Annotated in this window: 56 protein-coding genes (2 of these 56 only partly in view); 15 read left to right on the top strand and 41 right to left on the bottom strand. The window is 69.7% G+C overall.

From position 1 onward, the window contains the following. The 5 genes from C8261_RS03570 to rpsD form a co-directional block, all read right to left on the bottom strand. On the bottom strand, positions 1–1,787 hold the 5' portion of the coding sequence (locus C8261_RS03570) for a TonB-dependent receptor (protein WP_107492285.1). The gene continues 985 nt to the left of window position 1, outside the view; only the first 1,787 of its 2,772 coding nucleotides appear in the window; its start codon is at positions 1,785–1,787; its stop codon lies off the left edge, out of view. An 82-nt stretch (positions 1,788–1,869) separates the two neighbouring features. After that, positions 1,870–2,883 (bottom strand): FecR domain-containing protein, encoded by a 1,014-nt coding sequence (locus C8261_RS03575; protein ID WP_219905123.1) that lies wholly within the window; start codon positions 2,881–2,883, stop codon positions 1,870–1,872. After that, positions 2,873–3,388: a sigma-70 family RNA polymerase sigma factor gene (locus C8261_RS03580; RefSeq protein ID WP_107492286.1), complete on the bottom strand. Its 516-nt coding sequence runs from the start codon at positions 3,386–3,388 to the stop codon at positions 2,873–2,875. Before C8261_RS03580 ends, C8261_RS03575 begins: the two co-directional genes overlap by 11 nt. Positions 3,389–3,395: 7 nt before the next feature. Then, complete coding sequence (locus C8261_RS03585; protein ID WP_235864818.1) at positions 3,396–3,701, bottom strand: hypothetical protein; 306 nt, start codon at positions 3,699–3,701, stop codon at positions 3,396–3,398. Further along, positions 3,701–4,312 (bottom strand): 30S ribosomal protein S4, encoded by a 612-nt coding sequence (rpsD, locus tag C8261_RS03590; RefSeq protein WP_107492287.1) that lies wholly within the window; start codon positions 4,310–4,312, stop codon positions 3,701–3,703. Before rpsD ends, C8261_RS03585 begins: the two co-directional genes overlap by 1 nt. A gap of 297 nt (positions 4,313–4,609) precedes the next feature. Here rpsD and C8261_RS03595 point away from each other — a divergent pair, with 297 nt between their 5' ends. Both C8261_RS03595 and bfr read left to right on the top strand, forming a co-directional pair. Beyond that, positions 4,610–5,278: a hypothetical protein gene (locus C8261_RS03595; RefSeq protein ID WP_328588037.1), complete on the top strand. Its 669-nt coding sequence runs from the start codon at positions 4,610–4,612 to the stop codon at positions 5,276–5,278. Positions 5,279–5,368: 90 nt separating this feature from the next. After that, on the top strand, positions 5,369–5,839 hold the full coding sequence (bfr, locus tag C8261_RS03600) for a bacterioferritin (RefSeq protein WP_107492289.1): 471 nt from the start codon (positions 5,369–5,371) through the stop codon (positions 5,837–5,839). A gap of 76 nt (positions 5,840–5,915) precedes the next feature. Here the strand turns inward: bfr and C8261_RS03605 are convergent, their stop codons facing one another. The 5 genes from C8261_RS03605 to C8261_RS03625 form a co-directional block, all read right to left on the bottom strand. After that, the gene (locus C8261_RS03605) at positions 5,916–6,242 is read right to left on the bottom strand and encodes an AzlD domain-containing protein (protein ID WP_107492290.1); all 327 of its coding nucleotides are present in this window, start codon (positions 6,240–6,242) and stop codon (positions 5,916–5,918) included. Beyond that, positions 6,239–6,943 (bottom strand): AzlC family ABC transporter permease, encoded by a 705-nt coding sequence (locus C8261_RS03610; RefSeq protein WP_107492291.1) that lies wholly within the window; start codon positions 6,941–6,943, stop codon positions 6,239–6,241. Before C8261_RS03610 ends, C8261_RS03605 begins: the two co-directional genes overlap by 4 nt. A gap of 140 nt (positions 6,944–7,083) precedes the next feature. Next, positions 7,084–7,626, bottom strand: a complete 543-nt coding sequence (locus tag C8261_RS03615; RefSeq protein ID WP_107492292.1) for a copper chaperone PCu(A)C — start codon at positions 7,624–7,626, stop codon at positions 7,084–7,086. A 77-nt stretch (positions 7,627–7,703) separates the two neighbouring features. Next, positions 7,704–9,110: a permease family protein gene (locus C8261_RS03620; protein ID WP_107492293.1), complete on the bottom strand. Its 1,407-nt coding sequence runs from the start codon at positions 9,108–9,110 to the stop codon at positions 7,704–7,706. 52 nt (positions 9,111–9,162) lie between these two features. Next, positions 9,163–10,803 carry an acyl-CoA synthetase gene (locus tag C8261_RS03625; protein WP_107492294.1) on the bottom strand — a complete coding sequence of 547 codons (1,641 nt, stop codon included), beginning with the start codon at positions 10,801–10,803 and terminating at the stop codon, positions 9,163–9,165. A gap of 222 nt (positions 10,804–11,025) precedes the next feature. On the opposite strand from C8261_RS03625, the gene C8261_RS03630 reads away from it, so the two are divergent. Further along, entirely contained in the window at positions 11,026–13,140 is a 2,115-nt protein-coding gene (locus C8261_RS03630) for a PAS-domain containing protein (protein ID WP_235864819.1), read from the top strand. Next, positions 13,130–13,837 carry a response regulator transcription factor gene (locus C8261_RS03635; RefSeq protein WP_181358832.1) on the top strand — a complete coding sequence of 236 codons (708 nt, stop codon included), beginning with the start codon at positions 13,130–13,132 and terminating at the stop codon, positions 13,835–13,837. Before C8261_RS03630 ends, C8261_RS03635 begins: the two co-directional genes overlap by 11 nt. A 30-nt stretch (positions 13,838–13,867) precedes the next feature. Here C8261_RS03635 and C8261_RS03640 read toward each other — a convergent pair whose 3' ends face one another. The 5 genes from C8261_RS03640 to C8261_RS03660 form a co-directional block, all read right to left on the bottom strand. Then, positions 13,868–14,470 (bottom strand): LON peptidase substrate-binding domain-containing protein, encoded by a 603-nt coding sequence (locus C8261_RS03640; protein ID WP_107492295.1) that lies wholly within the window; start codon positions 14,468–14,470, stop codon positions 13,868–13,870. After that, entirely contained in the window at positions 14,463–15,077 is a 615-nt protein-coding gene (locus C8261_RS03645) for a flavin prenyltransferase UbiX (RefSeq protein WP_107492296.1), read from the bottom strand. Before C8261_RS03645 ends, C8261_RS03640 begins: the two co-directional genes overlap by 8 nt. 82 nt (positions 15,078–15,159) lie before the next feature. After that, positions 15,160–16,320: an ABC transporter substrate-binding protein gene (locus tag C8261_RS03650; RefSeq protein ID WP_107492297.1), complete on the bottom strand. Its 1,161-nt coding sequence runs from the start codon at positions 16,318–16,320 to the stop codon at positions 15,160–15,162. A gap of 93 nt (positions 16,321–16,413) precedes the next feature. Further along, a complete protein-coding gene (locus C8261_RS03655; protein WP_107492298.1) occupies positions 16,414–17,385 on the bottom strand; it encodes a branched-chain amino acid ABC transporter permease in 972 nt (323 codons plus the stop codon). Continuing rightward, the gene (locus tag C8261_RS03660; RefSeq protein ID WP_107492299.1) at positions 17,382–18,260 is read right to left on the bottom strand and encodes a branched-chain amino acid ABC transporter permease; all 879 of its coding nucleotides are present in this window, start codon (positions 18,258–18,260) and stop codon (positions 17,382–17,384) included. Before C8261_RS03660 ends, C8261_RS03655 begins: the two co-directional genes overlap by 4 nt. Positions 18,261–18,356: 96 nt before the next feature. Between C8261_RS03660 and C8261_RS03665 the strand changes: the two genes are divergently transcribed. Next, positions 18,357–18,992, top strand: a complete 636-nt coding sequence (locus tag C8261_RS03665) for a trimeric intracellular cation channel family protein (RefSeq protein ID WP_107492300.1) — start codon at positions 18,357–18,359, stop codon at positions 18,990–18,992. Positions 18,993–19,035: 43 nt separating this feature from the next. Here C8261_RS03665 and C8261_RS03670 read toward each other — a convergent pair whose 3' ends face one another. The 4 genes from C8261_RS03670 to C8261_RS03685 form a co-directional block, all read right to left on the bottom strand. Then, a complete protein-coding gene (locus C8261_RS03670; protein ID WP_107492301.1) occupies positions 19,036–19,452 on the bottom strand; it encodes a hypothetical protein in 417 nt (138 codons plus the stop codon). A 5-nt stretch (positions 19,453–19,457) separates the two neighbouring features. Then, positions 19,458–20,657, bottom strand: coding sequence for a hypothetical protein (locus C8261_RS03675; RefSeq protein ID WP_107492302.1), 1,200 nt, complete (start codon positions 20,655–20,657; stop codon positions 19,458–19,460). Next, positions 20,654–23,083 (bottom strand): putative bifunctional diguanylate cyclase/phosphodiesterase, encoded by a 2,430-nt coding sequence (locus C8261_RS03680; RefSeq protein WP_181358833.1) that lies wholly within the window; start codon positions 23,081–23,083, stop codon positions 20,654–20,656. The genes C8261_RS03675 and C8261_RS03680 overlap by 4 nt, the downstream gene beginning before the upstream one ends. Before the next feature lie 118 nt (positions 23,084–23,201). Continuing rightward, positions 23,202–24,572: a malonyl-CoA decarboxylase gene (locus C8261_RS03685; protein ID WP_107492303.1), complete on the bottom strand. Its 1,371-nt coding sequence runs from the start codon at positions 24,570–24,572 to the stop codon at positions 23,202–23,204. 140 nt (positions 24,573–24,712) lie between these two features. Here C8261_RS03685 and C8261_RS03690 point away from each other — a divergent pair, with 140 nt between their 5' ends. From C8261_RS03690 to C8261_RS03700, 3 genes are all read left to right on the top strand, one after another. Then, positions 24,713–26,410, top strand: coding sequence for a PAS domain-containing sensor histidine kinase (locus tag C8261_RS03690; protein WP_107492304.1), 1,698 nt, complete (start codon positions 24,713–24,715; stop codon positions 26,408–26,410). Beyond that, positions 26,407–27,024: a response regulator gene (locus tag C8261_RS03695; protein ID WP_107492305.1), complete on the top strand. Its 618-nt coding sequence runs from the start codon at positions 26,407–26,409 to the stop codon at positions 27,022–27,024. The genes C8261_RS03690 and C8261_RS03695 overlap by 4 nt, the downstream gene beginning before the upstream one ends. Before the next feature lie 117 nt (positions 27,025–27,141). Next, positions 27,142–27,582: a helix-turn-helix domain-containing protein gene (locus C8261_RS03700; protein ID WP_107492306.1), complete on the top strand. Its 441-nt coding sequence runs from the start codon at positions 27,142–27,144 to the stop codon at positions 27,580–27,582. Here C8261_RS03700 and lgt read toward each other — a convergent pair. From lgt to dmeF, 3 genes are read right to left on the bottom strand one after another with little or no spacing between them, the layout of a single operon-like run. Next, the gene (lgt, locus tag C8261_RS03705) at positions 27,573–28,376 is read right to left on the bottom strand and encodes a prolipoprotein diacylglyceryl transferase (RefSeq protein WP_107492307.1); all 804 of its coding nucleotides are present in this window, start codon (positions 28,374–28,376) and stop codon (positions 27,573–27,575) included. The two genes, C8261_RS03700 and lgt, sit on opposite strands and share 10 nt — an antisense overlap. 11 nt (positions 28,377–28,387) lie before the next feature. Next, positions 28,388–29,065 (bottom strand): YceH family protein, encoded by a 678-nt coding sequence (locus C8261_RS03710; protein WP_107492372.1) that lies wholly within the window; start codon positions 29,063–29,065, stop codon positions 28,388–28,390. Between the two features lie 56 nt (positions 29,066–29,121). Further along, entirely contained in the window at positions 29,122–30,141 is a 1,020-nt protein-coding gene (gene dmeF, locus C8261_RS03715; protein ID WP_107492308.1) for a CDF family Co(II)/Ni(II) efflux transporter DmeF, read from the bottom strand. Between the two features lie 150 nt (positions 30,142–30,291). Here dmeF and ilvD point away from each other — a divergent pair, with 150 nt between their 5' ends. After that, positions 30,292–32,142, top strand: coding sequence for a dihydroxy-acid dehydratase (gene ilvD / locus C8261_RS03720; RefSeq protein WP_107492309.1), 1,851 nt, complete (start codon positions 30,292–30,294; stop codon positions 32,140–32,142). Between the two features lie 19 nt (positions 32,143–32,161). On the opposite strand, the gene C8261_RS03725 is transcribed toward ilvD, so the two are convergent. Together C8261_RS03725 and C8261_RS03730 are read right to left on the bottom strand one after the other, a co-directional pair. Further along, positions 32,162–32,599, bottom strand: a complete 438-nt coding sequence (locus tag C8261_RS03725) for a hypothetical protein (RefSeq protein ID WP_146161640.1) — start codon at positions 32,597–32,599, stop codon at positions 32,162–32,164. A 113-nt stretch (positions 32,600–32,712) separates the two neighbouring features. Beyond that, entirely contained in the window at positions 32,713–33,630 is a 918-nt protein-coding gene (locus C8261_RS03730) for a ChaN family lipoprotein (RefSeq protein WP_219905124.1), read from the bottom strand. Positions 33,631–33,787: 157 nt separating this feature from the next. Between C8261_RS03730 and rhtB the strand changes: the two genes are divergently transcribed. Further along, a complete protein-coding gene (gene rhtB, locus C8261_RS03735) occupies positions 33,788–34,402 on the top strand; it encodes a homoserine/homoserine lactone efflux protein (protein WP_107492374.1) in 615 nt (204 codons plus the stop codon). Positions 34,403–34,405: 3 nt separating this feature from the next. Here rhtB and C8261_RS03740 read toward each other — a convergent pair whose 3' ends face one another. From C8261_RS03740 to C8261_RS03755, 5 genes are all read right to left on the bottom strand, one after another. Next, positions 34,406–35,323, bottom strand: a complete 918-nt coding sequence (locus C8261_RS03740; RefSeq protein ID WP_107492311.1) for a metal ABC transporter solute-binding protein, Zn/Mn family — start codon at positions 35,321–35,323, stop codon at positions 34,406–34,408. A 17-nt stretch (positions 35,324–35,340) separates the two neighbouring features. Continuing rightward, positions 35,341–36,165 (bottom strand): metal ABC transporter permease, encoded by an 825-nt coding sequence (locus C8261_RS03745; RefSeq protein ID WP_181358837.1) that lies wholly within the window; start codon positions 36,163–36,165, stop codon positions 35,341–35,343. Between the two features lie 38 nt (positions 36,166–36,203). Then, complete coding sequence (locus tag C8261_RS03750) at positions 36,204–36,947, bottom strand: metal ABC transporter ATP-binding protein (protein WP_107492375.1); 744 nt, start codon at positions 36,945–36,947, stop codon at positions 36,204–36,206. 11 nt (positions 36,948–36,958) lie between these two features. Next, on the bottom strand, positions 36,959–37,087 hold the full coding sequence (locus tag C8261_RS17705) for a hypothetical protein (RefSeq protein ID WP_268987167.1): 129 nt from the start codon (positions 37,085–37,087) through the stop codon (positions 36,959–36,961). Between the two features lie 67 nt (positions 37,088–37,154). Further along, positions 37,155–37,580: a Fur family transcriptional regulator gene (locus C8261_RS03755; RefSeq protein WP_107492313.1), complete on the bottom strand. Its 426-nt coding sequence runs from the start codon at positions 37,578–37,580 to the stop codon at positions 37,155–37,157. Between the two features lie 148 nt (positions 37,581–37,728). Here C8261_RS03755 and C8261_RS03760 point away from each other — a divergent pair, with 148 nt between their 5' ends. The 4 genes from C8261_RS03760 to C8261_RS03775 are packed head-to-tail and all read left to right on the top strand — an operon-like array spanning position 37,729 to position 40,918. Next, positions 37,729–38,277, top strand: a complete 549-nt coding sequence (locus tag C8261_RS03760) for a DUF2796 domain-containing protein (protein ID WP_107492314.1) — start codon at positions 37,729–37,731, stop codon at positions 38,275–38,277. 4 nt (positions 38,278–38,281) lie between these two features. Beyond that, positions 38,282–39,013 (top strand): ATP-binding cassette domain-containing protein, encoded by a 732-nt coding sequence (locus tag C8261_RS03765; protein ID WP_107492315.1) that lies wholly within the window; start codon positions 38,282–38,284, stop codon positions 39,011–39,013. After that, on the top strand, positions 39,010–40,275 hold the full coding sequence (locus C8261_RS03770; RefSeq protein WP_107492316.1) for an ABC transporter permease: 1,266 nt from the start codon (positions 39,010–39,012) through the stop codon (positions 40,273–40,275). Before C8261_RS03765 ends, C8261_RS03770 begins: the two co-directional genes overlap by 4 nt. 1 nt (position 40,276) lies before the next feature. Further along, positions 40,277–40,918 carry a DUF3299 domain-containing protein gene (locus C8261_RS03775; protein ID WP_107492317.1) on the top strand — a complete coding sequence of 214 codons (642 nt, stop codon included), beginning with the start codon at positions 40,277–40,279 and terminating at the stop codon, positions 40,916–40,918. A gap of 10 nt (positions 40,919–40,928) precedes the next feature. On the opposite strand, the gene mutY is transcribed toward C8261_RS03775, so the two are convergent. Then, a complete protein-coding gene (gene mutY, locus C8261_RS03780) occupies positions 40,929–41,978 on the bottom strand; it encodes an A/G-specific adenine glycosylase (protein ID WP_268987168.1) in 1,050 nt (349 codons plus the stop codon). A 120-nt stretch (positions 41,979–42,098) separates the two neighbouring features. Between mutY and C8261_RS03785 the strand changes: the two genes are divergently transcribed. Next, positions 42,099–42,599, top strand: coding sequence for a flavin reductase family protein (locus C8261_RS03785; RefSeq protein WP_107492318.1), 501 nt, complete (start codon positions 42,099–42,101; stop codon positions 42,597–42,599). A gap of 69 nt (positions 42,600–42,668) precedes the next feature. Here C8261_RS03785 and C8261_RS03790 read toward each other — a convergent pair whose 3' ends face one another. From C8261_RS03790 to C8261_RS03840, 11 genes are all read right to left on the bottom strand, one after another. Then, positions 42,669–43,244 carry a HupE/UreJ family protein gene (locus C8261_RS03790; RefSeq protein WP_107492319.1) on the bottom strand — a complete coding sequence of 192 codons (576 nt, stop codon included), beginning with the start codon at positions 43,242–43,244 and terminating at the stop codon, positions 42,669–42,671. Positions 43,245–43,401: 157 nt separating this feature from the next. Then, positions 43,402–44,757: a sensor histidine kinase gene (locus tag C8261_RS03795; RefSeq protein WP_107492320.1), complete on the bottom strand. Its 1,356-nt coding sequence runs from the start codon at positions 44,755–44,757 to the stop codon at positions 43,402–43,404. A 19-nt stretch (positions 44,758–44,776) separates the two neighbouring features. Continuing rightward, positions 44,777–46,228, bottom strand: coding sequence for a nickel-dependent hydrogenase large subunit (locus C8261_RS03800; RefSeq protein ID WP_107492321.1), 1,452 nt, complete (start codon positions 46,226–46,228; stop codon positions 44,777–44,779). A gap of 2 nt (positions 46,229–46,230) precedes the next feature. Further along, on the bottom strand, positions 46,231–47,226 hold the full coding sequence (locus tag C8261_RS03805) for an NADH-quinone oxidoreductase subunit B family protein (RefSeq protein WP_107492322.1): 996 nt from the start codon (positions 47,224–47,226) through the stop codon (positions 46,231–46,233). Positions 47,227–47,267: 41 nt separating this feature from the next. Then, the gene (locus C8261_RS03810; protein WP_107492323.1) at positions 47,268–48,713 is read right to left on the bottom strand and encodes a sigma-54-dependent transcriptional regulator; all 1,446 of its coding nucleotides are present in this window, start codon (positions 48,711–48,713) and stop codon (positions 47,268–47,270) included. Further along, positions 48,707–50,437: a hydrogenase maturation protein gene (locus C8261_RS03815; protein ID WP_107492324.1), complete on the bottom strand. Its 1,731-nt coding sequence runs from the start codon at positions 50,435–50,437 to the stop codon at positions 48,707–48,709. Before C8261_RS03815 ends, C8261_RS03810 begins: the two co-directional genes overlap by 7 nt. A 15-nt stretch (positions 50,438–50,452) precedes the next feature. Further along, positions 50,453–51,499, bottom strand: a complete 1,047-nt coding sequence (gene hypE / locus C8261_RS03820; protein ID WP_107492325.1) for a hydrogenase expression/formation protein HypE — start codon at positions 51,497–51,499, stop codon at positions 50,453–50,455. Continuing rightward, positions 51,496–51,846 carry a hypothetical protein gene (locus C8261_RS03825; protein WP_107492326.1) on the bottom strand — a complete coding sequence of 117 codons (351 nt, stop codon included), beginning with the start codon at positions 51,844–51,846 and terminating at the stop codon, positions 51,496–51,498. Before C8261_RS03825 ends, hypE begins: the two co-directional genes overlap by 4 nt. 12 nt (positions 51,847–51,858) lie before the next feature. Further along, a complete protein-coding gene (hypD, locus tag C8261_RS03830) occupies positions 51,859–52,995 on the bottom strand; it encodes a hydrogenase formation protein HypD (RefSeq protein WP_107492327.1) in 1,137 nt (378 codons plus the stop codon). Beyond that, complete coding sequence (locus tag C8261_RS03835; RefSeq protein WP_107492328.1) at positions 52,992–53,231, bottom strand: HypC/HybG/HupF family hydrogenase formation chaperone; 240 nt, start codon at positions 53,229–53,231, stop codon at positions 52,992–52,994. Before C8261_RS03835 ends, hypD begins: the two co-directional genes overlap by 4 nt. Positions 53,232–53,234: 3 nt before the next feature. After that, a protein-coding gene (locus C8261_RS03840; RefSeq protein ID WP_107492329.1) for a Kae1-like domain-containing protein crosses the window boundary here: on the bottom strand, positions 53,235–54,328 show its 3' portion. It continues 10 nt past the right edge of the window; 1,094 of the gene's 1,104 nt are visible here — the last part of the coding sequence; its start codon lies beyond the right edge, outside the window — the gene reads right to left on this strand; its stop codon occupies positions 53,235–53,237.

Raw genomic sequence — 54,328 nt, forward strand, 5'->3', positions numbered from 1 at the left:
GCGCCCAGGCGCACGCGCAGGCGCTCCCATTCGAGCTCGTACTGCCCGAACAGACTCAGCATGGTGTTGTCGACCTCGAACTTGCCCGCGTTGTAGTAGGTGACGCGATCGAAAAACTGACCCGGCCAGCCGTTCCAGGTCGGGCTCAGTGAGCAGGTTTCGGTATCGACGCCAGCGCTGGCGGTGGCGCAGGTGTTGGTGGATGAGACACGCAGGTACATGGCACCGTCTTCGAGCCGGTGGAAGTACTTCTGCTGCTCGGAGACCTCCAGGCCGGTCTGGAAACTGTGTGTGGTGCTGCCGAGCTTCAGCGGCAGCCAGTCGGCCTTCAGCTGGTAGGTGGTGGTGCGCTGCTTCTGGTCAATGTCGCCGTACTGTCCCTCGCCGCTGTTCCAGGCGGTGGCGCTGGAGCGGTAGCCCCAGTTCTTGTCGCCGGCGGAGTAGCGCCAGCTGCCGAACCAGTTGGCGTCGGCGTCTCGCGAGCTCTGGTATTCGTTCCACGTCAGGCGATGGGAGACCAGCACCGCATCGTGGCGATGGCTGAGCCCGAGGTTGATCCCCTGCCCGCCCTGCTTGATCTCGAACCAGGAGTTGCGGGTGTTGTTGATGAAGTGGCGGTCGCGCTGAGGGGCGTGAAACAGCGACAGGTCGGCCTTCACGGTCGGCGTCAGGGTCCAGAAGGCGCGCATGAAGTAGTTCTCGCTCAGGCGGGTTTCGGTCTTCTGGCTGTCGTCGGCCTGGCTGACGTTGCCGCCGCCGTAGGCGCGCAGCGGGATCTCAGCGGTCTTGCGCACATAGCTGGCGATGATGCCGAGATTGTCGGCCGGTCGCCCTTCGAGGGCGAGGCGGTAGGTGCGCTTGTCGAACTCGGGGGCGCTGGCGTCGGAGGTGGATTGCTCGTAGGCCAGTTGCTGGGCTTCGTTGAGGTGGTAGTTCATCCACTCGGAGCGACTGAGCTCCATCGACACGCTGCCGCCGAAGCTGCGCACCGGCTCGCAGGTGTCGGCGGAGATGGCGCCTCCGCTGAAGTGGCCGAACTCGGCCGGCACATTGGCGTCGCGGACGGTGATGCGGCACAGCAGGCTGGTGTCGATGGCCAGCCCCTGGGACGATGAAGGGGGGCTGGCGGCGTTGTTGGGGTTGGACTGGATCGGATCGAGATTGTTGGAGAACGACATGCCGTCGAACAGGAAGACATTGTCGTAGGGCTTGGCGCCGTGGATGCTCACTTCCGCGGGGGCGATCTCGCCCTGCCTGCCGGGGTTGAGGCGGTTGAAGTCGAACTGTACGTTGGGCAGCACGCGCAGCGCACTGGTGATGTCGCCGTCGCCGCGCCCGAGGGCGTCGAGGGTGTCGCGGCCGAGCACGCGGGTCCCCAGTGAGTCGGGGGTGCTCAGCACCACTACCTCGCCCAGCACATGGGTATGGCGGGGTGCCGGGCGCAGGGTCCATTGACCGTCGGCAGCACGTGCCGCCTCCAGTCCGGTGCCGCGCAGCAGGGCGGCAAAGCCTGGGGCCAGCTCGTGCGTGCCGCGGATGCCGGGGCTGTGCAGGTCCGCTACCAGGGTGGCATCGACCGACAGCGCAATGCCGGCGTCGGCGGCAAAGCGGGTCAGCGCCGCGGCCAGCGGGCCGGCGGGGATGTCGTAGTGGCGGGCGGCGACGGCCGTGGGCGGTTCGCTCTGGGCGCTGGCGCCAAGCGTGCCCAGGCACAGCGGCAGGCTCAGCAGCGCATTGCGGACGGCGTGGGAGAGGAGGCGAGAGCGCGGGGCGCGGAGGGTGGTCATGAGCGTCCGGGTCCTGATCTGAGGGTGTGTTCTCAAGGCTTGCCGGACGAGGGGGCAAAAAGGGAACCGCTGCCGCAGAAAATCAGCGTGCTTCGATGCGCAGGTGGCGGCTGTCGACGATGTGCGTGCGTACCGGCAGGCTGGCCTGCAGCGCGCCGAGCACGCGGGGCAGGTCGCGGCGCGGCTCGTGCAGCGGATATACGCCGACCAACCGCAGCGCGGCGACCTCCGCGGCGACCTCCAGGCGTACCGGGACGTGACGCTGCAGTTCGGCGACGAAGTCGTCGAGACGGCGGTCTTCGGCGAGCAGCAAACCCTGCGTCCAGCTTTCCCGCGCCCGCATTGCGGCGCCGGTGGCGGCGACCCCGTGACGGGTGAAGCGTGCCTGGTGGCCGCTGTGGATGATCTCGGCAATGCCGGCCTGCGGGCTGATGCGTACCGCGCCCTCGAAGACCGTGAGCACGCAGGCGCCGCCGTCAAGGAGCACGGAAAAGCGGGTGCCGAGTGCGGTGAGGCGCCCCATCCGGGTGTCGACCACCAGCGGCCGCGGCGGGGTGAGCGGGTCGGGGGCGGTGGCGATAAGCAACTCGCCGGCGTGCAGGGCGATGCGGCGCAGCCCCGCGCTGTAGTCGATGTCGGCCGCGCTGGCGGTGTTGAGCCACAGGCGGCCGCCGTCGGCAAGGGCGATCTCGCGTACTTCGCCAGTGGCCGTGCGTTGGCCGGCCGCCCAGATCGCCAGTGTGGTCAGCGCAGCGGTGTCGGCGAAATGGCGCAGGCCGAGCCCGCCGGCGAGCAGCATGCCGAGGCTGCCGCCGAGCATGCCGAGGGTGCGGCGGCGGGTGTTGCGGGCACTGGACAGCGCCGCGCGCGCTGCACTTGCCGGGGTGTCGTCATGGACGTCGTGAAACCGTCGGCTGACCGCCTCCACTCGTTGCCAGGCCGCGCTGTGCAGCGGATCCGCGGCCAGCCAGGCCTGCCAGGCCTGTTGGTCGCGGTCGGCAACGGGGGGGTCGGCAAGCACCGCGAACCACTCCGCGGCCTGCTGCAGGACGGCCAGTGGCGGCTGTGCGAGAGCTGGCCCGCCATCAGTGGCCACCGCTGTCAGGCTCCTCCAGGGCGAGCATGCAGCTCAGCATGGCCTGGGCCATGTACTTCTTCACCATGCGCTCGGAAACCCCCAGGCGTGCGCCGATCTCGCGGTAGGGCAGGCCGTCGAGTTGGGCGAGCAGGAAGGCCTCGCGCACTCTGGGGCGCAGCCCGTCGAGCAGGGCGTCGATGCGCAACAGGGTTTCCACCACCAGCGCACGGGTCTCGGGGGACGGTGCGAGGGCTTCCGGCAACTGTGCCAGTGCGCCCAGCCAGGCCTGTTCCAGTTCGCGCCGGCGCCAGTGGTCGATAACCAGGCCGCGGGCGATGGTGGTCAGGTAGGCGCGCGGCTCGTCTACACGCACCGGCGTGCGGCGGCTGCCGAGCAGGCGCAGGAAGGTGTCGTGGGCAAGGTCGGCGGCGGTGTCCGGGCAACCCAGGCGGTAGCGCAGCCAGCCCACCAGCCAGCCGTGGTGCTGGCGGTAGAGGGTGCCGACGGGCAGGGTGGCGTCCATCGTGCAATCAGTTCGGGCGGCAGCCGTCGAAGTTCGCGCCTTCGTCGGTAAGGGCGCCGTATGCCCACCAGTCGCCCATCAGCTTGTCGGCGGTCTCGCGCACGCTGTCGGGCTGCCGCGGGTCGGCGCAAACGACGCGGAGGTGGGCGACGATGGCGTCGGCAATCGCCGGGCTGCGGCTGGCCGGGAACCGCGACATCAAGTACAGCACTGCCGAGAGGGCGAGATCGGGGCGCTCGCTGTATTGCGGCAGTGCGTCGATGTCGGCGTCGTCGCTGCAGTTGTCGCAGTCGTCGTCGCAGTGGCAGCTCATCACAGCCTCACCGCATAGTATTCGACCACGTGCTGGACCTCGATCGGGAACGGAACCTCGCTGGCGTCGGGGCAGCGGGTGACCGTGGCACTGACCGTGTCGCCATCGAAACTCAGCCATTCCGGCCGGCTCAGGGCGGGTTCGGCGAGACACTCGACGGTGGACGGGATGCGCTTGCCGGCGGCGCTGAGGGTGATGGTGTCGCCCGGGCGTACGCGGATCGACGGGATGTTTACCGAGCGGCCGTTGAGGAGAACGTGGCGGTGGCTGACCAGCTGACGCGCGGCCAGGGTGGTGGGCGCGAAGCCGGCACGGAAGACGAAGTTGTCGAGACGGCTTTCCAGCAACTCCAGCAGACGCTCGCCGGTGGGTGCCTTGGATTGCTTGGCCTCGCGGAAGAGGCGCTGGATCTGGCGTTCGGTGACGCCATAGTTGAAGCGCAGTTTCTGCTTCTCCATCAGCCGCAGGCCGTAGTCGGACTTGCGCTTCTGCTTCATGCCGTGCTGCCCCGGCGGGTAATTGCGCTCCTCCGGCGACTTGCGGGACAGACCGGGGAGGGCGGTGCCGAGGGCACGCTGCACCTTGAGACGGGGACCGGTAAAGCGGGACACGGGATGCTCCTGAGAAATGCAAATGATAACGTGTCGCATTCTACATCGGATGGCACCGTGGTCAAGCCCCTCTCAGTCACGCACCTGCGGCCGGTGGAGTACCCCACCTGAGGGGCATCTTCCTGCGGTGCTGCGTTGGCAGAAAGCAGATTTGCAAAAATCATGAATGCATACCGAAACGACAACGAGTAGTATTTGCGATGGTGTGTAAGTGATGGTTCCGTGATCCGCGCAAGGGGCCCAATGGTCCCTCCGGGTTGCCCTCAAGCGCTGCGGGAGATAATCAGGATGGCTTGGATGAAGATGCGTACGCTGCTGATCGTGGCGGCATTGCAAGGGGGCGTGGCGCATGCCGAGCGCCCGATGAACGTCGATGACGCGGGGACGCTGGAAAGGGGCGGTGCGAAGCTGGAGCTCGGCTGGTCCAAGGACGACAAGGCGCGGGGCCTGGAGGCTGCAGCCGGTTTTGCGCCGGCAGACAAGCTGGAGCTGGAGCTCGGTCTCGCCCGCGTCCGCGACCGCGCTGCTTCGCCAGCCGACGTCATCCACGGCCACGGCCTGGCGGTCAAATGGGTTCCCCTGCAGGCCGACAGCGGGCTTTCCGCCGGACTCAAGTACGAGTACGGCCGGGATCGCCTCGATGGCGTGTCCACCCGCGTGCATGCACTCAGCGGCTTGCTGACGTGGCGCTTCGAGGATGGACCGAGCGTGCATCTCAATCTCGGCCGCGAGAGCAGCCGCGAGCGTGGTGAGCGCGAGAACCTCGGCACCTGGGGCGTGGGCGTGGATGTGCCGCTCGGTGCCAGGCTGGCGCTCGTCGTCGAGACCTTCGGCGTCGAGCACAGCGGCCCCGACCGTGCGCTGGGCCTGCGCTACGAGATCGTCGATGGCCTCAAGGTCTCGGCCGCGGCCGGGCGTGGCAATGGCCGCAGTTTTGCCAATGCCGGCATCGCCTGGGAGTTCTGAGCGCTGAGGTATGCGCCGCCGTCGACGCGGGTGGCGGCGCATGGGGCTATCATTGGCGGCTCAACCACCCTCGTGTACGTGGAGCCCGTCATGAAAGGCAACAAGAAAGTCATCGCCGCACTCAACGCCCTGCTCGCCGACGAACTGGCGGCGCGTGACCAGTACTTCATCCATTCCCGCATGCTCTCCGAGTGGGGCCTGAGCCGCGCCGCCGAACGCATCGCCCACGAGATGGAGGACGAGACCGCGCACGCCGATGCGCTCATCCGCCGCATCCTGTTCCTCGAAGGCGTGCCGGCGATGACGCCCGCCAAGCTCACCATCGGCAAGGATCTGCCGGACATCTTCAGCAAGGATCTGGCCGTGGAGATGGTAGTGGTGAAGAATCTCCGCGAAGCCATCGCGCTCTGTGAGACCGAGCAGGACTACGTCAGCCGCGAGATCCTCGAGAAGATGCTCGACGATACCGAGGAGGACCATGCCCACTGGCTGGAGCAGCAGCTTGGCCTGATCAAGCTGGTCGGCCTGCAGAACTACCTGCAGTCGCAGATGAGCTGCTGACAGCGTGCAGGCGAGGCCACCGCTGCCTCGTCAACGAACGCCCGGCGGCGACCTCCGCTGCGCGGCCCCTTCCCTCCTACCAGCCCAGCCCCTTGCGCAGGAGCAGCAGCACGGCCATTCCGGCGATGAAGGGCAGCCAGGGGTTGCGCAGGCGCAGGCAGACCAGCACCACCACTGCGGCGGCGGCAAACTTCGGGTTGAGGGCGGTGAACTCGCCGCCGTCGAGAAGGATCTCCGGCGCCACCAGTGCGGCCAGCGCGGCGGCCGGGGCGTAGCGCAGGGCGCGCTGGAGGGTGGCGGGCAGGCGCGCGCGTTCGCCGGCAACGATGAAGCTGCCGCGGGTGAGGATGGTGGTACTGCCGATGGCCAGCAGGGTCAGCCACAGCCACAGTCCTTCGCTCATGCCGGCCTCCTTTTTTCAGCCTGCCGTTCGGCAATGAAGCCGGCGGCGATGCCGGCGGCGATACCGGCGATGAGCCCGAGCTTGAGGGGCAGGCCGCGGGCCAGCACGGCGCCCAGCCCGCCGACGAGGGCGGCGACCAGCATCGGCCGGGTGGCGCTCATCGGCACCAGCATCACCAGCAGGGCGATGGTGGCCATGAACTCCAGCGACCAGTCGGCCGGCAGCGCACCGGCGCCGAGGATGCCGACGAGGGCGAAGACCTGCCACAGGGTCCAGCACCACAGCGACGGGGCAATGTAGCAGCCCCAGCGCCAGTGGGGGTCCTGGGCCTTCAGCAGGCGCTCCGAGAGGATGGCGAAGACGCCGTCGACGAGCAGATAGCTCGACAGGATGCGGCGCGCCCGTGAATAGCCGGCGAAGGCCGGGGCGAGGGCGGCAGAGAAGATCACGAAGCGCAGGTTGAGCACCAGGGCGGTGAGCACCAGCAGCCACAGTGGCGCGCCGGCGGCGATCAGTGGCAGGGTGCCGAGCTGGGCGGTGCCGGCGAAGACGATGAGGTTCATGCCCATGGCTTCGAGCGGCGACAGGCCGATCGAGCGCATCGCCACCCCGGTGACCAGGGCCCACGGGATGAGGCCGATCGACAGTGGCAGGAAGGCGCGGAAACCTTCGGCGGCGCCGCGCTTGAAGGAGGCGTTCATGAGCTGCGGGTGGGTTCAAAGTGCGACAGCATAGCGGCGCCCCGGCGCCTGACAACTGCGGCTAACCCGGGGGCGGACGCCGTGGTGAACGAAAACGGGGCAGCTCAGGGCTGCCCCGGGGGCTTCATGCTGCCGTCTCTTCAGCGCAGGAAGGGGTCGCTGCGCAGGGCGTCGTCCAGGCCTTCGGTGCGCTGGGTCTGCCCGGGCTGCTGCAGGGGGTCGGTGCGCATGTTCTCCAGGGTGTCGCCACCGAGGGGGTTGGGGCGCACGCGGATGCGGTATTCGCGTTCGCCGGCGCGTTCGAAGACCAGCTTCACGGTTACCGTGGCACGCGGGCGCAGCGGCGCCTTGAGTCCTTCGAGCTGCAGCCAGGCGTTGCCCGACTCGAAGATCACCGGTACGCCGGACGGCAGCGCCACGGCTTGCAGGGCGGTGGCGCGCAGTTCGCCTTCGTGCGCCTGCAGGGTGTTGATGCTGACCCGCTCGGCGGCATCGCTGCGCGCGCCGATGAGGCGGTCGGGGGTGCCGGTATTGGTCACCGTAAGGAACAGCGGGGCGCTGCGCGCACCTTCGCCGTAGGCGGGAATCCAGGCATCGCGCACATGGATGCCGCTGGCCAGCACCGGGCCTGCGCCCAGGGTGCACGCCACGACGGCGAGGCTGACAAGCTTGTTCTTGATCATTGCTACTCCTGCCTGCCCTGCAGCCGCCGGTGGGCGTCCGCAGGGCGCTGGGCCCGGCCTTGCGGCCGGGCGGTTGCTCAGTTGGCTTTTGCCGGCGCGGGGTCTTCCGCGTCAGGCTCGTGCGGCATGTTGTCTTCGATGTGGATGGGTTCGTCGGCGGGCGCGTTCTTGCTGCGCCGTTCGATCAGCAGCCACAGCACCAGGCCGGCGCCCAGGCCCCAGGCCGCGCCGTGGGTGGCGAGGACCACGCCCATCACGCCGGCCACGCCCATCGAGGTGGCGTTGTCGATCTGTTCCACGGCCACCGCAATACACAGGTAGCCGGTGATCAGCAGGGTGATGGACAGGGCGATCGGCAGCACCGGCTTGAACAGGGTGATCAGCGGCAGCAGGAAGAGGGCGATGAAACCGACGATCCAGAACACCCCGGCACCCGAGTAGATGGTGTCCATGGCGCTGCGCCCGTAGCGGTAGCGTTCCGCGATGGTGGCCATGGCGCCGGTGAACAGCGGGCCGGCCAGACCCGGGTAGGGGGCGAACAGCGAGTGGATGGCGTTGCGGATGCCGGTGACCAGGTGCACACGGTCGACGTCCACTTCGATCTTCTCGTCCGGACGCAGGTGGTCGACGCGGGCGATCAGGCTCTGGCCGACGATGATGTCGCCGAAGGCGATGATGTAGGCGATCACCGCGGTGGGGATGGCCAGCATCAGCAGGTCGAAACCGGGGAAGCCGACGGTGAAGGGCAGGTAGTTCCAGATCTCGCCGAAGGCCGGGGTGGCAATGCCCCACTCGATGGCCGGCAGCGGATATTCGTCCACCGCCCAGCCGATGCCCATGGCGATCAGCATGCCGGGCACCATGCCGTAGCCGGCGACGATCTTGGCCCAGCGGTGCTTTTCGGTCCAGTCGCGGAAGGACAGCGAGAACAGCACGTAGGCGGTGACCAGGCCACCGATGCCGAGCGAGATCGGCGTGTTGTAGGCGCGGCCGCCCTGGCTGATCTCACCGGACAGCGCGGCGATGCCCGCGCCCAGCAGGATGCCGGCGCTGATCGACTTGGGGATGTTGTTCACCAGCTTCGAGCCCAGGCGGGTGACCGCCATGAACAGGAAGATGAAGGTGACCATCAGCTGCAGCGCGACCAGCGCGCGGATGGCGTCCGGGCCCGGTTCGAACTGGCCGATGAAGAGCAGCACCACCGGAATGGCCGGGGTGATCCACCCCGGTACGAAAGGCACGCCCAGGAGGTTGGGCAGCATGAAGCCGATGCCGCACACCACCACATAGGCCAGCGCCACGTCGTAGGGCAGGCCGAGGTACTTCTGCAGCAGCGGGATCATGCCCATGGCGACGACGAACATCACCAGGGCCTGGATGGTTTCGGCCACTTCCCAGCGGTAGTGGATGAAGGGCAGGCGGATCTTGAAAGGTCCGGCCGGCCAGTAAGGGTGCTCCTCACCGTGTTGGCGTTTCAACAGCACTTTGCTTTCCTCCAGGTATGGTTTTTTGATGATTGACTACGGGTAAAGCGGGTCAGTCGATCGCCGAAGCCGACTGCGCCTGCTGGCGCAGCACGAACTTCTGGATCTTGCCGGTCGAGGTCTTGGGCAGGACGCAGAACTCGATGTGCTTGGGCACCTTGTAGCGTGCCAGGTGGGCGCGGCAATGCTCGATGATGTCGTCGGCGGTGACCTGGGCGTTGTCCTTGACCTCGATGTAGGCCGCCGGCACCTCGCCCCACTTCTCGTCGGGCTTGGCGACGACCGCGGCGGTCATCACCGCCGGGTGGCGATAGAGCACTTCCTCGACTTCCAGTGAGGAGATGTTCTCCCCCCCGGAGATGATGATGTCCTTGGAGCGGTCCTTGATCTTGACGTAGCCGTCGGCCTGCATGACGCCGAGGTCGCCGGTGTGGAACCAGCCGCCGGCAAAGGCCTCCTGGGTGGCCTTGGGGTTCTTCAGGTAGCCCTTCATGACGATGTTGCCGCGGAACATCAGTTCGCCCATGGTTTCGCCGTCGGCGGGCACGAAGTCCATGCTCTGCGGGTCCATCACGGTGATCGCTTCCTGCATGTGGTAGCGCACGCCCTGGCGGCCGTTGCGTTCGGCGCGGCGGTCGATGGGCAGGGCGTCCCACTCCGGGTGCTTGGCGCACACCGAGGCCGGGCCGTAGGTTTCGGTGAGGCCGTAGACGTGGGTGATGTCGAAGCCGATCTTCTCGGCCCCCTCGATGATCGCCGCCGGGGGCGCGGCACCGGCGATGAGGCCGGCGACGCTGTGCTCGATGCCGGCACGCAGGCCGTCGGGGGCGTTGATCAGCATGCCGTAGACGATGGGTGCGCCACACATGTGGCTGACCTTGTGACGGCGGATGAGCTCGAAGATCAGCGCCGGGTCGACCTTGCGCAGGCAGACGCTGAGGCCGGCATTGGCCGCCAGCGTCCACGGGAAGCACCAGCCGTTGCAGTGGAACATCGGCAGCGTCCACAGGTACACCGCATGTTGCGGCATGCCCCAGCTGATGATGTTGGAGGCAGCGTTGAGATAGGCGCCGCGGTGGTGGTACACCACGCCCTTGGGGTTGCCGGTGGTGCCGGAGGTGTAGTTGAGGGCGATGGCGTCCCACTCGTCGGCGGGCAGCTTCCAGGCGTAGGCCGGGTCACCGCCGGCGAGGAAGTCCTCGTACTCGATCTCGCCGAGGCGCTCGGTGCCGGGGTACTCGGGATCGAGGGCGTCGATCACCAGCGGCTTCTCGCCTTCCAGCAGGTCGAGGGCGGCGCGGATGGTGGGGGCGAACTCGGGGTCGGTGATCAGCACCTTGGCTTCGCCGTGGCCGAGCATGAAGGCGATGGCCTCGGCGTCGAGGCGGGTGTTGAGGGTGTTGAGCACCGCGCCGGTCATCGGGATGCCGAAGTGGGCCTCGAACATCGCCGGCACGTTGGGCAGCATCACTGCCACGGTGTCGCCGCGGCCGATGCCGCGCTGTACCAGTGCGCTGGCCAGGCGGCGGCAGCGCTCGTAGGTCTGAGCCCAGGTGAAGCTGCGCTGGCCGTGCACCACCGCCGCGCGGTTGGGATAGACATAGGCGCTGCGTTCGATGTAGCTCAGTGGCGACAGCGCCACGTAGTTGGCGGCGTTGCGTTCCAGCCCCTGGTCATAAACGGATGTGCTCACCTCTTCCTCCTCACTCTGTTTGCCCTTGATGCCTTTCCGTGCAGCCACCGCCTGGGCGCAGCAGCCGCACTCAACCTGAAAAAATGGCAGAGGAAGTTGTCGGGATTTGCGCGAAAATGTACGCAATCTTGTCCGCGGCGCTGCATCCGGCGTCTGCCGGCGAGGTGAGCGGGTAGAATCCCGGTCTACGTATTGACCACAATGCCGGAGCCGTCTTTTCCCATGCCCCTTGCGGCCGCAATGCAGTCCTCCATCGCCGGCCCCGCCGCCGGTGTCGACGATGCCGTTTTCCGTTCCATGGTCGGTGCGGCCCTCGACCTCTTCGACCAGGGCGTCACCGTCTTCGACGCCGGTCTGCGCCTGGTGGCGTGGAACCGCCGTTTCGTCGAGCTGCTCGAGTTTCCCGCGGCCCTGCTGCAGACCGGCACGCCCTATGAGGATTTCGTGCGCTTCAACGTTGCGCGCGGCGAATACAGCCACGATGGCGAATGTGCGGGGGACCGGCCCGAGGCCGTGGTTGCCGCGCGCATGGCTGCGGCGCGGCGCTTCGAGCCCCACCTGACGCGCTGGGTGCGCCCCAACGGGCGGGTGCTGGAGCTGCGCGGCCAGCCCATGCCGGACAATGCCGGATTCGTCACCTTCTACGCCGACATCACCGCCCAGCAGCACCGCCAGGACGAGATCGCGCGCGACAAGGCAACCCTGGAAGCGCACATCCAGCGCCGTACCGCCCAGCTCACCGCGGCCAACGCCGAACTCACCGCGGCGATCGAGAAGAATCGCGAGATCACCGTGGCGCTGCGCTACAGCGAAGGCCGCCTGCGCCAGATCACCGACACCATTCCCGCCCACATCGCCTATTTCGACAAGGCCTGGGCCTACCGCTACGCCAACCGGCGCTACGCGCAGTGGTTCGGATGGACGCCGGAGAGCATTGTTGACCAATCCATCCCCACGGTGATCGGCGCCCGCCTCTTCGACCAGGTCGCCGAACCGGTGCGCCGCGCCCTTGGCGGCGAGGAGGTGAGCTACGAATACACCCTCACCGCCGCCGACGGCAGCGAGCGCCATGCGCGCAGCACCCTGGTGCCGGACTTCAGTCCCGCCGGCCAGGTGCTGGGCTGCTTCGTCCATGCGGTGGACATCACCGAGCAGCGCCGCACCCAGAGCGCGCTCGCGCAGGCGCAGAAGATGGAGGCCATCGGCCAGCTCACCGGCGGCCTGGCGCACGACTTCAACAACATGCTCACCGTGGTCAGCGGCAACCTCACCGAGCTGCGCGAGAGCCGCCGCGGCGATCCCATCATCGCCGAGTACGTCGAGCCGGCGCTGCAGGCCGCCAGCCGCGGTGCCGCGCTGATCCGCCGCCTGCTCGCCTTCGCCCGCCAGCAGCCGCTGTCGCCGCGGCCGGTGGAGGTCAATGAGCTGGTGCTGGGCTTGACCAGCCTGCTGCGCCGTTCGCTGCCCGAGAACATCACCATCCACACCTGCCACGGCGAGCCCGCGCCGCTCGCCCTGGTCGACCCTCACCAGCTCGAAAGCGCGCTCCTCAACCTCGCCCTCAATGCCCGCGACGCCATGCCCAACGGCGGCGAGCTGCGCATCGACGCCGGTATCGAGGCGCTCACCGGCACCGCCGCGGGCGATCTCGAACTGCCGCCCGGCGACTACGTGCAGATCAGCGTCAGCGACAACGGCGAAGGCATGGATGGCAGCACCCTGGCGCGAGTCTTCGAGCCCTTCTTCACCACCAAGAAGGCCAGCGGCGGCACCGGCCTGGGGATGGCCATGGTGTATGGCTTCGTCAAGCAGTCGGGCGGCGGCGTGCGCATCCGCAGTCGCCAGGCGGTCGGCACCACGGTGGCCTTGCTGCTGCCGTGCGCCGAGCCCGGCGACGGCGCCGCGGGGGAGTACTGCCCGGCGGCGGGCGACCCGGCTGGCTGGCTGCGCGGGCGGGTGGTGCTGCTGGTCGAGGACGACCCCGACGTCCGCCGCGTGGTGCGCAAGCAGCTCGCCGGACTCGATTGCGCGGTGCTGGAGGCGGAAAGCGGCGAGGAGGCTGCCGACCTGCTGGAGAGCGTGCCGGCGATCTCGCTGGTGGTTTCCGACGTCGTCATGCACGGCAGCATGGACGGCCATGCGCTGGCGCGCTTCGCGCGCGGCTACCGCCCCGAGCTGCCGGTGATCCTGATGAGCGGCTACACCGATGCCGCCGGCAGCATCAATGACGACCTCGCCCTGCCCATCCTTGCCAAGCCCTTCACCCGCGAGGCCTTGTATGCGGCGGTAAGCCGCATCGCGCCGTTCATGCCCGGAGGCCGCGACCATGGGGACTAGTGCCGGGCTGGTGTACATCGTCGAGGACGACGAGGCGGTGGCCAGGCTGATCCGCAGCGCCCTGGAGAAATACGATTTCAGCGTCGACTGCTTCCCCTCCGGCGCGGCGCTGCTGCGCCAGTTGCAGCAGCGCACGCCGGGGGTGTGCGTGCTCGATCTCGGCCTGCCGGACATGGACGGCCTCGAAGTGGTGCGCCAGATCCGTGCCCGCCACGCTTTTGGCCTGCTCATCCTCACCGGCCGCGGCGACACCTATGACCGCGTTGCGGGGCTCGAACTGGGCGCCGACGACTACATGGTGAAGCCCTTCGAGCCGCGCGAGCTGGTGGCCCGCGTGCGCAGCGTGCTGCGCCGCTACCAGCCGCTGACCGCCGCCGGGGACGGGCGGCGGGTGGCCGAGTTCGCCGGCTGGCGTTTCGATACCGCCACCCACGACCTGTGCTCGCCGCAAGGCGTCACCGACACCCTCAGCCTGGCCGAGGCTACCCTGCTGCGCAAACTCCTCGAACGCCCCAACCAGATCCTCTCGCGCGAGCAGCTGCTCGACGGTCGCAACCTCGACGCCCTCGACCGCAGCATCGACCTGCGCGTGTCGCGCCTGCGCAAGCGCCTTGAGGAGAACCCCCAGCACGCGCGCCTGATCAAGACCGTGTATGGCGCCGGCTACTTGCTGTGCACCGAGGTGGTGTGGCGCTGAGCCGGTGCGCTGCGGCCCCTCCGCGGCTGCTCAGGCGGCGGGTCCGAGCAGGCCGTGCTGGCGCAGGTACTGCTGGATGATCTCCAGGCGGCTGAGGGCATCGTCGAGTTCGAGCAGGGCCTGACGCGCGCGCTGCGGAATCGGCAGCAGCTCGGCGTAACGCGCGCCCACCCAGGCGGCGTCGTCGAAGCGGTGGGGCGACGGCAACGGGTTGCCGACCTCGCCGGCGATGAGGTCGAGCAGCGGCAGGATGTCGGCCTGTGCTGCCGGCACCGCCTGCGGCGCAGGCTCGGCCAGCCAGCGCACGCGGCCGCGGAGCAGGCCGTCGCGCTCGACCTCGTGGTCTTCGATGCGGAAGCGCCGCCGGCCGCGCACGACGATGGAGAGCACGCCCGGTTCGCTCATCTCCCACTGCTCGATGCAGGCTTCGGTGCCTACCGTGTGTGGCACCGCCGCCTCGCCGACCTCGCTGCCGGCGGCGATCAGACAGACCCCGAAGGTGCTGCCCTCGCGCAGGCAGCGTGCGGTCATGTCCATGTAGCGCGCCTCGAAGACCCGCAGCGGCAGCAGGCCGTCGGGGAAAAGCACGGTGCCGAGCGGGAACAGCGGCAGGGTGGAGTTCTGCTCACTCATCGGTGGCCGCTCCCCAGCGCGGCTGCAAGGCGTGGGCGACGCCGAGCTGGTCGAGGATGCGGGCGACGACGAAGTCGACCAGGTCATCCACGCTGCGCGGGTGATTGTAGAAACCCGGGCTGGGCGGCAGGATCACCACTCCCATGCGCGCCAGGCGCAGCATGTTCTCCAGATGGATCACCGACAGCGGGGTCTCGCGCGGCACCAGCACCAGCTTGCGGCCTTCCTTGATGGCGACGTCGGCGGCGCGCTCGATGAGGTTCTGCGCCAGCCCTGCGGCGATTGCCGCCAGTGTGCCCATGGTGCACGGACAGACCACCATGGCGTCGGGGGGGTTGGAGCCGGAAGCCGGCGGTGCGAACCATTCCTCGCGTCCGAAGACCTGCAGGCGGCCGTCCTCGTCCTTGAAGCGCGCGCGCAGCATGGCCTGCACCTCGGCCGGGCGCGAAGGCAGCTCGATGCCCATCTCCTGGCGCGCGACGACCTGCGCCACCTGTGAGTAGAGCAGCCAGACGCGGCAGCCGGCGGCGAGCAGGCAGTCGACGAGGCGCATGCCGTAGGGCATGCCGGAGGCCCCGGTGAAGGCGACGGCGATGGTCTGGGTCATGTCACGGGCGGCGGATGGCGGAGGCCATAGTGTTGCACGCCCGCCGGTGGAGCGGAAGCGGCGCGGGGCGCCGCCGCCGTGCTCAGTGCAGGTAGTCGCTGATCAGTTGCCAGCGTCCGTCGCGGATCTGCGCCAGGCGGCCGTGGCGGTTGCCGAGGTGGTCGTGCGCGGAGAAGCGGTAGCGCGGCCCACCGAAGATGTCCGCGTCAGTGTGGAGGTTCTCCAGGGCGGCGACGAAGCTGGCCGTGCTCAGCTCGGGGCCGGCACGTTCGGCGGCCTGGACGAAAAGATCGGCCACCGTATAGCCCATCGCGCTCCACACATTGGGGGCGGCACCGAAGCGCGCGCGGTAGCGTTCGATCCACGCCGCCAGCGCCGGGCTGGCGCCGTCGGCGTAGGGGTGGGGGAGCACCGCGACGCCGTACAGACCCTCCACCGCGGCGCCGCCGAGTTCGTGGGTCTGTGCCGAGTAACCGGAGGCGGTGACCAGCATGTCGACGTTCCAGCCCGTCTTGCGGGCCTCGGCCATCGCTGCGACGGTCTCGCGCACCACGGTCGCGAGGACGACGAAATCGCAGCCGGCTGCGCGCAGGCGGGCGACTTGGCTGGACAGGTCGGTGGCCCCGCGCTTGTAGCTGGTGCGCTCGTGCAGCACCTGGCCGACCTCCTGCAGGCCGGCCTCGACGCCCTTCATCACTTCCAGGCCGTAGTCGTCGTCCTGATAGAGCAGGCAGCTGCGGGTGTAGCCCTTGCTGTCCACCATGTGGCGGGTCGCCGCCGCCATGTAGTCCTGGTAGGGCGCGAACATCTGGAACTTCAGCGGATGCAGCGGCAGGTAGGTCGATTCGTGCGGCGAGAAGGGGAACAGGTGGGGGCGGCCGGCCTCGACCACCATCGGCATGGTGGCCATCACCACCGGCGTGCCGAGGTTGGCCAGGAAGGCGAACACGCGGTCGCGCTGGATGAGCTTGCGGGCGGCGAGCACTGCACGCTTGGGGTCGTAGCCGGCGTCTTCGACGAGCAGGCGCAGGCGGCGCCCATGCACGCCGCCGGCGGCGTTGGCGTCCTCGAAGCGCAGCAGCATGCCGTCACGCACCGGCGAGCCGAGCATGGCAATGGGGCCGGAAAGATCCTGGATGCTGCCGACGCGGATCTCGTCGCGGCTCACGCCGGGACTCTGCGCCCCCGCGCCGAGGCTGAGGGTGCACAGCAGGGCGGCGGCCAGATGGCGGAAAGGGAACATCGCGCGTACCTCGAAAGCAATAGTGCGAGGGCGCATCTTAGCGTAATTCATAATTATGGTGTCGCAGATGTTGCTCCGCGCTGCCCCCTGCCTTCAGCGCCCCGGCGAGGGGCCGCACAGGCCCTGCGGACGCAGCAGGATCATCGCCACCAGGACGACCCCGAAGAGCATGGCTTCAAGACCGGCGGTGTGGGCGACCGCCGCTGGCAGCAGGTCGCGCAGCACGGCGATGGCCTGCGGGATGGCGACGATCACCAGTGCCCCCCACCAGGCTCCGGCGAGCGTGCGTACGCCTCCGATGAAGGCCAGCATGAGTAGCTCGAAGGACAGCAGCAGGCCGAACTGCTCGGGGCTCAGAAAGCCGATCCAGTGGGCGTAGAGGGCACCGGCAAGGCCGGACAGCGCGCCGCCGCAGAGGAAGGCGCTGCGCTTGGCGCGCAGCGGATCGATGGCGCTGGCGGCGGCCGCGCCCTCATCCTCGCGCACCGCGCGCCAGGCGCGCCCGAGGCTGGCGTCGAGCAGGCGGTGGCAGGCCAGCCACGCCAGCGCCAGGCAGGCCAGGCTGAACACGGCCTGCGCCGCGGCGCTCTCCACGGACCAGCCGAACAGGCTGGGCGGGGGCACCAGCAGGCCGGCGGCACCGCCGGTGAGCGTGCTCCAGCGCACCAGCACTTCCTCGACGATGAGTGCGAAGGCCAGTGTGCTCATCGCGAAATACAGACCGCCCAGCCGTTGCGCGGGGAGGCTGGCCAGCCAGCCGCCGGCCATCCCGGCCAGCACCGCCAGCGGCAGGGCGAGCAGGGCGGGCACGCCGTGGCGTACCAGCAGCGCCTGCACGTAGGCGCCGAGCGCGAGCAGGGCGCCCTGGCCGAGGGAGATCTGTCCGGCCTGTCCGACGATGATTACCACCCCCAGGCCGGCGATGGCGAAGGTGGCGATCATGGCGAGCTGGGCGAGGGCGTAGTCGACACCCAGTGCAGCCAGCACCGTGGCGATGCCGAGCACGGCTGCGGCACTGTTGCGCAGTGCGGCCGGCAGCGCCAGCACGGCGTGCACCGCCTTCATCGGCGCAACTGCCGCAGTGCCGTGCCGAGGCCCCCGGGGAAGAGCAGCAGGGCAGCCATCAGCAAGGCATAAGGCACCACGTCCTTGCCGCCCTCCGGCAGCAGCAGGCCGGCGAGCGCTTCCGCAACGCCGATGAAGATGCCTGCGAGCAGCGCTCCCGGCAGGCTGGTCATGCCCCCCAGTACCGCGGCGGGGAAGGCCTTCAGGGCGATCAGTCCCATGCCCAGATGCACGAAGGTGATCGGTGCCAGCAATACCCCGGCGATGGCGGCGAGGGCGGCGCCGAGACCCCAGGCGAGGGTGTGCATGGCGGCCACCGGAATGCCGACGAGGGCGGCACCCTGAGGATTCTCCGAACACGCGCGCAGCGCCAGCCCGGCACGGGTGTGGCGGAAGAACAGGCTCAGGGCGCCGGCCACGGCGACGGTGGCGACGATCACCAGCAGATGCTGCGGGGCGATCGCCAGCGCGCCCAGGCGCAGCGGTTCATCGCCGAAGGGCAGGGCGAGGCGGTGCATGCCGTGACTGGCTGCAGGTACCGTGGTCACCGCGCCGCGCATGATCAGGCCGAGCCCGAAGGTGAGCAGCACCGCGGTGAGATGGGGCTGGCCGAGGGCGCGCCGCAGCACGCTGCGTTCCAGCCCCGCACCGAGGGTGGCAACGAGGACGACGCCGCAAAGGATCGCCGGCAGCAGAGGCAGGCCGAGGCCGACGTTGAGGGCGAGGACGGTGAAGCCGCCGACCATCAGCACCTCGCCCTGCATGAAGCTGACCGCGGCGGTGGCCTTGTAGATGAGCACGAAGGACAGCGCCACCAGCCCGTAGACGCAGCCGATGGCGATTCCGCTGGTGAGAACCTGGACGAAACTGAGCATGGGACGGAAGGATAGCTGCTACGCCGCCCGCCGCCCAGTGCCGGAGCGGGATTCCCGCAATGGCCGTGAACCCGGAGGTGATGCTAAGTTGCGCCCATGGACATCAGCATCGATATCGACATCGAAACCCTCATCTACGGCATCGCCCTCGCCGGGGTGGCGGTGAACGCCGCCGCCGGGGTACTGGAGGCCGGGCGCAAGCCCTTCGACCTTTTCGGCATGGTGGTCGTGGCGCTGGCCGCTGCGCTCGGTGGGGGCTCGCTGCGCGACGTGCTGCTCGACCGCACGGTGTTCTGGATCGCCGACCAGAGCTACCTGATCGCCGCCATCGTTGCCGGACTCGCGACCTTTGCGCTGGTGCGCGTGGTGCGCCTGCCGGCCCGTCTGTTCCTGATCCCCGACGCCATCGGCCTGGCCCTGTTCACCGTCAGCGGTACCCAGGCCGCGCTGGCCATGGAGGCGCCCTGGCTGGTGGCGGTGCTGATGGGAGTGATCACCGGGGTGTTCGGCGGCATCGTCCGCGATGTGCTGTGCAACGAAGTGCCGCTGGTGTTCTCCAGCGAACTGTATGCCACCGCCTCTTTCCTCGGGGCGCTGCTGCTTGTCGGCCTCGTCGCCTGGGGGGTGTCGGCAGGCTGGGCGGCGCTCGCCGCCGGCACGCTGGTGCTGCTGGTGCGCCTGCTCGCCCTGCGCCTGCGCTGGCGTCTGCCGGTATTCATCGCGCGGCCCTGAACGGGGGCGTGCCGGTGTCTGCCCCGGCCGCCCTGAGTGCGCCCTAAGGCAGGCGCAGAAGGATGCGCAGTTCCGCGGTCGCGGCGTCGTCCGGCAGGTAGCCGATGGCATCGGGGTTGTCACCCAGGCGGCGGCGCAGGTCGGCGATGCTGGCCGCCTCGAAGGGCGGCAGGGCGCGTCCGGAGAAGACCTGGCGCGACCACCAGGCGCGTATCTGGGCGGGTTTCTTGGCGGTGAGCAGGAAGTAGAAGCGGTCGCGCTCGGCGCCGCGCGGCAGATCAAGGAGCTGCACGGAGTGGCCGTCGGCGGTAGTGCTGCGGCGGCCGAGGAAGAGTTGCTCGGCGAGGTCGCGGCTGAGTTCGCCGAAGCTGCTTGCGGCACCGGCGACGATGACGAACTCGGCGCGCACCGCAGTGCTGGTCAGCAGGCCGAAGGCGAGGAGCAGCAGGAATCGGCGCATGATGTTCAGAAGACCATGTCGATCGCGACGCTGAGCACATTCACCCGCCGCCCGCCCGGCGCCCGGCCGCCTTCATCGGGGTAGAAGGACCCCCAGGCCTGGCGGCCGATGCGGGCGTGGGTGAGTTGCGCCTTGAACGCCAGTGCGCTGTCAAGATCCCAGCGCACCCCCAGGGTGAGGCTGCGCTGGGCATCCGAACGTGAGGCCAGATAGGCATCGAAGGCGCCCTGCAGCGCGGCAGGGGGGGCCAGGCTGGTGATCGCCTGATCCTGGCGCTGGCTGGCGAGTACGACATAGGGCAGCACGCTGCCAGTGCGGTAGCCCGCACTCAGGTACCAGGCGTGGGCGCTGTCCACGTAGCGGTCGCTGCGGCGGCGGACGTACTCGCCGATGAACTGGTGACGGCCGTCGTCCCAGTGCACGCCGAAGGAGGTGAACGCCGCGCGCCCGCGCCGGCCGGAGAGTTCGTCGGCGAGTGCGTCGTAGGCCGGGCCGGCGAGTGCCAGGGCGGCGCTGAGGGCGCGGAAGCCGCTGTCCTTCCAGTGCACCGCCAGACGCCCCTGGCCGTGGCCGAGGTGGACGCTGAGGGCATCCCGGCTGGCAGTGAGGTTGATCCCGCGGACGCCGTGCAGGCGCGCCTCGCCACCGCCGAGCAGGTCGATCGAGCCGCCACCGTAGTAGGGCTGCAGCTCGATCGACCACTCACCGGCGCTGGCGTGCACCAGCATGTCGATGCCGTCGGCACTGGCGAACGGGTTGAGGCTGTAGACCTCGGTCGGCGGGCGCACCCAGGGGTGGGCGTAATTGACCCGCAGGGTGTCGGAGAACATGAAGAAAGGTACCCGCAGGCGGCCGGCGCGGATGCTTATACCGTCCGCCGGACTGTGGCGGAAGAACGCCCACGACAGCTGCGGGCGGTGATCGCCGTGCGGGTTGCGCTTGGCGGTCATCTGCACGGTGAGATCGCTGGCCTTGCTCAGGCGCAGGCTTCCCTGCAGGCCGATGACGCTGTCGGCACCGAAGTCCACCCGCTGGCGGGCGGGGGCGTTGAAGTCGGCGCCGTAGAAGCGCAGGTCGCTGCGATCGGCTGTTACCGCACCGAGGGTGGCGAAGCCGGACAGCTGCAGCGCCGGCAGCAGGGCATCGTCGGCGTGCGCGGCGGGGCTCAGGGCCAGCCACAGGGCGAGGAGGTGGGCTCGCTTCATGGCGGCGGCGCATCGCGCAGCAGCCCGGCAATGCCCTCGGCGGGCAGCGGCCGCGAATAGAGGTAGCCCTGGCCGTAATCGCAGCCCATGGCGAGCAGCAAATCGTGCTGCAGGGGGGATTCGATGCACTCGGCGACCACGGTCATGCCGAGGTCGTGGGCCAGCTCGATGCTGCGCCTGACGATGGTGCCGAGGCGCGGGGTGTCGGCGAGGGTGCGCACGAAGGAGCCGTCGAGCTTGAGAACATCGCAGGGGATGGTGTGCAGGTAGCTGAGCGTGGAGTAGCCGGTGCCGAAGTCGTCGATCATCACCTTCATCCCTGCATCGCGCAGGGTGCGCAGCATGGCCGCTGCCGGGCCGCTGGGTTCGGCCAGCGCGCTCTCGGTGATCTCCACCCGCACGGCTTCGATGGGCAGGCCGTGGCGGGCGATGGTGCCGAGGATGTCGGTGGTCAGGCCGACGACCTGGAACTGACGCGCCGACAGGTTGACGCTCACCGGCGGCAGGGCGTCGCTGCCGAAGAGTTTGCGCCAGCGCACGATGTCGGCGCACACCTGTTCCAGTACCTGCATGCCGAGCTCGTGGATGAGGCCGAGCGATTCGGCCAGCGCGACGAAGGCCAGCGGCGACAGCAGCCCTTTTTGCGGATGCTGCCAGCGTACCAGCGCCTCGAGGCTGCGGGGGGCGCCGCTGTGCAGGTCGACGATGGGCTGGTAATGCACCGTGAGGCCGCCGTCGCGCAGCGCTGCGCGCAGTTCGGATTCGAGCTGCAGGGCCTGCAGGGTCTGGGTGTGCATGCCGGCTTCGAAGATGGTTACCGGTTCGTCGCTGCTGCGCCGGGCGCGGTGCAGGGCGTTGTCGGCATCGCGCAGGATGGCTTCGCCGTCGTCGTGGTAGTCGTCGCTCAGTGCCACGCCGATGCGCGCCCGCGGATGGATCGTGTGGCCGGCGACCACCGCCGGCTCGGCAAGGCCTTCGCGCAGGCTGGCAGCGAGGCGGCTGGCCTCGTTGCGTTCGCCGATGTCGCTAAGCAGCACGGCGAACTGGTCGCCGCCGATGCGTGCGGCAATGTCGCCGCTGCGCAGGTGGCGGGCGATGCGGTCGGCGATGCGGCGCAGCAGTTCGTCGCCGGCGACATGGCCGAAGCTGTCGTTGACGAGGCGGAAGCGTTCGAGGTTGATGGTCAGCACGGCGAAGTGGAAATCGTCGCTGCGCCGTTGCCGGCCGAGCGCGCTGTTGAGGTGTTCGACGAACAGTGCGCGATTGGGCAACGAGGTCAGGCCGTCATGGAGGGCGTCGTGGAGCAGGCGCTGCTGCGCCTGGCGGCGCACATGGACGTCGGCGATCGAGCCTGCCATGCGGAAGGCGCGCCCGTCGGCGCCGCGCAGGGCGACGCCGCGGGTGAGGATCCAGCGGTAGTCGCCGCTGGGCAGGCGGACGCGGTGTTCGAGCATGAACTGGGCGCTGTCGCCCTTCAGGTGTTCGACGAGCTGGTTGTTGAAGCGACCCTTGTCGTCGGGATGGAGGTAGCCGAGGAGCTCGTCAGGAGGGAGCGGGCCGTCGTGCATGCCGCGCCCGACGATCTCGGCGAAGCGCGGCGAATGGTAGAAGGTGCGGGCAGCGATGTCCCAGTCCCACAGACCGTCGTTGGCGCCGTGGATGGCGAGGGCGTAGCGCTCCTCGCTGGCGTGCAGGCGGCTGGCGGTGCTTTCCAGCTCGCGCACGCGCCCCTGCAGGCGCTCCGCCATGATGTTGAAGCGGCGGGCGAGATCGGCCAGTTCGTCGTTGCCGGATTCCGGCAGGCGGTGTTCGAGGTGGCCCTCGGCGAGGGCCTGGCTGCCGTCGAGCAGGCGTCCGAGGTTGCGCGTAAGGAGGTAGCCGATCGCTGCCAGCAGTACCAGGGTGAGGCCCACCACGGCGAGCGCGATGACGCTGCCCTGCTCAAGGATGGCACGGCGGGCGTGGACGAGGTTGGCGGCGGAGACGCCGAACTGCAGGCTGCCGACTTCGTTGCCCGGCAGCAGCAGCGGGCGGCGGACGTGGATGAAGCCGCTGTCCATGCCGCCGAGGATGCCTGCGGCAGGGGGGCTGGCGCCGCCGTTGGATACCGTCTCGCCGGCATCGAGCAGCAGGCTGCCGTCGGCGCGGGCGATGCGCACATAGGTGAGGCCTTCGCCGGCGTCGACAAGCAGCTCGTCGAGGATGTCCTGCATGGCCTCGTAGCTGCCGTGTTCGCCATGCACGACGGCCATGCTGTGCAGCATCACGGTGTGCTGCTCGATGAGGGTGTCGAGGGTGGCCGACGCCGCGCCATCCATCAGGCGAACGCTGTTGGCCAGCAGCAGGGTGAGCAGGACGACCTGCACGACCGTGCTCGCCAGCAGCAGGCGAATGCGTATCGAGGTGCGGTGGAGGGGTAGTTGCAAGGCACGGACCGACGGCGGGTAGCGTGCCGGGATAGTGCCCCAATGCGGTCGTGCTGACTAGAGTGTAAGTAAAAATCTTACATGTAACAGATGAAAATGCCCGTTTTCACAGCTCCGTTCAGCGCCGCCCTTGTCGTCTTACCGCCGCCGAGGCGTCGATACGGCCGCTGGCGGCAAAGGCTTCGAGGTTCTGTTCGATGCGCTCGGGGTCGTAGAGGTAATTCACCATCATCCCCCAGGATTGCGCCAGACCTTTCGGTGAGGTGTCTGCCTGCCAGTTCAGGCGTTCGACGCGGGCGCCGTTGCCGAGGTGGAAGCGTGCCACTGCATCGAGCGGCCGGCCCTTGTGCTGGGCATGCAGAAGGTAGTCGGCGGCGACGCGCTGGAGCGGGTCGCGCAGGGCGTCGACGAGCGCGGCATTCTGCGCCCATGCCGGTTCGGCGAGGACTTCGGCAAGGCGCTCGGGATCGGCGCCGGCGGTGGCCACGCGCTTGCGGTCGCGTTCGGTGAGTGCGCCGGCGAGGGCCTCCGGCTGGCGCAGCGCCCATCCCGCCAGTCCGGGGATGGGCGAGAGCGTGGCGAAGGTTTCCAGGCGCGGGAAATCGCGCTTGAGGTCCTCAACCACGCGCTTGAGCAGGAAGTTGCCGAAGGACACCCCGCGCAGCCCCGCCTGGGTATTGCTGATCGAATAGAACACCGCCACCCTCGCCTTGTGCGGGTCGAGCACTGGCGCATGTTCGTCGAGCAGCACCTGGACGTTGTCGGCGAGCGTTTCGAGCAGAGCCACCTCGACGAAGATCAACGGTTCCAGTGGCATGCGCGGATGGAAGAAGCCGTAGCAGCGGCGGTCGGCACCGAGGCGGTTCTTGAGGTCGGTCCAGGAGCGGATCTCGTGCACGGCCTCGTACTCGACCAGTTTCTCGAGCAGCGCCGCAGGGGATTCCCAGGTGATGCAGCTCAGTTCCAGGAAGCCGACGTCGAACCATGCCGCCAGGCGCGCTTCGAGCTCGCGGTCGAGCGGCTTGAGCTCGGGGTCGTCGCGCAGGAAGCGCAGCAGGTCGGCGCGCAGGTCGACGAGGAACTTCACACCCTGCGGGATGGCGTTGAACTGGGTGAGGATGCGGATGCGTGCCGAGCGCATGGCGGCGCGCAGTTCGGCTTCGGCATCCCACTGGCGCGCGCTGCCGACGGCGTCCTGGAAGGTCTGATGGGCGGCCGCGATACGTTGAGGATCGGGGCCGAATTCGACTGCGATGATGCGCAGGAAGGCGTGCCTGCCGCCGTCGTCGAGGCGCAGGTAGGTTTCCGCCAGGCGCGCGGCACGCTGCCGGGTGGAGATCTCCCCGCCACGCCCTTCGGCACATTCGCGCAACTGCTCGCGGATGCGCTCGAGGGTGCGTTCGGTGGGTTCGTTGCGTCGCGCGGTGGCGCTGGCCATCAGCTCGCGCATGCGCGAGAGGCTGCGGGAGACGAGTCCGGGTGCCATGATCGGGAGCGGTGGTGGACAATGAGCCGATCATACCGCGCGCCGTGTGGCCGTGGCAGCATCGTGCCGCTGCCGGCGGTCGGGATGCGCCGGATGATGACGATGGAGAGTAAGATTGGGGCCATCAACCGAAGGGCCGATCGATGACTTACCGCAATCTGCCGCCGCTACCCTCGCCGCTGCGCATTGCCCTGGCCATCGCGCTGATCTATGCGGGCGTGGCGGTGGCATGGATCCTCTATTCCGACACCCTGCTCGCGGTGTGGGTGCAGGAGTCCGCGCGGCTGACCCAGCTGCAGACTTTCAAGGGCCTGTTCTTCGTGCTGTCCACGGCGCTGTTGCTGTTCCTGGCGATGTGGCTGGCGCTGCGCCGGCAGGCCGCCCTGCAGCGTACCCTGAGCGACCGCGAGGCGGCCTTCCAGCTCGCCATGCGGGCCTCCGGCATGGGCGTGTGGGACTACCGCGTCGGCCGCGAGGAGGTCGACACCAGTGCGCAGGTGGCGGTCCTGCTCGGCTATCCCCCGGAGACTTTCCGCGATAGCGTGGCAGCCTGGCAGGAGCGTCTCCATCCGCAGGACCGCGACATGGCGCGGCGGCGGTTCCGCGCCTACATGGAGGGGCGCGCGCCACGCTACGAGGCCGAGTTCCGCATGCGGCACCGCGACGGCAGCTATCGCTGGTTCCGCTCGACCGGTCAGGTCGTCGAGCGTGACGGCGACGGCAAGCCGGCGCGGGTGATCGGCGCCTATCTCGACATTGACGAGCAACTGCAGACCTGGAAGCGTCTGGCCGAAAGCGAGACGCGTGCGCGCCTGTACCTCGAGCGCATGCCCATCGGCTGCATGATCACCGATACCGACTGGCGCATTATCAGCTGCAATCCGGCCTTCGAGCGCATGTTCGGCTATGGCGCCGGCGAGCTGATCGGGCGCACCGCCTTCGATACCATCATCGCCGAGAGCGCCCGCGGACAGACCGAGGTGGTGCTGGCGCGCTTGCGCAGCGGCAGTTTCGACACCCACAACATCAACGAGAACCGCACCCGCGACGGCCGCAGCCTGCTCTGCGAGTGGTTCAATACGCCGATCCGTGACGCTGACGGCAAGGTCGTGCAGTTGCTGGCGATGGCCATCGACATCACCCGTCGTGACGCCACCGACCGTGCCCTCGCCGACAGCTACCGCCATCTCAGCGAACTCTCCGCCCGCCTGATGCAGGTCCAGGAGGATGAACGCCGCCGCCTCGCGCGCGAACTGCACGACGAGGTCGGCCAGCAGCTCACCGCGGTGAAGCTCAACCTGCACGCCATCGGCCGTGTGGCGGAGGACGACATTACCCGCGCGCGGGTGGATGACTGCGTGGACATCGTCGACCTCACCATTGCGCGCATCCGCTCGCGTGCCCTCGAACTGCGTCCCGCCATGCTTGATGACCTCGGCCTCGGTGCGGCACTGGCGTGGTATTGCCGCAGCGCTGCCGAACGCGCCGGGGTGGCGGTCGAGCTGCTCGGTGGGGATGGGCTGGAGCGCTTCGACGAGGCCGTCGAGACGGCTGCCTTCCGCATCGTCCAGGAAGCCGTCAACAATGCCCTGCGCCATGGGCCGCCGACGCGCGTGGAGGTGGAAGTGCACCACGACGGCCATGTCCTCGAACTGAGCATTGCCGACGATGGCAGCGGCTTCGATGCCGCTGCGCTGCGCAATGGCGGCGGCCTTGGCCTGGCCGGGATGCGCGAGCGCACCGAGCTGCTTGGCGGGCATTTCGCCATCGACAGCGCGCCGGGGGCGGGCACCCGCATCCATGCCCGCCTGCCGGCACCGCCGCGCGCGGAGGCCGATTGAGCGCGCGGGTGCTGCTGGTCGATGACCATGCCCTGGTGCGCAGCGGTCTGCGTGCGCTGATCGGCGGCTTTGCCGGCTTCGAGGTCGTCGGCGAGGCCGCCGATGGGCGTGCGGCGCTGGCGCTGGTGGAACAACTGGCGGTGGATGTGGTGGTGATGGACCTTTCCATGCCCGGGCTCAACGGCATCGAAGCCACCCGGCGGCTGCGCGCCGGGCTGGCAGACTGCCCGGTGGTGGTGCTGTCCATGCACACCGAACCCGACTACCTCGATCAGGCGCTCGCTGCCGGCGCCCGCGCCTACGTCGTCAAGGATGCCGCACCGGCCGAGCTGGAAGCTGCCCTGCGCGCCGCACTGCGTGGCGAGCGCTTCCTCTCGCCGCAGGTCGCCGGGCGGGTAGGGGCCGCGCACGGCGGCAGCCGCACGCCGCTGACTGCCCGTCAGCGCGAGATCCTGCGGCTCATCGCGGAGGGCTGCAGCACCCGCGAAATCGCCACCCGTCTGCACATCAGCGTCAAGACGGTGGAGACCCACCGTGCCCAGATCATGCAGCGCCTGGACATCTTCGACATCGCCGGGCTGACCCGCTATGCCATGCGCACAGGCCTGGTGTAGGCCCCTTCATTGCGTCAAAAGTCACGCTGCGATGAAAAATCAGGGATTCCCCGATGTTGCATGCCGACCGATTCATGCATCATCATGACCATACCATTGCCGTGCTGCCCGTCTGACATGTCCGCTGCCCTCGCCCACAACGCCCGCCTGCCTTCCGGCGCCGCTGCCGGCAAGGCCCCTTTGCGCGTGTTGCTGGCGGCACCGCCGGCATTGCGCAGTGGTCCGCTGGAGCGCTTCCTCGCCGATTCGCCGGACATCGAACTGGTCGGGTGGACCGACAGCGAGAGCCGCTCCATGCAGCTCTTCTTCCTTCTCGCCCCCGATGTGACGGTGCTCGACTGGCGCATCTCGGTGGCCGAGCCGGCACGCTTCGTCGGCCTGATCAAGCGTGTCGCCCCCTATGCGCGCATCGTCTCGGTGGTGCCGGAGGCCGACTCCGTGCCGGCGCGTGCCGCGCGTGCCCTGGGAGCCGACCAGGTGGTCACCGTCGACGAGCTTCCCGCCTGTCTGAGCGCCCTCGCTGCCGAGGGCGATGCCCTCCCGGCGCGTTATCGCTGAACTGCGCCGGGTGCCTTGCGGCTCGCCGCAAGCAGCCATATCCCGACCGCCACCATCGGCACGCACAGCCACTGCGCGGTGCTGAGCCCGGGAACGAGACCGGCGAAGATCCCCGGATCGGGAGTGCGGAAGAACTCCGCGGCGAAACGCAGGCAGCCATAGCCGATCAGGAACACCGCCGATACTGCACGCAGGGGCCGCGGCCGGGCAGCGTACACCCACAGGACGACGAACAGCAGCACACCCTCGCCGGCGGCCTGGTAGAGCTGCGAGGGGTGGCGCGGCAGCGCATCCACCCACGGGAAGATCATCGCCCACGGCAGCTCGCTGCTCACCGGGCGCCCCCACAGCTCACCGTTGATGAAGTTGCCGATGCGTCCCGCGGCCAGTCCGGTGGGTACCAGCGGGGCGATGAAGTCGGTGACTGCCCAGAAGCCCTTGGCGTGGTGCCGGCCATACAGCCACATCGCCACCAGCACGCCGAGGAAGCCGCCGTGGAAGCTCATGCCACCCTTCCAGATCTGCACGATCTCCAGCGGATGGCTGAAGTAGTAGGCCGGCTCGAAGAACAGCACCTCGCCCAGGCGTCCGCCGATGATCACCCCGAGGACACCGTAGAGCAGCAGATCGTCGATCTGCTGGCCGTCCCAGCCCAGTTCCGGGCGCCGCCGCGCATGCAGGCGGCCGAGGACGACGAAGAGCGTGAATGCGAGCAGGTACATCAGCCCGTACCAATGCACGCTGAACGGGCCGATGGTGAGGGCGACGGGGTTGAAGTGAGGATGGGTCAGCATGGCCGTGGGGCTTACTCGAACTGGGCGCGGAAGCCGGCGAATTCCTCGCGCAGCGCCTCCACCTCGGCACGCAGGGTGCGCACTTCCTCTTCCAGTTCGGCAATCCGCCCGCGCCCGCCCGGCGTTGCGCTGCCGGCACCTTCGACCATCGCCGGCAGCGCCGCCTCGCCGCCGAGCAGGTGGGCCCAGCGCACCTCCTTGGTTCCCGGCGCGCGCGGCAGGGCGATGGCCATCGGGGGGTACTTTTCCGCCAGATGGTCGAGGATGGCCTCGACCTCGGCAATCTCGCCGAAGCGGTGCATGCGCTCGCAGCGCTGGCGGATCTCGCCAGCGGTCTGCGCACCGCGCAGCAGCAAGGTGGCGAGCACGGCCTGCTCGCCAGGCGGCAGGGAGTGACGGAGGCGGACCTGATGTTCGAACTTGGCCACACGGGCACTGGCCTGGTCGCGTTGCGACACCAGGCGGCGCGCCATCAGGCTGTCAACGGCGTCGCGGACGGCCTCTTCGGAGAGGTTCATCACCGGCTCGCGGCCGGTGAGCTGGTTGCAGCCACCGACCAGCGCATTGAGCGACAGCGGGTAGTTGTCGGGGGTGACGAAACACTTCTCGATCAGTACCCCGAGCACGCGTATCTCTTCGGGGCTGAGGTCGAAGCCCTCGGCGGACGGGGTGGCGGCGGTGTTGTCCATGGCGGCGGCAGACGGTGCGGTAGCGAAGCGCCCCATGATAGCGCAGGGCGCCCCCTTCAGCGCCGTGGGCGGTAGCTGTAGCTGGCCGGCGCGGCGCAGCGCTGACAAGGCTGGACCTCGATGATGGGGTGGTGCAGGTTGGCCAGCCCGGTCAGGCGCGCGCGATAGTCGGCGGGCGAGGCCTGGGCGTGGCTGACCACGCTGACGGTGAGCGTCCACGCCCCCTGGCCGACCGACCACAGGTGCAGATCGACGATGCGGGTGCCGGGCACGCTCTCGATGCGCTCGCGCACTTCGTCGCGCAGGGCCTGCGGGCCTTCGACGTCGAGCAGCACCGCCGCGGTCTGGCGCAGCAGCCCGGCGGCCCAGCGCAGGATGACCAGCGCCGCGACCAGCGCGATCACCGGGTCCAGCCACTGCCAGCCCCACAGCCAGGCTGCCAGCAGGCCGACGATGGCCGCCACTGAAGTCAGCGCGTCGGCAATGACGTGGACCAGCGCCGCGCGCAGGTTGTTGTCCTGCGGGGCATGGGCATGGTGGGGATCGTGTCCGTGGGCATGATCGTGGCCGTGGTCATGAGAGTGGTCGTGGCTGCCGGCGAGCAGCCAGGCCGAGAGCAGGTTCACCGCCAGGCCGATCACTGCCACCACCATCGCCTCGACCGCGCGCAGGGGCTGCGGTTCGAGCAGGCGGTGGGTGGATTCGACGATCAGCCACAGCGTCGTGGCGCCGAGGAACAGCGCGCTGGTGAAGGCGGCGAGATCGCCGATCTTGCCGCTGCCAAGGCTCAGACGGCGGTCGCGGGCATGGCGGCGGGCAAGGTAGTACGCGGCAGTGGCAAGACCGAGCGCCAGCGCGTGTCCGCCCATGTGCACGCCGTCGGCGAGCAGCGCCATCGAGCCGGTGATCCAGCCCCCGGCAATCTCCGCCACCATCGTCACCAGGGTCAGCACGGTTACCAGCAGCGTGCGGGTTTCCGCCTTGCGGCGCGCGCCCTGGCCGAAGTCATGCGGGTGGCGAGTGCTGCGCGCGGTCTCGCAGGCGGGAGTCAGTGCGGGCAGGGCCTTGCCGTTCATGGGATTTCCGCAGAGGTCGGGCATGTGGAGGTGAGACATCAACGAGAATCATTTTATCCTCCGTGCGCGTCCCCGCAAGCCAGTGGCGCGCGCGCGCCGGCACTGTACAATCAATCTCTTGTTCGTGCTGCACCCCGCGGAGTCACAGCCATGCCCCAGTACCGTTCCCGTACCTCCACCGCCGGCCGCAACATGGCGGGTGCCCGCGCCCTGTGGCGCGCCACCGGCATGAAGGACGGCGATTTCGACAAGCCCATCATCGCCATTGCCAACAGCTTCACCCAGTTCGTCCCTGGCCACGTGCACCTCAAGGACCTCGGCCAGCTGGTCGCCCGCGAGATCGAGGCCGCCGGCGGGGTAGCCAAGGAATTCAACACCATCGCGGTCGATGACGGCATCGCCATGGGCCACGGCGGCATGCTGTATTCGCTGCCCTCGCGCGACCTCATCGCCGACAGCGTCGAGTACATGTGCAACGCCCACACCGCCGATGCGCTGGTGTGCATCTCCAACTGCGACAAGATCACTCCGGGCATGCTGATGGCCGCGCTGCGCCTCAACATTCCGGTGATCTTCGTTTCCGGCGGGCCGATGGAGGCGGGCAAGGTGAAGTGGGAGAACAAGGTGCTCTCGCTCGACCTCATCGACGCCATGATCAAGGCCGCCGACAAGAACTGCTCCGACGAGGAGGTCGCCGCCGTCGAGCGCTCGGCCTGTCCGACCTGCGGTTCGTGCTCGGGGATGTTCACTGCCAACTCGATGAACTGCCTCACCGAGGCGCTCGGTCTGTCGCTGCCCGGCAATGGCACCACGCTGGCCACCCATGCTGACCGCGAGAAGCTGTTCAGGGAGGCCGGCCGCCGCATCGTCGACCTGGCCCGGCGCTGGTACGAGCACGACGACGCCACGGCGCTGCCGCGTTCGATCGCCTGCTTCGAGGCCTTCGAGAATGCGATGAGCCTGGATGTGGCCATGGGCGGCTCCACCAACACCGTGCTGCACCTGCTGGCTGCGGCGCGCGAGGCCGGGGTGGATTTCACCATGAAGGACATCGACCGCATCAGCCGCCGCGTGCCCTGCCTGTCCAAGGTCGCGCCGGCGGTGGCCGATGTGCACATCGAGGACGTCCATCGTGCCGGCGGCATCATGGGCATCCTCGGAGAGCTCGACCGTGCCGGTCTGCTCCACCGCGACGTGCCTACGGTGCACAGCAAGACCATCGGTGAGGCGCTGTCGCGTTGGGACATCATGCAGGCCCATGACAAGTCGGTGTTCGATTTCTTCCTCGCCGCCCCGGGTGGTGTGCCCACCCAGGTGGCGTTCTCGCAGAACCGGCGCTGGAACGAACTCGACATGGACCGCGCCCGCGGCGTGATCCGCAACAAGGCCAACGCCTTTACCGCCGATGGCGGGCTGGCGGTGCTGTACGGCAACATTGCCGAGAAGGGCTGCATCGTCAAGACCGCCGGGGTGGACGAGTCGATCTGGAAGTTCACCGGCACCGCACGCGTGTACGAAAGCCAGGACGACGCGGTGGAAGGCATCCTCGGCGAGCAGGTGCAGGCCGGCGACGTGGTGGTGATCCGCTACGAAGGCCCCAAGGGGGGGCCCGGCATGCAGGAGATGCTCTATCCGACCTCCTATCTGAAGAGCCGTGGCCTCGGCAAGCAGTGTGCGCTGCTTACCGACGGGCGCTTTTCCGGCGGCACCTCCGGGTTGTCGATCGGCCACGCCTCGCCGGAAGCGGCCTGCGGCGGTGCCATCGGCCTCGTCGAGGATGGCGACCGCATCGAGATCGACATCCCCAACCGCCGCATCCACCTCGCGGTGAGCGACGAGGAGCTCGCCCGCCGGCGCGCGGCGATGGAGGCCAAAGGTGCCGCGGCGTGGAAGCCGGTGAATCGCCAGCGCGTGGTCTCTGCCGCGCTGCAGGCCTATGCCGCGCTCACCACCAGTGCCGACACCGGTGCGGTGCGCGACGTCAGCCAGGTCCAGCGCTGAGCGTCGCGGGCGCGCCGGCTCAACTGGCCGGCGCGCCCCTTGCCTGATCCTGGTGGCGGGCCAGTTGCTCCGCGCTCCAGGCCATTGCCGCCGCGCGCGTCTCGAAGATCTCGAAAGGGATCAGTCCGGCGTAGATTTCGCGCCACACCCGGTCCATGACGTGATGACCCTCGACATCGGGGGCGATCACGTAGCTCGTGCACACCCGCCTTGACTGGGTGGCGTGGGCAACCGCCCCGGCCTTGATCTGAGCGAGGGCATCGGGTGGACAGATGGCGGCGCCGTGGATCTCGATGATCAGCGCCCACGGTCCGCCTGCGCTCAGCGTGGGCAGATGGTCCTTCATCAGCGTCTGGTAATGGCGGATCAGCTCGATGTTCCACGGCCCGACGATGCGGGCGATGAGGATCTGGCCGTGTACCTCGATGTCGGCCGAGCCGTGCGGACGGAATGTCATCTGAACTTCGCTCCCTGCAACGGCGTTCCCGTCGTGGTGCTGCATGAATGCGCGCCGGCCTGCGACACGCCCTTCGTCCGAGGATAGCGCATCGGCCGCGCTGCGCCGAGGGTTCAGTGCCGCTGCCTGCCGGAAGCGTCTGCGCCGGGTGGCCGACCGATGCCGTACACCGCCGTCGCCAGCCCGTCCACCAGCTCGGCGCAGCGGCTGTCGCGGTCCCACGGCAGCAGGATGACGGCGTTGACCACACTGAGGCTGGCGAGCTGATGCGGTACCCCCCAGCCGTGGCGCAGATGGCCACTGCCGATCAGTGCCACCACCACTGCCCCCTGATGTTCGGCGCGTGCCGCGACAATGCCTTCGGCCATCGCGCGATCCCACAGCAGCTGCGCATCGACGAAGCGCGCGGCGGCGGCCGCGTCGTCGCTCGCTGCCGGGTGGTGGGCGCGGCGGATATCCTGCAGCCAGGCGCGGTAGGCCGGCGGTGCCGCGCTCGGACGTCCCACGCCCTCGCGCCGCTCGGGCGCCACGCCGTCGTAGCCGGCGCGCCCGACCTCGCGCACCAGCGCCCGCTCCACGTTCAGCGCGCGCAGCGCAATGCGCCGCTCGCGGGCGAAGCGGAAGATGTCCATGTACAGCTCAGCGTCCATGCGCCACACCTTGGCCCAGTCACTGCGGGTAAGGAATTCCGCCTCGTCGAGCTCGCCGCGCACCCAGGCATCGAGCGCCGGCTGTACGCGGCGCGGGAACATTTCCAGCCCGATCACCAGCGTCGCACCGCGGGCATGGAGCGCCGTGATGGTGTCGAGCTGCCAGCGGTGGTGGGCGGCGCTGTCGTGACGTTCGCCGAGCAGCACCACCGCGGCGTCGGCCAGCTCGTCGATCAGCGTCGCGCCGTCAACCGCACCAACGCCCGGACGCACCCAGCCGCCATCGGCGACGCAGGCCGCGCCAAGCGCCGAAGGCGCCGGGGGCATCACGCCAACGCAGGCAGTAAGGGCGAGGACGGTGAGCCAGGGGGCGGCTTTCATCGGGTAGCTTCCGCAGACGGCATGCAGCTGCGACCCCCACGCGGCACAGGGGTTCATTCGCCGGCGTCGACGGTGCTTGCGCCTTCTGCCGGGAAGCGCGATGCTGCTGTTTTTGCACTGCGGCAAGGGCCGCGTGCAGGGCGCTGTGGAGAGTGAAATGAGCCTGAGTCTGTGGATTGCCTTTCTGGTCGCGGCCATCGTCATTGCGGTATCGCCGGGGCCGGGCGCTGTGCTGTCGATGGCAACCGGGCTGCGTCATGGCTATGGGTCCGCGCTGCGGGCGATCTGCGGGCTGGAGCTGGCGCTGTTGCTGCAGTTGGGGGTGGTCGCCCTCGGCCTCGGGGCGGTGCTGGCGACCTCGGCGACGGCCTTTGTGGTGCTCAAGATCGCCGGTGCCGCCTATCTGGTCTGGCTGGGGGTGCAGAAGTGGCGCGCGCGCCCGGAGGCGGTGGATGACGCCGCCGCGCAGCAGCGGCGCGGCGGGCTGGTGCTGCAGGGACTGCTGGTCAACCTGACCAACCCCAAGGCGATCATCTTCATGGCGGCGCTGGTGCCGCAGTTCATCAATCCGCGCGAGCCGCAGCTGCTGCAGTTCGTCATCATCGGCGCCACCATGGTGGCGGTCGATACCGTGGTGATGTCGTGCTATGCCGGCCTGGCGACGCGCTTCCGTCCGCTGTTGCGCAATCCGCGCGCGCTGCGCCTGCAGAACCGCGTCTTCGGCGGGCTCTTCGTCGGCGCCGGGGCGGCGCTGGCGGTGTCGTCGAAGTAGGGTTCAGTCGGCCTGCAGGCCTTCCAGCAGGGTTGCGAGGTTGCGCCGCATCATCGTCAGGTAGTGCGGCGCCGGGCCGTCGGCGGCCGACAGCGCGTCGGAATACAGGGTGCCGCCGGCACGGGCGCCGCTTTCTGCGCGGATGCGCTCGAGCAGGCGGGGGTCGGAGACGTTCTCGATGAACACCGCGGGCACTTTTTCCGTGCGGATCAGGCGGATCAGCCGCGCGATGCCCAGGGCGCTCGGCTCCGCACCGCTGGCGACACCGTGGGCGGCGAGGAAGCGGATGCCGTAGGCGCGCTCGAAGTAGGCGAAGGCGGCGTGTGAGCTGACCACCTTGCGGCGTTCTTCCGGCAGCGCCGCGAGCGCCGCGCGGATGTCACCATCGAGGGCGGCGAGTTCCTCGTCGTAGCGTGCGGCGTTGGTGGCGTAAAGCTCGGCGCCGGCGGGGTCGGCAGCGCTCAGCGCGGCGGCGATGTTGCGCACGTACTGGCGCACGTTGGCGACATCCTGCCAGGCATGGGGGTCGAGGTCGCCGTGATCGTGGTGATGGCCATGGTGATGGTGGTGTGCCGCCTTCAGTGCGTCGATGCCGGCGCTGGCGACCACCACCGGCCGGCGCTGGCCGGCAGAACGTGCGAGGCGCTCGATCCAGTGGTCGAAACCGAGACCGTTGGCGACCACCAGATCGGCGGCGCCGACCAGGCGGGCATCCGAAGGGCGGGGCTGGAAGCCGTGCGCATCCTGATCGGGGCCGACGAGGGCGTGGACCCTGACGCGCTCACCGCCGACCTGGGCGACGAGGTCGGCGAGGATGGAAAAGCTCGCCACCACCTCGATGCGCTCGGCACGTGCGGGTTGGGCGATGAGGGCGAGGGTGGCGGTGGCAAGGGCCAGCAGGCGCAGCAGCTTGGAGATCATGGCGGGTCGGTACAGGGTCAGGATTCGAGGTGCTTGCGCACCGGCAGGCGTCCGGCGAGCAGGCCGCCGGGGGCGAGGAGCAGCGAGACGAGGTAGGCCAGCCCGCACATCAGCACGATCGCCGGGCCGGCGGGGACGTCGGCGTGGAAGGACAGCAGCAGCCCGGCCACTGCGCTGGCAAAGGCGATGCCCACCGCGCAGGCGAGCAGGGCGCCGAGGCTGCGTGTCCAGATCCGCGCGGCTGCGGCGGGCAGGATCATGATGCCCACCGCCATCAAGGTGCCGAGGGCGTGAAAGCCGGCCACCAGGTTGAACACCACGAGGATCAGGAAGCCGTAGTGGGCCACCGGCGAGAGGCGGCTGACGCCGCGCAGGAAGGCGGGATCGAAGCACTCCAGGGTCAGCGGCCGCAACAGCACGGCGAGCGCCGGCACGGTGAGGCTGGCGATGGCGGCGATGAGCAGCAGCGAGTGGTCGTCGAGGCCGAGCACCGAGCCGAAGAGGACGTGGAGGAGGTCGAGGTTGTTGCCGCGCAGCGAGACGATCATCACCCCGGCGGCGAGCGAGAGCAGATAGAAGGTGGCGATGCTGGCATCTTCCTTGAGCACCGAGGCACGCGTCACCACCCCGGCGGCCAGTACCACCACCAGGCCGGCGACGATGCCGCCGACGGTCATCGCCCCCAGCGAGAGGCCGAAGGCCAGATAGCCGAGCGCGGCGCCGGGCAGGATGGCGTGGCTCATGGCGTCGCCCATCAGGCTCATGCGGCGCAGCAGCAGGAACACCCCCACCGGGGTGGCGCCCAGCGCCAGTGCCAGGCAGCCCGCCAGCGCGCGGCGCATGAACTCGAAGTCGATGAAGGGCTGGACGAAGAACTCGATCACGAATGCTCCTCGTCCTCGCGCCGGCACACCGCGGCCTGTTCGTCGAATGCTTCGGAGAGCTGGCGCGCGCGCGCCAGCAGGGGTTCGGTGAGCACCTCCGCGGTGGGGCCGCAGGCCACCGCCTCGCGTGCCAGCAGCAGGCAGGTGGGAAAGTGGCGGCGGACATGATCGAAGTCGTGCACCACGGTGAGGATGGTGCGCCCCTCCCGCTGCCACTGCAGCAGTGTGGCGGTGAGATCTTCCACGGTGCGTGCGTCGAGTGCGGCGAAGGGTTCGTCGAGGAGGATCAGCGCGGCGTCCTGGAGGATCAGGCGGGCAAAGCGTGCGCGCTGCAACTGTCCGCCCGACAGCGAACCCACCGCGCGGCGCGCGAAAGCGCTCAGTCCGACGGCTGCGAGGGCGGCCTCGATACGGTGCAGGTGGCTGTGGCGCAGCTTGCCGAAGGGGCCGATCTCGCGCCACAGGCCCATCGCCACCATGTCGAAGACGGAGATCGGAAAGGCCTGGTCGAGATCGCCGCGCTGCGGCAGGTAGGCGAGGGTGGCGCGCGCCGCGGGATCGACGAGAATCTGTCCGCCAAGCGGGCGCAGTTCGCCGGCAATGCCCTTCAGCAGCGTCGACTTCCCTGCGCCGTTGGGGCCGACCACCGCCAGCAGGCTGCCGGCGGGGATGTCGGCGCTGAGGTGGTGGACGGCCGGGTGGCGGTCGTAGCCCAGGGTGAGGTTGTCGAAACGCAGCATGCCGGGCGGGTTCAGCGCAGCGCCCACAGCACCACCGCCCACAGCGCGGCGACGCAGCCCAGGCTGATCGCCAGACGCGCGCCGAGCCCACTGGTGAGCAGGCCGGCCGCGGGGCGGGCGTGGTGGGAATGGGATTTCATCGGGGAGGCTGGCGGCGGGAAGGGGATGAATGTTGCAACGCAGTTGCGTCAAAGGCAAGGGAGGGGTTCAGCTGCGGTTGCATTCCGCACAGGCGCCGTGCAGCACCAGTTCCGCCTGTGCCAGGCTGAAGCCGGGCGGCAGGGCGCCGGCGAGGGCAGGGGCGACTTCCTCCATGCAGGTCACGCGGCCGCAGCGCTGGCAGTGGAAATGGGCATGGTGATGGCCGTGGCGATCCACCAGTTCGAAGTTCCATGCCCGTTCGCTGCCGGCGATGCGCGTGGCGATGCCCTGCTCCACCAGCCATTCGAGGGTGCGGTAGAGGGTGACGCGGTCGAAGGTCTCGCCCCCTTCCTCCAGCGCACTGGCGATGCCTTCGTGGCTGAGCGGGGTGTGCGCGCTGCCCAGCACTTCAAGAACCGCCACCCGCGCACGGGTGACGCGGCCGCCATGGGCGGCAATCAGTTCGCGGGCGCTGGGGCGGGTGTCGGGCATGGCGGGCGGGGGCGATTTGCGATTGCTGATGCAACATTGTAGCATTTGTGCGGTCGGCACCTCGTCGAACATAACCCCGCGCTGCAGCCTTGCCAAGGTGTGCGGCGTGTTTGCGACCCGCCTTCATACGACCACGGAGTGATATCACATGAACAGACTGCTGCCGGCGCTGCTCGCGCTTGCCCTGAGTCCTGCCGTCATGGCCCACGGTGCTCACGAACACGGCGTTGCCGATCTGGAGGTGGCCGTCGACGGCAGCCAGCTGGCGATTGCCCTGAAGACGCCGCTCGACAACCTCGTCGGCTTCGAGCACGAGCCCCGCACTGCGGCGCAGAAGAAGGCCCTTGCCGATGCCGAGACCCGTCTGCGCGACTTCCCCGCGCTGTTCGTGCTGCCGGCGGCGGCAGGCTGCGCGCTCACCGACGTCAGCGTGGAATCGCCGTGGCCGCAGGGCGACCACGGCCATGCTCACGATCACGGTCACAAGCACGACGACCACGGCCATGATCATGGCGCGCACAGCGACATGCACGTAGAGTACGTCCTCGAATGTGCCAACCCTGCCGCCCTCAACGAACTGCAGTCGCGCCTCGGCGAAGCCTTCCCGCGCATGGAGCGGGTGCGCGTGCAGAGCGCCACGCCGCGCGGCCAGGGTTCGGCAACACTGACGCGGACGCGCAACAAGCTGCCCCTGTGAGTCAATGAATGCACCCCCGGCGACCCCCGCGGTCGCGCCTGCCGTCGCCCTGCAGCAACTGTCCTACACCTGGCCGCGGGCGACGGCGCCCTGCCTGTTGATTGAGGATTTCGTCCTCGCCGCCGGCGAGCGGGTGTTCCTGCACGGCCCCAGCGGCAGCGGCAAGACCACCCTGCTGTCGCTGATCGGCGGTGTGCTCGATCCCCAGGCTGGCAGCGTCAGCGTCCATGGGCAGGTGCTGGGGCCGTTGCGCGGCGGGCGCCGCGACCGCTTTCGCGCCGATCACATCGGCTTCGTCTTCCAGCTCTTCAACCTCATTCCCTATCTCTCGGCGCGCGACAACATCCTCCTGCCGTGCCGTTTTTCCGCGGCCCGGCGTGCGCGGGTGGCGGGCGCCGGCACCACGCCGGCCGCTGAGGTGGCGCGCCTGGCCGCGCGCCTCGACCTCGACGGTGCGCTGCTCGAACGCCCCGCGGCGGAGCTCTCGGTAGGGCAGCAGCAGCGTGTCGCCGCCGCCCGCGCGCTGATCGGCCGTCCGCCGCTGGTGATCGCCGACGAGCCGACCTCGGCACTCGATGCCGACCGTCAGCGCGGTTTTCTCGACCTGCTTCTTGCCGAGTGCAGCGCCGCCGCCGCCGCGCTCCTCTTCGTCAGCCACGATGCCCGCCTCGCCGAGCGTTTCGACCGCCGCGTGGCGCTGGCGGAGATCAACCGCGCGGGCGGAGTGCAGCGATGAAGTTCGCAGTCTGGCACCTGACCTGGCGCAGTCTCCTCAACCGCCGTCTCACCGCGCTGCTGACGGTGATCTCGGTGGCACTGGCGGTCGCCCTGCTGCTCGGCGTCGAGCGCCTGCGCCACGACGCCCGCGCCGGTTTTGCGTCCACCATCTCCGGCACCGACCTCGTCGTCGGCGCGCGCAGCGGCCCCGTGCAGCTGCTGCTGTATTCGGTGTTCCACATCGGCAACGCCACCAACAATGTCTCCTGGCAGAGCATCGAAGGCATCGCCGCACTGCCCGACGTCGACTGGGTGGTGCCCATCGCGCTGGGGGATTCGCACCGCGGCTTCCGCGTCGTCGGTACCTCCACGGCGTACTTCGAGCACTACCGCTATGGCCGCGGCCATGGGCTGGAGTTTGCTGCCGGCCAGCCCTTCGCCGACATCTTCGATGCCGTGGTCGGTGCCGAGGTCGCCGAGCGTTTCGGCTACCGCGTCGGCCAGCAGATCATCGTCAGCCACGGCGCCGGCGAGGTCAGCTTCGCCCACCACGACGACAAGCCCTTCACCATCACCGGCGTGCTGGCGCGCACGGGCACGCCGGTGGATCGTTCGGTGCTGGTCAGCCTCGAAGGCATCGAGGCCATCCACGTGGACTGGGTGGGCGGAGCCCGCATGCCCGGGGTCAACATCGCCGCCGAGCATGTGCGCAAGTTCGACCTCAGCCCGAAGAGCGTCACCGCCGCACTGGTGGGCCTGAAGTCGCGCGTTGCGGTGTTCCGCGTGCAGCGCCAGATCAACACCTGGGCCGACGAGCCGCTGCTCGCCGTGCTGCCCGGCGCCACCCTGCAGGAACTCTGGGGGGTCATCGAGATCGCCGAGCGTGCGCTGCTGGCAGTGTCCGCGCTGGTGGTGGCGGTGGGGCTCGCCGGCCTGGTGGCGGTGGTCATCGCCAGCCTCGGCGAGCGCCGTCGCGAACTGGCCATCCTGCGTGCCCTGGGGGCCAGCCCCGGGCAGGTGTTCCGGCTGCTGGCGCTGGAGAGCGCCTTCCTCGGCCTCGCCGGCTGCATTCTCGGTATCATGCTGCTCAGTGCCACGGTACTGGTCGTCGGGCCGTGGCTGGAGGCCAGCTATGGCCTGCCGCTGAGTGCCGGGTGGCCAACGCCGGCGGAGTGGCGCCTGCTCGGCGCAGTGCTCGCCGTGGCCCTGCTCGCCAGCCTGGTGCCGGGGTGGCGGGCCTACCGCTACTCGCTTGCCGACGGCATGACCATCCGGATCTGACATGAAACTGCGTCCCGCCCTCCTTACCGGCCTGCTCGCGCTCCTCGCCGCCGTCCCGCTCCTCGTCTGGCTGCTGCCCGATGCGCAGGCGCAGCGCGGCGCGGCGCCGGCGGCGCAGCCCGCCTATCAGGTCGGCGACCGCCTGAACCCCGCCCAGCGCGCCGGCAGCGATACCTTTACCGAGATCGAATGGGACGACCTGCTGCCGCCCGAATGGGACCCGCAGGCACTCTTCGCCGACGTCAATCTGGACGAGATGCTCGACAGCGACCCGCGCGCCATCGATCTCATGCGCCGCCTGCGCGAAGAGTGGGACCGCGCTCCGGTGGTGGAGAAGATGAACGGCCGCCGCATCCGCATCCCCGGTTTCGTCGTCCCCCTCGAAGGCGATGGCGGAACCATCCGCGAGTTCCTGCTGGTGCCCTATTTCGGCGCCTGCATCCACGTGCCGCCGCCGCCGGTCAACCAGCTCATCCACGTCATGCCCGACCAGCCCATCCCGGCGAAGTGGAACATGGTGCCGGTGTGGGTGAGCGGCATCCTCACCGTCGCCCGCATCGACTCCGCCCTCGGCAGCGCCGGCTACCAGCTGCGCGGCATCAAGGTCGAGGAATACGTCGATACCGAGCCCCTGCCCGAGTGAGGCAGGGCGGCTACCCGGCGCTGCGCGGCAGGCTTTTCAGGATGGTGCGCACCGGCGCCGGCAGCGCGGCAGCGTCTACAGTGTCGAGCGCCAGCCAGCGCAGCGTGCCGTCGCCGGCGAGCGTGGCAGGGGCGCGCAGGTCGACCAGCCAGGGGCGGATCTCCAGCACGAAGTGGGTGAAGGCGTGGGTGAGCGCCGGCAGGCTTGCCGCCGCAGGCGCTGCGCTGCCAAAGCGCTGTGCGGTCCATGCCGCGGCGCCGCCCGCGCCCGCCTCGGGCAGGGCCAGCAGGCCGCCCCAGATGCCCGCGGGCGGGCGCTGTTCCACCAGGACGGCGTTGCCCGCACGCACCACCACGACATCGGCCTGCCGCCGCGGCACCGCCTTGCGCGGGCGCGGGGTGGGCAGTTCGGCGCAGCGCCCGTCGCGCCGGGCGACGCAGTCGGCGGCCAGCGGGCAGCGTGTGCAGGCCGGTTTGCTGCGCGTGCATACGGTCGCGCCGAGATCCATCTGCGCCTGGATGTAGCGCCCGGGGTCGCGCTCGGGGAGCAGTTCGGTGGCCAGCGCCCACAGCGTCTGTTCCACCGCACGGCTGCCGGGAAAGCCCTCGATGCCGAAGGCGCGGCAAAGCACGCGTTTGACGTTGCCGTCGAGGATGGCGGCGCGCTCGTCGAAGCAGAAGGCCGCAATCGCCGCTGCGGTGGAACGTCCGATGCCGGGCAGCGCGGCGATCGCGGCGGCAGTGCGCGGAAAGATCCCGCCGTGCTCTTCCATCACCACCTGCGCGGCCTTGTGCAGGTTGCGCGCGCGGGCGTAGTAGCCCAACCCGCTCCACAGCGCCAGCACGTCCTCCTGAGGGGCTGCGGCGAGATCGGCAAGGGTCGGGAAGCGGGCGAGGAAACGCCCGTAATAGGGCATCACGGTGTCCACCTGGGTCTGCTGCAGCATGATTTCCGACAGCCACACCCGGTAGGGGTCGCGGCTGTGTTGCCAGGGCAGGTCGTGGCGCCCGTGGCTGGCCTGCCAGCTCATCAGGCGGCTTGCAAAGTCTTGCTTGGACAAGGGGTTTTCCTGTTGTTGCGGTGCAGCAAAGAGTCGACGGAAGCGGTCTTCGGGGCGATAATCCGCAATTCACCCAAATCACGGCCGGGTGTTCAGCCCTGCGCCGCACTCCGGACGCTCATGTCAGCCCAGAACTACTATACCCACGAAGACTTCACCCGCAATTTCCGCAACGCGCTGGGCATGTTCGCCACCGGTATCACGGTGGTCACCACCCGCGCCGCCAATGGCGCGCCGGTCGGCCTGACGGTGAATTCCTTCAACTCCGTGTCCCTCGATCCGCCGCTGGTGCTGTGGAGCCTGTCGGCCCACCTGCCCAGCCTGGCGGTGTTCGAAGCCTGCGAATACTACGCCATCAACGTGCTGGCGGAAGATCAGCAGGAGCTCTCGCAGCGCTTCGCCAGCCGCAGTGACGACCGCTTCGCCGGCCTGGAGTTTGACGAGGGGCTGGGCGGCGCGCCCTTGCTGCGTGGCTGCTGCGCGCGTTTCGAGTGCCGCAACACCCAGCGCCACCCGGGCGGCGATCATGTGCTGTTCGTCAGCGAGGTGGTCAACTTCGATCGCGAAGACCGCCCGCCGCTGCTCTTCCATGGCGGGGCCTACCGGCGCCTGGCGCCGTGAAACGGCATGCCGTACAAGCGACACGGGAGGTGGCCATGGCCACCTCCCGTGTCGCATCGGCCGGGGCGATCAGGCCCCCAGAAAGACGGCTCCCGCGCCCGCGATGAAGGCGCCGGCGGCGCGTTGCAGGCGCTGCGCCCACAAGGTTTGCGGCACCCAGCGGCCGACGAGATAGCCCGCACCGTGCAGTGCCGCGGTGGCCAGCGCAAAGCCGGCCGCGTAGGTCGCCAGCGTACCTTCGCCCATTTCGGCATGGTGGGCGTGGCCGTGGAACAGCGCGAAGGTCGCCACCAGCGGCAGCGCGGCGGCCACCGGCAGGCGCGCGGCGAAGGCGATCAGGAGACCGAGCACCAGCACCGAGGTGGCGATGCCGGCCTCCACCGCAGGCAGCATGATGCCCAGGGCACCCAGCCCTGCCCCCGCCAGCATGGCAAGGACGAAGGCCGTGGGCAGTGCCCAGCGCTGCCGCCCCGACTGGCGGGCGGCGTACAGGCCGACCGCAAGCATGGCCAGCAGATGGTCGAAGCCGCCCAGCGGGTGGCCGAGTCCGGAGAAGAAACTGGCCTGTTCGTGGCCAGGGTGGGCCAGGGCGGTGCTGCTGGCCAGGACCAGGCCCAGCGTGATCAGCGTACGGTTGGGGTTCATGCTGCCTCCTGAGATGCTTGGACGGGGTGGATAGGTGCTAACAAGTTGCGTGCCAGCCTTGTGGCGGCCTCCCGCGCAGCGAACCGGCCGGCCGGACACCTCGTTGCTGGATGGGAACTTGCCGGGCGGGTTGGTGCAGCGGTCAGAGCCTGTCCGCTCATGGCGGTGCCGTGAGCGGCAGTTCGATCACCAGTTCCGCGCCGCCTGCGGGGTGATTGCGCGCGGAGAGCTGGCCGCCGTGGCGTTCGACGATGCCGTAGCTGATCGACAGCCCCAGCCCGGTGCCCTTGCCGACCGGCTTGGTGGTGAAGAAGGGGTCGAAGATGTGGGCGAGGTGGTGTTCGGCGATGCCCGGACCATTGTCGTGAAAGCGGATCATCACCCGGGCGTCGTCGATCGTGGCCTCGATGTCGAGCCACGCCGCGGGCAGTTCGGCGGTGGCGTCCCAGGCGTTCTGCACCAGGTTCATCATCACCTGCTGCATCTGGCCGGGCGAGCCGCGCACAGGAATCTCCGCCGGCAGGCGGACCTGAACGCGGAAGCCCTCGCGGGTGACCTTGCACACCCAGCGCACCGCGCGCTCGATGATCTCGGCGAGATTGAAGCACTGCTGCTCGTCGCGGTCGATGGCCGAGAAGCGCTTCAGGCCATCCACGATGTCGCGGGTGCGCTCGGCCCCTTCGATGGTGCCTTCGATCAGCGGCGGCAGGTCGGCGACGATGCGGTCGATGCGCAGTTCGGCGCGCAGTGCGGCGAGTCGCTCGGGCGCCTCGCCGGCGTGCAGCGCGCCGAGGTAGGACTCCAGGCGCGCGGCGTAGCGCTGCAGCGCATGGACGTTGCCGAGGATGAAGCTGATCGGGTTGTTGAGCTCATGCGCCACCCCGGCCACCAGGCGGCCGAGCGAAGCCATCTTCTCCGAATGCAGGAGCTGCTGCTGGGTACGCTTGAGGTCCTCGTGGGCTTGCCGCAGGGCCTGGTAGGCGCGCCGCAGCTCGCCCACCGGACGGCCGGTGACCACCATGCCGAGCGACTTGCCCACGGCGTTGTAGCGCGGCGTGCAGTTGAGCGACACCGGCACGGTACTGCCGTCGCGCGCGCGCAGCGGCAGCTCGCAATCATGCACGCCGGCCTCGCCATAGAGGGTGAGCAGGTGGCGCGCCTGGGCGCGCGCGACATCGTCGGCGAAGAGGTCGAACACCGAACTGCCGCGCAGTGCGGCCAGCTCCTTGCCGGTGAAGTCGAGCAGGGAGCGGTTGACGTCCTCGATCAGGCCGTTGCGGTCGCACACCACCAGGATGTCGGACATCGAGGTCAGCACCGAGAGGATGAACTGCTGCGATTCCTCCAGCTTGGCGTTCTTCTGTTCGAGGGCGACCTCGTACTGCAGCAGGTCGGAATACACCTCGTCCATCTTGTGGATGACATCCATCCACACGTCCTCGCCGACGCCCACCAGTTCGCCGGGGTGGCCGGTGTGCTGCAGCGGGGCGGGGGGCTTGGGGGGCGTGCTCATCGGGCGTAGTGTAGGCTGCTCAATGCACGGTGCATACCATGCAGGGGTCGAAGGAGCGCACTACGTGCTGTACCGCCAGCGGTACGCGGGCGTCGGCAGCGGGCAGGCCGACGAGCGCCTGTTCGAGCGCGCCGGGGGTGCCGGCGGCGTCGCGCGGCGAGAAGTTCCAGGTCGTCGGGGCAATGATCTGGTAGCTGGCGATGCGCCCGTGGCGGATCACCAGCCAGTGGCCCAGCGCGCCGCGCGCGGCCTCCACCAGGCCGCAGCCGATGGCCTCGTCGGGTAGTGCGCCCTGCGCGCAGAAGGCTTCGCCCGGTTGCAGGGCCTGCACCCAGCGTTCCATCGCCGGCAGCACGCGGGCCAGTTCCAGCAGGCGGCACACCACGCGGGCCAGCACGCTGGCGCCGTCGCGCGCCACCAGATCGCGCGCCAGCGGGTGGCCGTCCACCATCTGGCGGGCCAGCGCGCCGCATTCCACCACGCGGCCGGCCAGGCGCGGCGCCTTGCACCAGGAGTAGGCGCCGTCCTTGTCGGCGTCCGGTTCGGTCAGCCCGCGCCAGGGGTGGCGGGCCTCGCCCTGCATCCAGGCATGGCTGAGGTCTTCGCGGATCTCGTCGGGATCGAAGGCGGCCACCGCAGCGCTTTCCGGTTGCCACACCCCGCGCGCGAACAGCGGCGAGCCGCCAAGCGGATAGGCGCCGCTACTGAGGAAGCGGTCGGTGGCGCGGCCGATGCGGGCCAGGTCGAGATCGTCGGCAATTTCCAGGAACAGGCGCAGGTCGGAACTGGCCGGCGCGCGTGCCGCGGCCCAGGCGCCCAGCGCAGCGGCCGAATCGAGCCCAGCGATGGCTTCCAGCGTGTCGCCGAAGGTGTGGCGTTCGAGCCAGCGGCGGAACTCGCGCAGCAGCGCGTACAGGCGGATCTTCTCCGCCGCGCTCACTGCGCGCGTCGAACCGCCCGGCTGCAGGCTCAGGGTGTGCGGCCACTTGCCGGCGAGGATGCCGGTGAGCTGCAGGAAGGCTGCGCGCGCCGGTACGGCTTCGGCCGCCGCCGTGCCCCGCACCGCCTTGAAGCGCGCCTGCGCGGCGTCGAACCAGGGCCGCCCGGCATAGGCATCGCGGGCAAAGTCCGGCATGAAGAAAAGGTAGAAGTGGGTGAAGTGGTCGGCCAGGTTCTCCGCCGCCAGCACCAGGTTGGCGGCCAGTTCGCCATTGGCCGGCACCGCCAGCCCCATCGCCTCGCGCAGCGCAGCGGCCGCCGCGGCCGACTGCGACACCGAGCAGATGCCGCAGATGCGCGGCACCAGCACCAGCGCATCGCGCGGGTCCTTGCCGCGCAGGATGTGTTCGAAGCCGCGGAACAGCGGGGAGTTCACATAGGCCGCCGCCACCCGGCCGTCGGCGACCTCGAGCTGCACCTCGAGGTCGCCTTCGACGCGGTTGAAGGGGCCGAGAACGATGCGCTCGCCCATGCTCACTTCAGCCCCGTGCGGCGGATCGCCGGCGTGACGGTGAGGTGGTCGCTCACCGCGTTGTCGCGCACCCGCCGCGGTGTGGCCGATTTGGACAGTGCAGCGAGCGCGACGAACCAGGCCTTGGGCATGTCCGAAGGCAGGCCGATGGGGATGCCGGCCACCTTGGGGGTTTGCACGAAGGGGTGGCCGGGCTCCTCGAAGCCCGGCTCGGTACAGGAGATGCACGCATAGCCGCCGCGCGTGCACGAGCCGCCGCCGTTCCACGGCCGCAGGTTGCAGTCGGCGTGGGCCTGGGTGCCCTTGCAGCCCATGTTCTCCATCAGGCAGCCCTGGTCGGAAGGCTTCTCCGCGCTGGCCTTGAATTCGTAGTACTCGTTGCGCGCGCAGCCGTGATGCACCAGCTGGTCGGCGAAGAAGCGCGGGCGGGCGAGGGCGTCGAGCGCGTCGCCGTCGAACTGGCCGAGCGCCAGCGCCATCAAGGTTTCGATCACCCAGCCGGGGTGGGTCGGGCAGCCGGCGACGTTGATCACCGGCAGACCTGCGGTGGAGCGGTAGGCGGCGCCAAGCAGGCCGCCCGCGGCTTCGCCGTCATACTGCAGGCCGCAGGCCCCGGCAGGGTTGGAGCCCGCGGCGGTGACTCCGCCCCATGCCGCACAGGAGCCGATGGCCAGGGTGTAGCGCGCCCGCGCGGCGAGTTCGCGTACCCAGGCGATCATCGGCTTGCCGCTGCCACCGAGGACGTGAAAGCGCCCGCTGCCGTCGGGGCCGCGCAGCAGCGCGCCCTCGACGCAGAGCAGGTCGATCGGGGTTTCGCCGGCGGCGCAGGCGGCGAGCAGGTCAAGCGCCTCCGCGCCGCTCTCTTCGGACAGCGAGGGGTGCCAGAGGATGCGGATGCCGGCGTCGGCGAGGCTGCCGAGCAGGTCGCTGGAATCGGCGCACAGCAGCGACATCGTGCAGCCGCCGCAACCGCCGGACTGTAGCCAGAGCAGGTTCATGGGTGTATTGAACCACCGCAGGGCGGAAATTGCGATGCCGCTCAGGCGCGCTCCAGCCCGTAGCGCGCCAGCTTGGCACGCAGGCCTACGCGCGACAGTCCGAGCTCCTGCGCGGCGCGGGTCTTGTTCCAGCGCAGGCGGATCAGCGCCTCCTTGAGGATGCGCGCCTCCAGCGCGTCCAGCCGGGTCTTGAGATCGCCCTGCAGGCCGTCGATCAGTTCCAGCGCCGCCTCCTGTTCGCTCTCCGCAGCGCGCAGCACGCGCGCGCTGAGGTGGGCGGCGGAGAGCGTGTCGCCGTCGGCCAGTGCCGCCATGCGCAGCACCTCGTTGCGCAGTTCGCGAACGTTGCCAGGCCAGCGCCAGGCGGTGAGGCAAGCGACCAGCTCGCGCGACAGCGGGGCGAAGCGGCGGCCGAGGGCGGCGCCGGTTTCGTCGGCCAGGCTCTGCGCGATCAGCGCAATGTCCATCGGCCGCTCGCGCAGTGGCGGCACGTGCAGGGTGAAGGCGGCGAGGCGGTAGTAGAGATCCTCGCGGAAGCGTCCGGCGCGCACCTCGGCTTCCAGGTCGCGGTTGGTGGCGGCCACCACGCGCACGTCCACCGCCTGGGTGCGGCTGCTGCCCAGCGGGCGGATCTCGCCTTCCTGCAGGGTGCGCAGCAGCTTGACCTGGAAGGCGGCGGAGGTCTCGCCGATCTCGTCGAGCAGCATGGTGCCGCCGTCGGCCTGCCTGAACAGACCCACGCGGTCTTCGAAGGCGCCGGTGAAGGCGCCGCGCTTGTGGCCGAAGAGCTCGGATTCGAGCAACTGGTCGGGCAGGGCGCCGCAGTTCTCCACCACGAAGGCCTCGCCTGCTCGCGGGCTGTCGAAGTGCAGCGCACGCGCCAGCAGCTCCTTGCCGGTGCCGGATTCGCCGGTGAGCAGCACCGGGATGTCGAGCGCGGCGAGGCGCTCGACCATGGCGCACAGCGCGTTCATCGGCGAATCGGGCGCGCGCACCAGGCGGTCGAGGGCGTAGCGTTGCGCCAGCTGGCCGCGGCGTTCGCCCGCGCGTGCGGCGAGCACCGGTGCGGAAGCCTTCAGGTCCACCGCCAGGCGCTGGTTCTCGGCCTGCAGGCGGGAGAGTTCGGCGGCGCCGCGCAGGGTGAGCAGCAGTTGTTCCGGCTGCCAGGGCTTGAGCAGGTACTGGTAGATGCCGGCCTCGTTGACCCCGGCGATGATGTCCTCGGAGTCGGTGTAGCCGGAGATGATGATGCGCACCGCGTCCGGCCAGCGCTCGCGCACCTCGCGCAGCAGGGCGACGCCCGAGGTGCCGGGCATGCGCTGGTCGGTGAGCACGATCTGTATCCACTCGCGTTCCAGGATGGCCAGCGCCTCGTCGGCGCCGGAGGCGGTGAACACCTCGAAATCCTCGTCCAGGGTGCGGCGCAGCGCTTCTTGCGAGCGCACCTCGTCATCGACCACCAGCACGGTAGGCAGGCGCTTCAGCATGCGGCGGCCTCCATGGTGGCCTGCCAGCCGGGTTCGCGGTGGCGGGCGAGGTGGCGCGGGGTCCAGGAATGCGGTGTCTTCATCACGAAGTGGTAGCGGGCGACGTGGTAGCTGGGGTCGAAGCCGTAGAAGTTACGCCGCATGGCGGCGAGTTCTTCGGCGCGGTAGGCGGAAAGAGGCTTGGCGGTCTCGTCGGCGGCGCGGCCTGCGGCCTTGGCGGCGATGCGGTCTTCGATGGCGGCGGCGGCGAGTTCTTCGGCATGGCGCTGCAGTCCGGCTTCGAAGGCCTCGACGGTGCCGCCGAACACGCGGTCGACGAGGCCGCGTTCGGCCGCCAGACGTGCGGTGAGCGGCAGGCGTTCGCGCATGATGCGTGCCGCACCTGCCTCGCCGACCCGGCGCGGCAGCAGATAGGTCCAGTACTCCGAGCCGAACAGGTTGCCCATGTTCTTGTAGTGCGGGTTGAGCACCACGCCGTCGCGCGCCCACACCTCGTCGCAGGCCAGCGCCAGGAAGCAGCCGCCCGCGCCGGCATTGCCGCGCAGGGCGGCCACGGTGAGGCGGTCGGTGGTCTCCAGCAGCGCCAGGCAGAGGTCGTCGATGGCGTTGATGTTGCGCCAGGATTCGTCGGCCGGCGATGCGGCGGCCTCGATGCGGCCGAGGTGGATGCCGTTGGACCAGAAGTCGTACCCGCCGCTGAGTACCAGCACCTTGGTCGGGCGGGCGCGCGCGGCGTGCACTGCGGCGGTGAGGCGCTCGCATTCGGGCGTGCCCATGGCGCCGTTGTAGAAGTCGAAGGCGAGGAAGCCGATGCGCCCGTCGGCCGATTCGCGGTAGGAAATGTCCGGGTAGGCGGGCTGCGCGCCGGCCAGTTCCGGCAGGCCGGCGGCCTCTGCGGCGAAGGCCAGCGCGGCCGGCAGCTTGAAGGGGTGGGCGTGGTCGGCGCGGCGCACGTGGCCGATCCATACGCTGGCATCCCGCGTGGCGCGCAGCACGGCGTCGTGGCGGCGGCCGACCACCGTGCCGGGCGTGGCGTCCGGGATGCGCGGGCCGGGGTGGGCGTCGAACAGCCGGCAGGGCTGGCCGAACAGGGTGTCGAGCACGCCGGGAAAGCCGTCGGCGGCGTGCACGCGGGCGAGGATCTCGCGGGTCGACATGGTGGCCCAGTCGAGCGCGCGCTCGGCTTGCGTCATCGGCGCGTGCGGGCGGCCGCGTACCGCCGGGTCGGCGTAATCCTGCGTGCGCGGCTGCCAGCGCCCGGCGCGCCAGTCCGGGTAATGCGCCAGCGCCTCGCGCACTGCGGTCAGTGCGGCGGTGGTGACTTCATTGCGGTAGGTGCTGGCCTTGGTGGCGCCCGCGCGCAGGGGGAATTCGGCATGCGCCCACACCGGGCCGGCGTCCATTTCGGCCTCGGCCTGCAGCACGGTCACGCCCCAGTCGGCGAGCCCCTGCTGGATGGCGTGGTCGAGCGCCGCCGGGCCGCGGTCGCCGACGATGCCCGGGTGCACGATCAGCGTCGGCACGCGGCGCCACACCGATTCCGGCACCGCGCGCTTGAGGAAGCTGGCCAGCACCAGCTCCGGGGCGAACAGCGCCACGGCCTCCTCGGTGACGCTGTCGGCGATGTCGAACTCCACCGAGAGCTCGTGGCCGTCGGCGATGAGTTCCGCATGCAGGCGCTGGGTGAGGCTGTTGAAGCTGTGGGTGAGGATGAGGATGCGCATGGCGGGGTACGCTCCTCAGCAGATGCGTGGCAGCGGTTCGCCCGACAGCCAGTCGAGCATGCGCTGGCCGCCGAAGGCGGTGCGCACCTGGACGAAGTGATGCGGGTCGGCGGTGGCCGTGCCGATGCACGCAGCCTCGCGGCCGAGCGGGTGGGCGCGCAGTGCGGCGAGCGCGGCCTCGGCATCTTCGGCCGCGCACACCACCACCAGCTTGCCTTCGTTGGCCAGATACAGCGGGTCGAGGCCGAGCAGCTCGCAGGCCGCGGCGACCTGGCGGTTCACCGGAATCGCGGCCTCGTCGAGCTGCATGCCGACGCCGGACTGGCGGGCGATCTCGTTGAGCGTGGTGGCCAGCCCGCCGCGGGTGGGGTCGCGCAGCACGCGCACGCTCGGCACCGCGGCGAGCAGCGCGGCGATGAGGCCGTGCAGCGCGGCGCTGTCCGAGACGATCTCGGACTCGAAGGCGAGCGATTCGCGCTGCGCCAGGATGGCCATGCCGTGGTCGCCCATGCTGCCGGACACCAGCACCGCGTCACCCGGGCGGGCGAGCGCGCCGCCCAGTTCGCGCCCGGCGGGCAGCGCGCCCAGGCCGGTAGTGGAGATGAACACGCCGTCGCCCTTGCCCTGTTCGACCACCTTGGTGTCGCCGGTGACCACCGGCACCCCGGCCGTGCGTGCGGCGGCGGCCATCGACTGCACGATGCGGGCGAGATCGGCGAGCGCGAAGCCTTCTTCAAGGATGAAGCTGGCGGTCAGGTACAGCGGGCGTGCGCCCATCACCGCGACGTCGTTCACCGTGCCGTGTACCGCCAGGCTGCCGATGTCGCCGCCGGGGAAGAACAGCGGCGTCACCACATGGGCGTCGGTGGCCAGCACCAGGCGTTCGCCGGGGGCGGGCGCGGGCAGCACCGCGCCGTCGTTGCCTTGGCCGAGGTAGTCGTTGGCGAAGGCGCGCGCGAACAGTTCTTCGATCAGCTGCGCCATGGCACGGCCACCGGCGCCGTGGTTGAGGTCGATGCGGCCGTTGCGCAGATCGAGGGGGCGGACATAGTCGGGCTTCATGGGTTGAGGCGGAAGAGTTCGGGTTGCTGCTGCTGATACACCCGCAGCCAGTTCAGGGTCAGCGGCGCCAGTTCGCGCACCGCCACCCACACCGCCAGCGGCCCGGCGGCGCCGGCGGTGAGCTCCCGGCCCAGTTCCTGCCAGCGTGCCCAGTCGATCTCGGCGATGGTGGCGCGCGCGCTGTCGGGCAGTTGCTCCACCGCCTGGGCGACCGCCTTCAGGCGTTTGACGGCTTCGCCGTGGGTCAGGCGGCTGCGGAAGAACTCCGCTTCGTTGATCTCTTCGGTAAGGGTGACGATCTCGGCACAGGCTTCGTCGATCAGGCCGAGCAGGGCGGCTTGCAGCATCGTGGTCCTCTCTCAGGCAGCAGTGCAGTGGTCGCGGAAGCGGCCGTAGTTGTAGTGCGCGGCGCAGGCGCCTTCCGAGGACACCATGCAGGAGCCCATCGGGTTCTCCGGCGTGCATACGGTGCCGAACAGCTTGCAGTCGGTGGGGCGCTTGACGCCGCGCAGGATGGCGCCGCATTCGCAGGCCTTGTGGTCGGGCACCGAGCGGTAGTCGAGGCCGTACCTGGCCTCCGCGTCCCAGGCCGCGAAGGGCGCGCGGATGCGCAGCGCGGAGTAGGGCACCTGGCCGAGGCCGCGCCATTCGAAGGCGCGGCGCAGTTCGAAGACCTCGGAGACCAGGGCCTGTGCCTTGAGGTTGCCGTCGCGACCCACCGCGCGGGTGAATTCGTTCTCCACCTCGGCGCGGCCTTCATTGACCTGGCGGACCAGCATGCGGATGGCCTGCATGACGTCGAGCGGTTCGAAACCGGCGATCACCACCGGCTTGCGGTATTCCTCGGCGAAGAACTCGTAGGGCCGGCTGCCGATGATGGTGGAGACGTGCGCCGGGCCGATGAAGCCGTCCAGCGGCACGGTGCCGAGCTGGCGCACCTCGGGGCTTTCCAGAATGGTCTGGATGGCCGAGGGGGTGAGCACGTGGTTGCACATCACGCTGAAGTTGGCCAGCCCCAGCGCGCGCGCCTGCTGCAGCACCAGCGCGGTGGGCGGCGTGGTGGTCTCGAAGCCGATGGCGAAGAACACCACCTCGCGGCCCGGTTCGCGCTGCGCCAGGGCGAGCGCGTCGGCCGCCGAATACACCATGCGGATGTCGGCGCCGCGCGCCTTGGCTTTCAGCATCGACAGCCCGTTGGAGGCCGGCACGCGCAGGCAGTCGCCGTAGGTCAGCACGGTGACGCCGCGTTCCAGCGCGAGCTGGATGGCCAGGTCGATGCGGCCGATCGGCAGCACGCATACCGGGCAGCCGGGGCCGTGGATCATGCGCACGTTGGCGGGCAGCAGGTCGGTGACGCCGTAGCGCGAAATGGCGTGGGTGTGGCCGCCGCAGAATTCCATGAAGGCGTAGCAGCGTGCGGGGTCGGCCTCGGCGCGGATGGCCGCGGCCAGCCCGCGGGCGACTTCGCCGTCGCGGAATTCGTCGACGTACTTCATGCCGTCCCTGCCGTGCCGAACAGCTCGCCGGCCTCGCGGAACAGCGCCAGCGTGGCTTCCGCCTCCTCGGGGTCGAGGCGGGAGAGCGCGTAGCCGACGTGCACGATCACGTAGTCGCCCAGTTCGACGCCGTCGACCAGCGCCAGCGAGACCTGCTTGCGCACGCCGCCCAGGTCCACGACGGCCTGGTCGTCGGCGGCGAATTCCACCACGCGGGCGGGAATGGCGAGACACATGGTTCAGTTTCCTTGTTGCAGCACGCGCTGCGCCACCCAGGCCTGGCCGGCGGCAATGCCGGCGTCGCCCGGTGGCAGGCGTTCGGGGCGCAGCACGGCGAGGCCGGCGGCGGCGAGGTGTTCGAGTAGCGCGGCGGACAGCAGACGGTTGTGGAAGCAGCCGCCGCCCAAGGCCACGGTGCGCACATTGCGGGCTTCGGCCGCGACCTGCAGCCAGTCGGCAAAGGCGGCGGCCAGCGTGGCGTGAAAGCGCGCCGCGCCGCGCGCGGCGTCGGTCTCGTCGGCGAGGCGCACGAGCAGTGGCAGCAGGTCCAGCGTGCCGTCGGCGGTGACGCGCCAGGCGTCGGCCTCGGGCGCGACCGCGCCGTGGCTGCGCGCAGCCGATTCGAGCGCGATGGCGGCTTGTGCGCCGGTTTCGTTCACCTCGCACAGGCCGAGCAGTGCGGCGGCGGCGTCGAAGTGGCGGCCCAGGCTGGTGGTGGGCGGCGACAGGTGCGCACGGTCGATGATCTGCGCCAGTTGCGCGGCGGCCGCGTGGCGGGCGAAGCGGGTGGCGATCTCGCTCCCGCGTCCCGCTGCCTGCAGCACCGCGGCGGCCATGCGCCAGGGCTCGCGCGCGGCGCGGTCGCCGCCGGGCAGCGGCAGGGCGCGCAGGTGGCCCAGCCGCCTACAGGTGGCACCATCGACGAGGAGCAACTCGCCGCCCCAGGCCGCGCCGTCCGTGCCCAGGCCGACGCCGTCGGCGGCGATGCCGAGCGCCGCGCCGGCGTGGCCGTGTTCGGCCAGTACCGCAGCGATGTGGGCGTGGTGGTGCTGCACGGCGATGGCCGGCAGCTGCAGGCGTTCGGCCAGCGCGCGCGCGACGCGGGTGGAGTGGAAGTCCGGGTGCAGGTCGTGCGCGACGGCCTGCGGCGGTTCGCCGGGCAGCGCCAGCAGGGCGTCGAGCGCGGCGTCGAAGCACCGGCAGGCCTCGGCATCGATCAGGTCGCCGGCGCCCGGCGCGCAGTGCAGGCGGCCGTCGGCGACGCGCGCCGGGGTGCTCTCGAACCAGGCGCCGGTGGCGAGCACCGGCGGGCCAGGCAGGGCGAGCAGTGTCG

This window comes from Pseudothauera lacus (assembly GCF_003034845.1).
GTDB classification, from domain to species: domain Bacteria; phylum Pseudomonadota; class Gammaproteobacteria; order Burkholderiales; family Rhodocyclaceae; genus Pseudothauera; species Pseudothauera lacus.

Bases quoted from the DNA above. Each gene is read 5' to 3' on its own strand.
- C8261_RS03580 (WP_107492286.1), bottom strand. From the start codon at position 3,388: ATGGACGCCACCCTGCCCGTCGGCACCCTCTACCGCCAGCACCACGGC.
- C8261_RS03585 (WP_235864818.1), bottom strand. From the start codon at position 3,701: ATGAGCTGCCACTGCGACGACGACTGCGACAACTGCAGCGACGACGCC.
- C8261_RS03595 (WP_328588037.1), top strand. From the start codon at position 4,610: ATGAAGATGCGTACGCTGCTGATCGTGGCGGCATTGCAAGGGGGCGTG.
- bfr (WP_107492289.1), top strand. From the start codon at position 5,369: ATGAAAGGCAACAAGAAAGTCATCGCCGCACTCAACGCCCTGCTCGCC.
- C8261_RS03605 (WP_107492290.1), bottom strand. From the start codon at position 6,242: ATGAGCGAAGGACTGTGGCTGTGGCTGACCCTGCTGGCCATCGGCAGT.
- C8261_RS03610 (WP_107492291.1), bottom strand. From the start codon at position 6,943: ATGAACGCCTCCTTCAAGCGCGGCGCCGCCGAAGGTTTCCGCGCCTTC.
- C8261_RS03615 (WP_107492292.1), bottom strand. From the start codon at position 7,626: ATGATCAAGAACAAGCTTGTCAGCCTCGCCGTCGTGGCGTGCACCCTG.
- C8261_RS03630 (WP_235864819.1), top strand. From the start codon at position 11,026: ATGCCCCTTGCGGCCGCAATGCAGTCCTCCATCGCCGGCCCCGCCGCC.
- C8261_RS03635 (WP_181358832.1), top strand. From the start codon at position 13,130: ATGGGGACTAGTGCCGGGCTGGTGTACATCGTCGAGGACGACGAGGCG.
- C8261_RS03640 (WP_107492295.1), bottom strand. From the start codon at position 14,470: ATGAGTGAGCAGAACTCCACCCTGCCGCTGTTCCCGCTCGGCACCGTG.
- C8261_RS03645 (WP_107492296.1), bottom strand. From the start codon at position 15,077: ATGACCCAGACCATCGCCGTCGCCTTCACCGGGGCCTCCGGCATGCCC.
- C8261_RS03650 (WP_107492297.1), bottom strand. From the start codon at position 16,320: ATGTTCCCTTTCCGCCATCTGGCCGCCGCCCTGCTGTGCACCCTCAGC.
- C8261_RS03655 (WP_107492298.1), bottom strand. From the start codon at position 17,385: ATGAAGGCGGTGCACGCCGTGCTGGCGCTGCCGGCCGCACTGCGCAAC.
- C8261_RS03660 (WP_107492299.1), bottom strand. From the start codon at position 18,260: ATGCTCAGTTTCGTCCAGGTTCTCACCAGCGGAATCGCCATCGGCTGC.
- C8261_RS03665 (WP_107492300.1), top strand. From the start codon at position 18,357: ATGGACATCAGCATCGATATCGACATCGAAACCCTCATCTACGGCATC.
- C8261_RS03670 (WP_107492301.1), bottom strand. From the start codon at position 19,452: ATGCGCCGATTCCTGCTGCTCCTCGCCTTCGGCCTGCTGACCAGCACT.
- C8261_RS03675 (WP_107492302.1), bottom strand. From the start codon at position 20,657: ATGAAGCGAGCCCACCTCCTCGCCCTGTGGCTGGCCCTGAGCCCCGCC.
- C8261_RS03690 (WP_107492304.1), top strand. From the start codon at position 24,713: ATGACTTACCGCAATCTGCCGCCGCTACCCTCGCCGCTGCGCATTGCC.
- C8261_RS03700 (WP_107492306.1), top strand. From the start codon at position 27,142: ATGTCCGCTGCCCTCGCCCACAACGCCCGCCTGCCTTCCGGCGCCGCT.
- lgt (WP_107492307.1), bottom strand. From the start codon at position 28,376: ATGCTGACCCATCCTCACTTCAACCCCGTCGCCCTCACCATCGGCCCG.
- C8261_RS03710 (WP_107492372.1), bottom strand. From the start codon at position 29,065: ATGGACAACACCGCCGCCACCCCGTCCGCCGAGGGCTTCGACCTCAGC.
- dmeF (WP_107492308.1), bottom strand. From the start codon at position 30,141: ATGAACGGCAAGGCCCTGCCCGCACTGACTCCCGCCTGCGAGACCGCG.
- ilvD (WP_107492309.1), top strand. From the start codon at position 30,292: ATGCCCCAGTACCGTTCCCGTACCTCCACCGCCGGCCGCAACATGGCG.
- C8261_RS03725 (WP_146161640.1), bottom strand. From the start codon at position 32,599: ATGACATTCCGTCCGCACGGCTCGGCCGACATCGAGGTACACGGCCAG.
- C8261_RS03730 (WP_219905124.1), bottom strand. From the start codon at position 33,630: ATGAAAGCCGCCCCCTGGCTCACCGTCCTCGCCCTTACTGCCTGCGTT.
- rhtB (WP_107492374.1), top strand. From the start codon at position 33,788: ATGAGCCTGAGTCTGTGGATTGCCTTTCTGGTCGCGGCCATCGTCATT.
- C8261_RS03740 (WP_107492311.1), bottom strand. From the start codon at position 35,323: ATGATCTCCAAGCTGCTGCGCCTGCTGGCCCTTGCCACCGCCACCCTC.
- C8261_RS03745 (WP_181358837.1), bottom strand. From the start codon at position 36,165: ATGCGCCGCGCGCTGGCGGGCTGCCTGGCACTGGCGCTGGGCGCCACC.
- C8261_RS03750 (WP_107492375.1), bottom strand. From the start codon at position 36,947: ATGCTGCGTTTCGACAACCTCACCCTGGGCTACGACCGCCACCCGGCC.
- C8261_RS17705 (WP_268987167.1), bottom strand. From the start codon at position 37,087: ATGAAATCCCATTCCCACCACGCCCGCCCCGCGGCCGGCCTGCTCACC.
- C8261_RS03755 (WP_107492313.1), bottom strand. From the start codon at position 37,580: ATGCCCGACACCCGCCCCAGCGCCCGCGAACTGATTGCCGCCCATGGC.
- C8261_RS03760 (WP_107492314.1), top strand. From the start codon at position 37,729: ATGAACAGACTGCTGCCGGCGCTGCTCGCGCTTGCCCTGAGTCCTGCC.
- C8261_RS03765 (WP_107492315.1), top strand. From the start codon at position 38,282: ATGAATGCACCCCCGGCGACCCCCGCGGTCGCGCCTGCCGTCGCCCTG.
- C8261_RS03770 (WP_107492316.1), top strand. From the start codon at position 39,010: ATGAAGTTCGCAGTCTGGCACCTGACCTGGCGCAGTCTCCTCAACCGC.
- C8261_RS03775 (WP_107492317.1), top strand. From the start codon at position 40,277: ATGAAACTGCGTCCCGCCCTCCTTACCGGCCTGCTCGCGCTCCTCGCC.
- C8261_RS03785 (WP_107492318.1), top strand. From the start codon at position 42,099: ATGTCAGCCCAGAACTACTATACCCACGAAGACTTCACCCGCAATTTC.
- C8261_RS03790 (WP_107492319.1), bottom strand. From the start codon at position 43,244: ATGAACCCCAACCGTACGCTGATCACGCTGGGCCTGGTCCTGGCCAGC.
- C8261_RS03795 (WP_107492320.1), bottom strand. From the start codon at position 44,757: ATGAGCACGCCCCCCAAGCCCCCCGCCCCGCTGCAGCACACCGGCCAC.
- C8261_RS03800 (WP_107492321.1), bottom strand. From the start codon at position 46,228: ATGGGCGAGCGCATCGTTCTCGGCCCCTTCAACCGCGTCGAAGGCGAC.
- C8261_RS03805 (WP_107492322.1), bottom strand. From the start codon at position 47,226: ATGAACCTGCTCTGGCTACAGTCCGGCGGTTGCGGCGGCTGCACGATG.
- C8261_RS03810 (WP_107492323.1), bottom strand. From the start codon at position 48,713: ATGCTGAAGCGCCTGCCTACCGTGCTGGTGGTCGATGACGAGGTGCGC.
- C8261_RS03815 (WP_107492324.1), bottom strand. From the start codon at position 50,437: ATGCGCATCCTCATCCTCACCCACAGCTTCAACAGCCTCACCCAGCGC.
- hypE (WP_107492325.1), bottom strand. From the start codon at position 51,499: ATGAAGCCCGACTATGTCCGCCCCCTCGATCTGCGCAACGGCCGCATC.
- C8261_RS03825 (WP_107492326.1), bottom strand. From the start codon at position 51,846: ATGCTGCAAGCCGCCCTGCTCGGCCTGATCGACGAAGCCTGTGCCGAG.
- hypD (WP_107492327.1), bottom strand. From the start codon at position 52,995: ATGAAGTACGTCGACGAATTCCGCGACGGCGAAGTCGCCCGCGGGCTG.
- C8261_RS03835 (WP_107492328.1), bottom strand. From the start codon at position 53,231: ATGTGTCTCGCCATTCCCGCCCGCGTGGTGGAATTCGCCGCCGACGAC.